Annotated in this window: 46 protein-coding genes and 1 pseudogene (2 of these 47 running past the window's edge); 18 read left to right on the top strand and 29 right to left on the bottom strand. The window is 70.9% G+C overall.

What is annotated here, in order from left to right:
- Positions 1–582, top strand: the 3' portion of a protein-coding gene (locus M2163_RS31500) for a prolyl oligopeptidase family serine peptidase (protein WP_280895666.1). 1,539 nt of this gene lie to the left of the window's left edge; 582 of the gene's 2,121 nt are visible here — the last part of the coding sequence; the start codon falls outside the window, past its left edge; its stop codon occupies positions 580–582.
- A 122-nt stretch (positions 583–704) separates the two neighbouring features.
- Here M2163_RS31500 and M2163_RS31495 read toward each other — a convergent pair whose 3' ends face one another.
- The 12 genes from M2163_RS31495 to M2163_RS31440 all read right to left on the bottom strand — a co-directional run bounded on the left by M2163_RS31495 (position 705) and on the right by M2163_RS31440 (position 18,516).
- Positions 705–1,742: a dipeptide ABC transporter ATP-binding protein gene (locus tag M2163_RS31495; protein ID WP_280849508.1), complete on the bottom strand. Its 1,038-nt coding sequence runs from the start codon at positions 1,740–1,742 to the stop codon at positions 705–707.
- The gene (locus tag M2163_RS31490) at positions 1,735–2,709 is read right to left on the bottom strand and encodes an ABC transporter ATP-binding protein (protein WP_280849509.1); all 975 of its coding nucleotides are present in this window, start codon (positions 2,707–2,709) and stop codon (positions 1,735–1,737) included. The genes M2163_RS31495 and M2163_RS31490 overlap by 8 nt, the downstream gene beginning before the upstream one ends.
- 181 nt (positions 2,710–2,890) lie before the next feature.
- A complete protein-coding gene (locus M2163_RS31485) occupies positions 2,891–3,859 on the bottom strand; it encodes an ABC transporter permease (RefSeq protein ID WP_280849510.1) in 969 nt (322 codons plus the stop codon).
- The gene (locus M2163_RS31480) at positions 3,852–4,775 is read right to left on the bottom strand and encodes an ABC transporter permease (RefSeq protein ID WP_280895665.1); all 924 of its coding nucleotides are present in this window, start codon (positions 4,773–4,775) and stop codon (positions 3,852–3,854) included. Before M2163_RS31480 ends, M2163_RS31485 begins: the two co-directional genes overlap by 8 nt.
- A 7-nt stretch (positions 4,776–4,782) precedes the next feature.
- Positions 4,783–6,420 (bottom strand): ABC transporter substrate-binding protein, encoded by a 1,638-nt coding sequence (locus M2163_RS31475; RefSeq protein ID WP_280849512.1) that lies wholly within the window; start codon positions 6,418–6,420, stop codon positions 4,783–4,785.
- 1,224 nt (positions 6,421–7,644) lie between these two features.
- Complete coding sequence (locus tag M2163_RS31470) at positions 7,645–8,775, bottom strand: oligopeptide/dipeptide ABC transporter ATP-binding protein (RefSeq protein ID WP_280849514.1); 1,131 nt, start codon at positions 8,773–8,775, stop codon at positions 7,645–7,647.
- Positions 8,776–8,788: 13 nt separating this feature from the next.
- Positions 8,789–9,850, bottom strand: coding sequence for an ABC transporter ATP-binding protein (locus M2163_RS31465; protein WP_280849516.1), 1,062 nt, complete (start codon positions 9,848–9,850; stop codon positions 8,789–8,791).
- 15 nt (positions 9,851–9,865) lie between these two features.
- Entirely contained in the window at positions 9,866–10,843 is a 978-nt protein-coding gene (locus M2163_RS31460) for an ABC transporter permease (RefSeq protein WP_280849517.1), read from the bottom strand.
- Positions 10,844–10,941: 98 nt separating this feature from the next.
- Positions 10,942–12,735, bottom strand: coding sequence for an ABC transporter substrate-binding protein (locus tag M2163_RS31455; protein ID WP_280849518.1), 1,794 nt, complete (start codon positions 12,733–12,735; stop codon positions 10,942–10,944).
- Positions 12,736–12,834: 99 nt separating this feature from the next.
- A complete protein-coding gene (locus M2163_RS31450; protein WP_280849519.1) occupies positions 12,835–13,854 on the bottom strand; it encodes an ABC transporter permease in 1,020 nt (339 codons plus the stop codon).
- 372 nt (positions 13,855–14,226) lie between these two features.
- On the bottom strand, positions 14,227–16,134 hold the full coding sequence (gene typA, locus M2163_RS31445; protein WP_280849520.1) for a translational GTPase TypA: 1,908 nt from the start codon (positions 16,132–16,134) through the stop codon (positions 14,227–14,229).
- A 126-nt stretch (positions 16,135–16,260) separates the two neighbouring features.
- On the bottom strand, positions 16,261–18,516 hold the full coding sequence (locus tag M2163_RS31440; protein ID WP_280849521.1) for an ABC transporter substrate-binding protein: 2,256 nt from the start codon (positions 18,514–18,516) through the stop codon (positions 16,261–16,263).
- A 299-nt stretch (positions 18,517–18,815) separates the two neighbouring features.
- Here M2163_RS31440 and M2163_RS31435 point away from each other — a divergent pair, with 299 nt between their 5' ends.
- The 4 genes and pseudogenes from M2163_RS31435 to M2163_RS31420 all read left to right on the top strand — a co-directional run bounded on the left by M2163_RS31435 (position 18,816) and on the right by M2163_RS31420 (position 22,688).
- Positions 18,816–19,106 carry a hypothetical protein gene (locus M2163_RS31435; protein WP_280849522.1) on the top strand — a complete coding sequence of 97 codons (291 nt, stop codon included), beginning with the start codon at positions 18,816–18,818 and terminating at the stop codon, positions 19,104–19,106.
- A 19-nt stretch (positions 19,107–19,125) separates the two neighbouring features.
- Positions 19,126–19,963: pseudogene (locus M2163_RS31430) on the top strand (hypothetical protein).
- 23 nt (positions 19,964–19,986) lie between these two features.
- Complete coding sequence (locus M2163_RS31425; protein ID WP_280895664.1) at positions 19,987–21,921, top strand: fumarate reductase/succinate dehydrogenase flavoprotein subunit; 1,935 nt, start codon at positions 19,987–19,989, stop codon at positions 21,919–21,921.
- Positions 21,918–22,688 carry a succinate dehydrogenase/fumarate reductase iron-sulfur subunit gene (locus tag M2163_RS31420; RefSeq protein ID WP_280849524.1) on the top strand — a complete coding sequence of 257 codons (771 nt, stop codon included), beginning with the start codon at positions 21,918–21,920 and terminating at the stop codon, positions 22,686–22,688. The genes M2163_RS31425 and M2163_RS31420 overlap by 4 nt, the downstream gene beginning before the upstream one ends.
- Here the strand turns inward: M2163_RS31420 and M2163_RS31415 are convergent.
- Genes M2163_RS31415 through M2163_RS31405 form a run of 3 tightly spaced genes read right to left on the bottom strand, consistent with a single transcriptional unit; the run spans position 22,669 to position 25,185 of the window.
- The gene (locus M2163_RS31415) at positions 22,669–22,992 is read right to left on the bottom strand and encodes a hypothetical protein (RefSeq protein WP_280895663.1); all 324 of its coding nucleotides are present in this window, start codon (positions 22,990–22,992) and stop codon (positions 22,669–22,671) included. The two genes, M2163_RS31420 and M2163_RS31415, sit on opposite strands and share 20 nt — an antisense overlap.
- Positions 22,993–22,997: 5 nt before the next feature.
- Complete coding sequence (locus M2163_RS31410) at positions 22,998–23,966, bottom strand: phosphotransferase (RefSeq protein WP_280895662.1); 969 nt, start codon at positions 23,964–23,966, stop codon at positions 22,998–23,000.
- A gap of 46 nt (positions 23,967–24,012) precedes the next feature.
- Positions 24,013–25,185: a hypothetical protein gene (locus M2163_RS31405; RefSeq protein ID WP_280895661.1), complete on the bottom strand. Its 1,173-nt coding sequence runs from the start codon at positions 25,183–25,185 to the stop codon at positions 24,013–24,015.
- 80 nt (positions 25,186–25,265) lie between these two features.
- Here M2163_RS31405 and M2163_RS31400 point away from each other — a divergent pair, with 80 nt between their 5' ends.
- On the top strand, positions 25,266–26,648 hold the full coding sequence (locus M2163_RS31400; RefSeq protein ID WP_280895660.1) for a hypothetical protein: 1,383 nt from the start codon (positions 25,266–25,268) through the stop codon (positions 26,646–26,648).
- Here M2163_RS31400 and M2163_RS31395 read toward each other — a convergent pair.
- The 6 genes from M2163_RS31395 to M2163_RS31370 all read right to left on the bottom strand — a co-directional run bounded on the left by M2163_RS31395 (position 26,645) and on the right by M2163_RS31370 (position 33,196).
- The gene (locus M2163_RS31395; protein ID WP_280849529.1) at positions 26,645–29,269 is read right to left on the bottom strand and encodes a SpoIIE family protein phosphatase; all 2,625 of its coding nucleotides are present in this window, start codon (positions 29,267–29,269) and stop codon (positions 26,645–26,647) included. The two genes, M2163_RS31400 and M2163_RS31395, sit on opposite strands and share 4 nt — an antisense overlap.
- Positions 29,270–29,550: 281 nt before the next feature.
- On the bottom strand, positions 29,551–29,958 hold the full coding sequence (locus M2163_RS31390) for an ATP-binding protein (protein ID WP_280849530.1): 408 nt from the start codon (positions 29,956–29,958) through the stop codon (positions 29,551–29,553).
- Positions 29,959–30,053: 95 nt separating this feature from the next.
- Positions 30,054–30,518 carry a (deoxy)nucleoside triphosphate pyrophosphohydrolase gene (locus M2163_RS31385; RefSeq protein WP_280849531.1) on the bottom strand — a complete coding sequence of 155 codons (465 nt, stop codon included), beginning with the start codon at positions 30,516–30,518 and terminating at the stop codon, positions 30,054–30,056.
- 25 nt (positions 30,519–30,543) lie between these two features.
- Positions 30,544–30,735 (bottom strand): SPOR domain-containing protein, encoded by a 192-nt coding sequence (locus tag M2163_RS31380; RefSeq protein ID WP_007384464.1) that lies wholly within the window; start codon positions 30,733–30,735, stop codon positions 30,544–30,546.
- Between the two features lie 313 nt (positions 30,736–31,048).
- Positions 31,049–31,801 carry a GntR family transcriptional regulator gene (locus tag M2163_RS31375; protein ID WP_280849532.1) on the bottom strand — a complete coding sequence of 251 codons (753 nt, stop codon included), beginning with the start codon at positions 31,799–31,801 and terminating at the stop codon, positions 31,049–31,051.
- 147 nt (positions 31,802–31,948) lie between these two features.
- Entirely contained in the window at positions 31,949–33,196 is a 1,248-nt protein-coding gene (locus M2163_RS31370; protein WP_280895659.1) for a DUF4190 domain-containing protein, read from the bottom strand.
- Positions 33,197–33,280: 84 nt separating this feature from the next.
- Here M2163_RS31370 and M2163_RS31365 point away from each other — a divergent pair, with 84 nt between their 5' ends.
- Positions 33,281–34,453: a serpin family protein gene (locus M2163_RS31365; RefSeq protein WP_280895658.1), complete on the top strand. Its 1,173-nt coding sequence runs from the start codon at positions 33,281–33,283 to the stop codon at positions 34,451–34,453.
- A gap of 10 nt (positions 34,454–34,463) precedes the next feature.
- Here the strand turns inward: M2163_RS31365 and M2163_RS31360 are convergent, their stop codons facing one another.
- Positions 34,464–35,294 (bottom strand): oxidoreductase, encoded by an 831-nt coding sequence (locus M2163_RS31360; RefSeq protein WP_280895657.1) that lies wholly within the window; start codon positions 35,292–35,294, stop codon positions 34,464–34,466.
- 86 nt (positions 35,295–35,380) lie between these two features.
- Here M2163_RS31360 and M2163_RS31355 point away from each other — a divergent pair, with 86 nt between their 5' ends.
- Positions 35,381–36,331, top strand: coding sequence for a LysR family transcriptional regulator (locus M2163_RS31355; RefSeq protein WP_280895656.1), 951 nt, complete (start codon positions 35,381–35,383; stop codon positions 36,329–36,331).
- Between the two features lie 346 nt (positions 36,332–36,677).
- On the opposite strand, the gene M2163_RS31350 is transcribed toward M2163_RS31355, so the two are convergent.
- Positions 36,678–38,855 carry a DEAD/DEAH box helicase gene (locus tag M2163_RS31350; protein ID WP_280895655.1) on the bottom strand — a complete coding sequence of 726 codons (2,178 nt, stop codon included), beginning with the start codon at positions 38,853–38,855 and terminating at the stop codon, positions 36,678–36,680.
- 74 nt (positions 38,856–38,929) lie between these two features.
- Complete coding sequence (gene ychF, locus M2163_RS31345; RefSeq protein WP_280849538.1) at positions 38,930–40,018, bottom strand: redox-regulated ATPase YchF; 1,089 nt, start codon at positions 40,016–40,018, stop codon at positions 38,930–38,932.
- Between the two features lie 177 nt (positions 40,019–40,195).
- Here ychF and M2163_RS31340 point away from each other — a divergent pair, with 177 nt between their 5' ends.
- Positions 40,196–40,723 (top strand): DUF6542 domain-containing protein, encoded by a 528-nt coding sequence (locus M2163_RS31340; protein ID WP_280849539.1) that lies wholly within the window; start codon positions 40,196–40,198, stop codon positions 40,721–40,723.
- Between the two features lie 913 nt (positions 40,724–41,636).
- On the opposite strand, the gene ppgK is transcribed toward M2163_RS31340, so the two are convergent.
- Positions 41,637–42,380 carry a polyphosphate--glucose phosphotransferase gene (gene ppgK, locus M2163_RS31335; RefSeq protein ID WP_280895654.1) on the bottom strand — a complete coding sequence of 248 codons (744 nt, stop codon included), beginning with the start codon at positions 42,378–42,380 and terminating at the stop codon, positions 41,637–41,639.
- 29 nt (positions 42,381–42,409) lie between these two features.
- Positions 42,410–43,411, bottom strand: a complete 1,002-nt coding sequence (locus M2163_RS31330) for a 4-hydroxy-3-methylbut-2-enyl diphosphate reductase (RefSeq protein WP_280849540.1) — start codon at positions 43,409–43,411, stop codon at positions 42,410–42,412.
- A 115-nt stretch (positions 43,412–43,526) separates the two neighbouring features.
- On the opposite strand from M2163_RS31330, the gene M2163_RS31325 reads away from it, so the two are divergent.
- The 4 genes from M2163_RS31325 to M2163_RS31310 all read left to right on the top strand — a co-directional run bounded on the left by M2163_RS31325 (position 43,527) and on the right by M2163_RS31310 (position 47,693).
- Entirely contained in the window at positions 43,527–44,885 is a 1,359-nt protein-coding gene (locus M2163_RS31325) for an APC family permease (protein ID WP_280895653.1), read from the top strand.
- Positions 44,886–45,511: 626 nt separating this feature from the next.
- Entirely contained in the window at positions 45,512–46,720 is a 1,209-nt protein-coding gene (xseA, locus tag M2163_RS31320; RefSeq protein WP_280895652.1) for an exodeoxyribonuclease VII large subunit, read from the top strand.
- Positions 46,721–46,729: 9 nt separating this feature from the next.
- Positions 46,730–46,963, top strand: coding sequence for an exodeoxyribonuclease VII small subunit (locus M2163_RS31315; RefSeq protein WP_280895651.1), 234 nt, complete (start codon positions 46,730–46,732; stop codon positions 46,961–46,963).
- A gap of 139 nt (positions 46,964–47,102) precedes the next feature.
- The gene (locus M2163_RS31310; RefSeq protein ID WP_280849544.1) at positions 47,103–47,693 is read left to right on the top strand and encodes a malonic semialdehyde reductase; all 591 of its coding nucleotides are present in this window, start codon (positions 47,103–47,105) and stop codon (positions 47,691–47,693) included.
- A 58-nt stretch (positions 47,694–47,751) separates the two neighbouring features.
- Here the strand turns inward: M2163_RS31310 and M2163_RS31305 are convergent, their stop codons facing one another.
- On the bottom strand, positions 47,752–48,273 hold the full coding sequence (locus M2163_RS31305; protein WP_280849546.1) for a DUF4245 domain-containing protein: 522 nt from the start codon (positions 48,271–48,273) through the stop codon (positions 47,752–47,754).
- 127 nt (positions 48,274–48,400) lie between these two features.
- Between M2163_RS31305 and glpX the strand changes: the two genes are divergently transcribed.
- A complete protein-coding gene (gene glpX, locus M2163_RS31300; RefSeq protein ID WP_031042027.1) occupies positions 48,401–49,435 on the top strand; it encodes a class II fructose-bisphosphatase in 1,035 nt (344 codons plus the stop codon).
- 148 nt (positions 49,436–49,583) lie between these two features.
- Here glpX and M2163_RS31295 read toward each other — a convergent pair whose 3' ends face one another.
- Both M2163_RS31295 and M2163_RS31290 read right to left on the bottom strand, forming a co-directional pair.
- Positions 49,584–49,958 (bottom strand): WhiB family transcriptional regulator, encoded by a 375-nt coding sequence (locus M2163_RS31295; protein ID WP_078902679.1) that lies wholly within the window; start codon positions 49,956–49,958, stop codon positions 49,584–49,586.
- 137 nt (positions 49,959–50,095) lie between these two features.
- Complete coding sequence (locus tag M2163_RS31290) at positions 50,096–50,812, bottom strand: DUF1707 domain-containing protein (RefSeq protein WP_280849547.1); 717 nt, start codon at positions 50,810–50,812, stop codon at positions 50,096–50,098.
- Between the two features lie 167 nt (positions 50,813–50,979).
- On the opposite strand from M2163_RS31290, the gene M2163_RS31285 reads away from it, so the two are divergent.
- The 4 genes from M2163_RS31285 to M2163_RS31270 all read left to right on the top strand — a co-directional run.
- The gene (locus M2163_RS31285; RefSeq protein WP_280849548.1) at positions 50,980–52,647 is read left to right on the top strand and encodes a fumarate hydratase; all 1,668 of its coding nucleotides are present in this window, start codon (positions 50,980–50,982) and stop codon (positions 52,645–52,647) included.
- Positions 52,648–53,278: 631 nt separating this feature from the next.
- Positions 53,279–54,688, top strand: coding sequence for a class II fumarate hydratase (locus M2163_RS31280; protein WP_280895650.1), 1,410 nt, complete (start codon positions 53,279–53,281; stop codon positions 54,686–54,688).
- A 72-nt stretch (positions 54,689–54,760) separates the two neighbouring features.
- Entirely contained in the window at positions 54,761–55,453 is a 693-nt protein-coding gene (locus M2163_RS31275) for a DUF402 domain-containing protein (RefSeq protein ID WP_280849550.1), read from the top strand.
- A 295-nt stretch (positions 55,454–55,748) separates the two neighbouring features.
- A protein-coding gene (locus M2163_RS31270) for a SpoIIE family protein phosphatase (protein WP_280849551.1) crosses the window boundary here: on the top strand, positions 55,749–57,671 show its 5' portion. Its footprint extends 204 nt past the window's final position; only the first 1,923 of its 2,127 coding nucleotides appear in the window; its start codon is at positions 55,749–55,751; the stop codon falls past the right edge of the window.

Here is a 57,671-nt window from a genome sequence, read left to right as displayed (position 1 = left end):
GTCGTGGCCGACGGCCGGGGCACCCCGGGACGCTCCCCCGCCTGGGAGAAGGCGGTCCGGGACGAGCTCGCGGCAGTGGTCCTCCAGGACCAGGTCGACGCGCTCCAGGCGCTCGCCGGGGACTTCCCCCTGGACCTCTCCCGGGTCGCGATCCGCGGCTGGTCCTTCGGCGGCTACCTGGCCGCCCTCGCGGTGCTGCGCCGCCCGGACGTCTTCCACGCGGCCGTGGTCGGCGCCCCGGTCACCGACCTGCGCCTGTACGACACCCACTACCAGGAGCGCTACCTCGGCCACCCGGACGAGCAGCCGGAGGTGTACCGGCGCAACTCGCTGATCGACGACGGGGGTCTGGTCGACGCGGCCGGGCCGCACCGCCCGATGATGATCATTCACGGCCTGGCGGACGACAACGTGGTGGTCGCCCACTCCCTGCGGCTGTCCTCGGCCCTGCTGGCCGCGGGCCGCCCGCACGAGGTGCTGCCGCTGTCCGGGGTGACCCACATGACCCCGCAGGAGGAGGTCGCCGAGAACCTGCTGCGGCTTCAGCTCGACTTCCTGAAGCGGTCGTTGGGCCTGGCGTAGGCACGGCAACGGGCCGGAGCGACATGGCGCGCTCCGGCCCGTTTACGGCACCCGCACGGCCGTACGTTCCTCAGACTGACGCGTCCGTATATCGGAACCGGGTCGGCCGAGTTGCCTCCGTGTTACTCCGTCCCCTCGGGCGGCACGACCTGCTTCTCCTCGGCGAAGTGGCACGCCGAGTCGTGCGCGGCCGGTCCGCCCGTGCCCCGGAACTCCGCCGGCACCGCCAGCGCCGGGACCTCCAGCGCGCAGCGCTCCCGCGCCTTCCAGCAGCGGGTGCGGAAGCGGCAACCGGACGGGATGTTCGTCGGGGACGGGACGTCGCCGGCGAGGATGATCCGCTCGCGGTGCTCGCGGGCCTCGGGGTCGGGCACCGGCACGGCGGACAGCAGCGCCTGGGTGTAGGGGTGGGTCGGATGGTCGTAGATCTCGGCGTCCCGGCCGATCTCCACGATCCGTCCGAGGTACATCACCCCGACCCGGTCCGAGATGTGCCGCACGATCGACAGGTCGTGCGCGATGAAGAGGTACGACAACTCGAACTCGCTCTGGAGCCGGTCGAGGAGGTTGATCACCTGGGCCTGGACGGAGACGTCGAGGGCGGAGACCGGTTCGTCGGCGACGATGACCTCCGGGCGCAGCGCGAGCCCCCTCGCGATGCCGATGCGCTGGCGCTGGCCGCCGGAGAACTGGTGCGGATACCGGTTGATGTACTCGGGGTTGAGGCCGACGACGTCCAGCAGGTCCTGGACCTTCCGGCGCCGGTCGCCCTTGGGGGCCACCTCGGGATGGATGTCGTAGGGCTCCCCGATGATGTCGCCCACCGTCATACGGGGGTTGAGCGAGGTGTACGGGTCCTGGAAGACCATCTGGATGTTGCGGCGGACCGACTTGAGCGCCTTGCCGGAGAGCTTGGTGATGTCCTCGCCCTTGTACTTGATCAACCCCTGCGTCGGGCGCTCCAGGTTGACGAGCATCTTGGCGACAGTCGACTTGCCGCAGCCCGACTCCCCGACGATGCCGAGGGTCTCGCCTCTGTCGAGGGTGAAGTCGACACCGTCGACAGCCTTGACGGCACCGACCTGTTTCTTGAACAGGATGCCCTGGGTCAACGGATAGTGCTTGACCAGTCCACCCACTTCCAGGATCGGCTCAACCATGGAGGCACTCCGTCCAGAAGTGACAGGCGCTCGTCCGTCTGTCGTCCACCTCGTACAGAGGCGGTACGTCCGTCCGGCACACGTCCCGGGCCATCGGGCACCGGGGGTTGAACGCGCACCCCGGAGGGATGTGCATCAGGTTGGGCGGCAGTCCCTTGATCGCGTACAGCTCCTGGCCCTTCTGATCGAGACGTGGGATGGAGTCGAGCAGTCCGCGCGTGTAGGGGTGGGCCGGTGCCTTGTAGATGTCGTGGACGGGGGCCTGCTCGACGATCCGTCCCGCGTACATGACAGCGATCCGGTCGGCCACGTCCGCGACGACCCCGAGGTCGTGGGTGATGAGGATGAGCCCCATGTTGTACTCGCGCTGGAGCTCGGCGAGCAGGTCCATGACCTGGGCCTGGACGGTGACGTCGAGCGCGGTGGTCGGTTCGTCCGCGATGATCAGCGCCGGCTCCAGGGCGAGCGCCATCGCGATCATGATCCGCTGGCGCATACCGCCGGAGAACTGGTGGGGGTAGTCCTTCACGCGCTGTCCTGCGGCCGGGATGCGCACCCGGTCCATCAGCTCGACGGCCCTGGCCCGCGCGTCCTTCCTCGACATGCCCCGGTGCACGACGAACATCTCGCCGAGCTGGTCGCCGACGGAGAGCACGGGGTTGAGGGAGGACAGCGCGTCCTGGAAGATCATCGCCATCTCGGCGCCGCGGACCTTGCGCCGCTCGTCCTCCTTCAGCTTCAGCAGGTCCTGCCCCTGGAAGACGATCTCGCCCCCGGTGACGCGCCCGGGCGGCATGTCGAGGATCCCCATGATCGCCTGCGCGGTGACCGACTTGCCGGACCCGGACTCCCCGAGCACCGCGAGGGTCTCCCCCGCGTCCACCGCGTAGTCGACCCCGTTGACCGCTCGGGCGACCCCGTCCCGGGTCCTGAACTCCACGTGCAGATCACGCACTTCGAGCAGCACGGCGACTCACCTCAGCTTCGGGTGGGGGCATGGCGCGGCCCCGCGGGGTGATGGGAACAGGGCGGCTGTCACGGGAGACGTGCGGCGCGGTGCACGAGCCCGCGGGCCCGGACGCGGTGAGGCTAGGTCCGCCGGAGATGGAAACGGAGACGGAGAACCACGTGCTCGTCGCCACGTCCGCTCACCTCAGCTTCGGGTCGAGGGCGTCGCGGACCGCGTCGCCGAGCATGATGAACGCGAGGACCGTGATCGCGAGGGCGCCGGCGGGCCACAGGAGCATGTGGGGGGCGTTGCGGATGTAGGCGGAGGCCGCGGAGATGTCGATGCCCCAGCTGACCGTGGGGGGTTTGAGACCCACGCCGAGGTACGACAGGGTCGCCTCAAGCGAGATGTACGTGCCGAGGGCGATGGTCGCCACGACGATCACCGGGGCGACCGCGTTCGGGGTGATGTGGCGGAGCAGCAGGCGGGAGTGGGAGGCGCCCAGCGCCCTGGCCGCCTGCACGTAGTCGTTCTGCTTGGCGGTGATCACCGAGCCGCGCGCGATGCGGGAGATCTGCGGCCAGCCCAGCAGCACCATGAACCCGATGACCGGCCACACCGTGTTGCTCGTGACGACCGACAGGAGCACGAGACCGCCGAGGACCACCGGGATCGCGAAGAACACGTCGGTGATGCGGGACAGGATCGAGTCCCAGAAGCCTCCGAAGAACCCCGCGAGGCCGCCGAGGACCGACCCGAGGATCGCGACGCCCAGCGTGGCGCAGACGCCGACCGTGACGGACGTACGGGCCCCGTACACCGTGCGCGTGTAGACGTCGCAGCCCTGGCCGTCGAAGCCGAAGGGATGCCCCGGCTGTGAGCCCTCCTGGGCCTTCGACAGGTCGCACTTCAACGGGTTGCCGGAGGCGATGAGCGACGGCCACAGGGAGATGACGACCAGGAAGAGGATCACCAGGGCGGAGACGATGAAGACGGGGTTGCGGCGCAGGTCGCGCCACGCGTCGGACCACAGGGAGCGGGGTCTGTCCTGGGGGCCCGTGGCACCGGGGCCCTTCTCCAGGGTGTTCGCCTCGCTCACGGCGAGATCCATCGCGCCCCCCATCCCGGTCCCGGCGATCGCACCCTCTGGTTCCTGGGGCTCAGGCATAGCGGATCCTCGGGTCGAGGACGGCGTACAGGAGGTCGACGACCAGGTTGGCCACCAGGAAGACCAGGACGAGGACGGTGACGAAGCCGACCACGGTCTGGGTGTTCTGGCGCAGGATGCCCTGGTAGAGCTGGTAGCCGACGCCGTGGATGTTGAAGATGCGCTCGGTGACGATCGCACCGCCCATCAGGGCGCCAATGTCGGTGCCGATGAAGGTGACCACGGGGATGAGCGAGTTGCGCAGCAGGTGGCGTGTGATCACCCGGCGCCGGGGCAGCCCCTTCGCGACGGCCGTGCGGACGTAGTCGGAGCGCCTGTTCTCGGCGATCGAGGTGCGGGTCAGCCGGGTCACGTACGCCAGGGACACGGACGCGAGGACCAGGCCCGGCACGATCAGTTCGCCGAACGTGGCGTCCGTGGACACCGAGGGTTTGATCCAGCCCCACTCGACGCCGAGGAGCAGCTGGAGCAGCAGGCCGGTGACGAAGGTGGGGATGGAGATCACGACCAGGGTGAGCAGCAGGACCGAGGTGTCCACCGGCCGCCCGCGCCGCAGGCCGGTGATCACGCCCAGGGTGATGCCGATGACGATCTCGAAGAGGATCGCGACGATGGTGAGCCGGATGGTCACGGGGAACGCCGTCCTCATCAGCTCGGTGACCTCCTGACCGTTGAACGCGGTGCCGAAGTCGCCGGTGAAGACGTTCCCCATGTAGGTCAGGTATTGCTGCCAGACCGGCTTGTCGAGGCCGAACTCCTTCTTGAGCTGGGCGGCCGTCGCCGCGTCGCACTGCTTGTCCCCGCACAGGCCCGCGATGGGGTCGCCCATCACGTTCACCATGAGGAAGATCAGCAGGGTCGACCCGATGAACACCGGGATCATCTGGAGCAGACGCCGGACGACGTACCGTCCCATGACGCGCTCAGCCGACCTTGATCTCGTTGTAGACGGGGACGCTGAACGGGTTGAGCTTCACGTTGGAGAGCCGCTCGGAGTAGCCCGCGCTGCCGTTCTGGTACCAGAGCGGGATGGCGGCCATGTTGTCCCGCACGACCTCCTCGGCCTGCTGGAACTTCTCGACGGCCTTGCCGGTGTCGGTCTCGGCGTTGGCCTCGTTGACGAGCTTGTCGAAGTCCTTGTTGGACCACTTGCCGTCGTTGGAGGAGGCGTTGGTGTAGTAGAGCGGCTGGAGGAAGTTCTGGATGAGCGGGTAGTCCATCTGCCAGCCCGCCCGGAAGGGGCCGCTCATCTTCTTCGCGGTGATCTGGCTGCGGAAGTCGGCGAAGGTGCCGACCGGGTTGCCGACGCAGGCCTTGTCGTTGTCGAGCGCGTTGTTGATGGAGTTGCAGACGGCGTCGACCCACTGCTTGTGGGAACCGGTGTCCGCGTTGTACGTGATCTTGATTCCGCCGCCGGGGAGTCCGCCGCCCTCCTGGATGAGCTTCTTGGCCGCGGCGGGGTCGTAGTCGCAGGCGTCCCCGCACAGTCCGTCCTGGAAGCCGCCCTCCTTGCCGAGGACCGGGGAGGTCCAGTCGGTGGCCGGGGTGCGGGTCTTCTGGAAGATCGTCTCGGTGATCTGGTCGCGGTTGATCGCACGGGACAGGCCGGTGCGGACCTTCTCCATCCCGGCCTTGTTCCAGTTCTTGTCGTAGAACGGGAAGGCGAGGGTCTGGATGATGCCGGCGGGGGTGTTGATGTACCGGCCGCCCAGGTCGTTCTTGGCGTTCTTGAGCTGGGCGGCGGGGACGTCGTCGACGAGGTCGAGGTTGCCGGCCATGAGGTCGGTGTAGGCGGTGTTGTTGTCGGTGTAGACCTTGAGGGTCACCCCGCCGTTCTGCGCCTTGTCGGGGCCGTTGTAGCCGTCCCACTTCTTCAGGGCCATCTGCGAGCCCTTGGTGTACGACTCGATGGTGTACGGCCCGTTCCCGACCGGTTTCTTCACCCAGGCCGCGTGGTCGCTGAAGAAGGCCTGCGGGAGCGGGGCGTAGGCGGGGTAGCCGAGGGTGTCGGGGAAGGTCGAGAACTTCTGGTTGAGCTTGACGGTGAAGGTGTTGGTGCCGGTGACCTTCAGGCCGGAGAGGGTGTCGGCGGTCTGCTTGCTGCCGTCCTCGGGGTGCGTCTTGTCGTAGCCGTCGATGTAGCCGAAGAAGTAGGCGTTCTTCTGGTTGTTCTTGAGGGAGGCCCCGTAGTTCCAGGCGTCCACGAAGGACTTGGCGGTGACCTTCTCGCCGTTGCTGAAGGTCCAGCCGTCCTTGACCGTGATCGTGAAGTTCTGCGAGTCGCTCGTCTCGATCTTCTCGGCGAGCATGTCCTCGGCCTTGCCGGTCTCCGGGTTGTACTTCTTCAGGCTGCGGAAGATCATGTCGAGGACCTTGCCGCCCTGCACCTCGTTGGTGTTGGCCGGCTCCAGCGGGTTCTGCGGGTCACCCCAGGACGAGCTCAGCACCGCGCCGCCGTCGCTGCTGCCGCTGCCGCCGCTGTCCCCACCCCCGCAGGCCGTCGCCGCGAGCGCTACCGCCGCCGCGCAAGCGGCCCATTTGGCGTGCGTGGCTCCACGCATGGAGTGCCTCCTCAAGACTGATCCGTTACCGGCCAATATCAACTCAGGAGGGACATTCCGCACGCCTGGATAGGCCTTTGGAGCAATCAGCCCAAGGGAGCCCACCGCGTTTCGCCCCGGCGGAACGCACCGGGCCACCGCGAGCGGCAGAGCAAAGCTCTCAGGGAGCACGGCCCTGTGAGTGACCCGATCCGCCGTAGAGGCTGAGAGCGACGCGCGCGCCTCCACCCCCGGAGCTCGAGGACGTGCCGGGACGCCGGCCCCGGCGGGCCCACGACGACCGGAGCTCCCGGACCTCGCGTCTCCGCACTCGGCCAGACAGCCGCCCGAGGCTGCGGCCCGCCGGAGACACAGCGGCCCGAGTGTGCCTGCAACCCCGGTCCGGGAGACGCGCTGGGCGCCGTCAAGCCGAGGCCGCCGGAAGGCAAGGCGACCGCGCGGGACGCGCGGTGCCACGTCGGCCTTCAGGGGACGGGCCCGATATGCCGCAACGCGCCTGCACCCCGGCAGCTTGAGCCGTCGACCCGCGGTCGGCACACGGCAACCGGAGACTGCGAGCTTCCCACCGGTCCGAGGGCCGCACCGGGGCGCCGGCCCTCGGCGGCACGACTTCGCCACGTCAGCTCTCAGGGAGCACGCCCCTGGGAGTGACCCGATTCGCCGTAGAGGCTGAGAGCGACGCGCGCCTCCACCCCGACCTCGGGGTCTTGCCGGGGCGCCGGCCCTCGGCGGGCCCACGACGACCTGAGCTCCCGGACCTCGGGTCTCCGCGCTCGGCCGGGCAGCCGCCGGAGGCTGCGGTCCGCCGGAGGCACACGGCGACCCGAGGGTGCCTGCAACATCGGTCCGGGGGACGCGCGGTGCCACGTCGGCCTTCAGGGGGACGGGCCCGATGTGCCGCAACGCGCCTGCACCCCGGCAGCTTGAGCCGTCGACCCGCGGTCGGCACACGGCAACCGGAGACTGCGAGCCTCCCACCGGTCCGAGGGCCGCACCGGGGCGCCGGCCCTCGGCGGACAACTCCGCCACATCAGCCCTCAGGGGGCCACGGCCCTGGGAGAGACCCGCTCCGCCGCACAAACAGAGAGCAACGCACCTCCACCCGGCCCTGCAACCGCGCCGAGGACGCCGGCCCCCGGCGGGCACCACTCGCTCCGCCACATCAAACGGCCGGGGGCGGAGGGTGGTTGCCTCCGCCCCCGGCCGGGGGTCATGCGAGCGCGGTCAGTCCTTGGTGGTGTCGGACTCCGCCGACTCCTCCAGGGCCTTCAGGGCGGGATCCATGATCACGTCCTCGTCGCGGGCCTCCGTGGTCGGGTCCTCCGGGAAGTGGCAGGCCGTCAGGTGGCCGACCTTGTTGCCGGAGATCTGGACCAGCGGGGGCTCGTCCGTGGCGCACTTGTCCTGTGCCTTCCAGCACCGGGTGCGGAAGCGGCAGCCGGACGGCGGGTGGATCGGCGAGGGGACGTCGCCGAAGAGGCGGATCCGCTCCCGGCCCTCGCCGCCCTCGTCCAGCTCCACCTCGGGAACGGCGGAGAGCAGGGCGTGGGTGTACGGGTGCCGCGGCCGGTTGTAGATCGAGTCCCGGTCGCCGACCTCGACCACCTTGCCGAGGTACATCACCGCGACGCGCTGCGAGAAGTGCCGTACGACGGCCAGGTCGTGGGCGATGAACAGGAACGCGATGCCGAGCTCGTCCTGGACCTTCTTCAGCAGGTTGACGACCTGCGCCTGGATGGACACGTCGAGCGCGGAGACCGGCTCGTCGGCCACGATCAGCTTGGGGTTCAGGGCGAGCGCGCGGGCCACGCCGATGCGCTGGCGCTGACCGCCGGAGAACTCGTGCGGGAAGCGGTTGTAGTGCTCCGGGTTGAGACCGACGAGCTCCAGCAGCTCACGGACCTTGTTCTCCCGGCCGCCCGCCGGCTCGATCCCGTTGACCTCCATCGGCGACTTGATGATCGAGCCGACGGTCTGGCGCGGGTTGAGCGAGGAGTACGGGTCCTGGAAGATCATCTGGATCTCGGACCGCACCGGCGCGAGCTGCCTGCGCGAGGCGTGCGTGATGTCCTGGCCCGCGTAGGTGATCTTGCCGCTGGTCGGCTCCAGCAGGCGGGTGATGAGCCGGCCGGTGGTCGACTTGCCGCAGCCGGACTCGCCGACCAGGCCGACGCTCTCGGCGACACCGACCGAGAGGTCGATGCCGTCCACGGCCTGCACCGCGCCGACCTTCCGTTTGATCGGGAAGCCGCCGTAGATCGGGAAGTGCTTGGCCAGGCCCTCGACCTTGAGGAGTTCCTCGGTCGAGGTACCGGTTGAACCCTGCTGGGCGGGGAGGGTGAGGTTGTCGCTCATGTCTCGGTTCTCCCTAGCGCAGCCGGGGCTGGATCTTGTCGATGAAGATGGTCTGCTTCTGCTCCGCCGTCAGGTGGCACGCGGAGGCCCGGCCCTCGCCCAGCGGAGGCCGCGAGTCCGTGCAGAGCGTGCCGGGCACCTCGTCCTTGAAGGCGCACCGGGGGTGGAACGGGCAGCCCGACGGCGGGTTGAGCAGCGAGGGCGGCGAGCCGGGGATCGGCACCAGTTCCTCGTTGACGTCGCTGTCCAGTCGCGGCATCGAGCTGAGCAGACCCCAGGTGTAGGGGTGGCGGGGCGCGCTCATGACCTCACGCACGCTGCCGCGCTCCACGGCCCGGCCGGCGTACATCACCAGGAGGTCGTCGGCCATGTTGGAGATGACGCCCAGGTCGTGCGTGATGAAGATGATCGCGGAGCCGAACTCCTGCTGGAGGTCCTTGAGCAGGTCCAGGATCTGGGCCTGCACGGTGACGTCCAGCGCGGTGGTCGGCTCGTCGGCGATCAGCAGCTCGGGGTCGCACATCAGCGCCATGGCGATCATCGCGCGCTGGCGCATACCGCCGGAGAACTGGTGCGGGTAGTCGTCGAAGCGCGTCTTGGGCTGCGGGATGCCGACCTTCTCCAGCATCTGGATCGCCCGGTCCTTCGCCTCCTTCTTGGAGGCGCCGCGGTGCTTCATGAACGGCTCGGACAGCTGGCGGCCCACCGTGTAGAACGGCGACAGCGCGGTCAGCGGGTCCTGGAAGATCATCGCCATCTTGTTGCCGCGGAGCTGCTCCAGCTCGCGCTCGGTGGCGGTGACGAGTTCCTTGCCGTCGAGGACGATCTCCCCGTCGATGGTGGTGGTGCGCGGATTGTGCAGGCCCAGGACCGTCAGGTTGGTGACGGACTTGCCGGAGCCGGACTCACCTACGATGCCGAGCGTCTTGCCGCGCTCGACGTCGAAGGACAGACCGTCGACGGCCTTGACGATGCCGTCCTCGGTGGAGAACTGCACCTTCAGATCGCGCACTGAGAGGAAGCTGTCCGAGCCGGAAGGGGCCGGAGCGTCCTCGGTCTTGGTCAGTGTGGTCACGGTGGTTCGTTCTTCCTAGGAGAGACGGACGCGCGGGTCGATGACGGCGTACGCGATGTCCGTGAGGATGTTGACGATCAGGATGAAGAAGGCACCGAACAGCATGACGCCCATCGTGAGCGGCAGGTCCTTGTGGACCGCGCCGTCCACGGCGAGGCGGCCGATCCCCTGGAGGGAGAAGGTAAGTTCGGTGACCACGGCACCGCCGAGCATCGAGCTGATGTCGATGCCGAGGACCGTGACGATCGGGATCATCGAACCGCGCCAGGCGTAGCGGAAGAAGACGTACTTGTTCGACATGCCCTTGGCGCGGGCGGTACGGACGTGCTCCTCCGCGAGCTGCTCGATCATCGAGGAGCGGGCCATACGGGTGTACTGCGCGGTGAAGATCGTGGCCATCACCAGCGTGGGGAGCAGCATGCCGGTGAACCACCGCCAGGGGTCCTCGGTGATCGGGTGGTAGGCGGGGTTGTCCATCCAGCCCGTGCTGTAGACGAAGATCAGCAGGACGATCGGGCCGAGCACGTAGATCTGGAACGAGCTGACCACCATGGACACACCGGTGGCGACCTTGTCGACCAGCGTGCCGCGCCGGTAGGCGGCGATCATGCCGGCTCCGACACCGACGATGACGAAGACGACCGCACCTCCCGCGGTGAGCGTGAGGGTGGTCGGGAAGCGGTCCATGATGGTCGACCAGACCATGTCGCCCGAGTAGAACGACTGGCCGAGGCAGGGCGCGCTGCAGTGTCCGGTCGGGAAGTCACGGCCCATCACGATGCCGGACATGAAGTCCCAGAACTGCTGGTGGATCGGCAGGTTGAGGCCGAGCGCCTGGCGGATGTCCTCCAGTCTCGCGGGCGAGCAGTCCTTGCCACAGGCCAGGGAGGCGTAGTCGGAGGGCGCGGCGACGAACAGGAAGAACGTGGCGGCGCCGATGAGGAACAGGGTGACCAGGGCACCGACCGTGCGCCGGATGATGAACTGAAACATGGCGGGAGGGCTGCTCTCTGCGGAGACGGTGGGAGGTTTCACGGAGGTGCGGGGGCGCGCTCCGCCTGGTGCGCGCCCCCGCGATCAGCCGTAGAGAGTTACGACTTCACGTACAGACGGGTGATGTCGATCAGGCTGGACACCGAGCCGTAGCGGGCGCCGCCGATGTTCGACCCGGAGAGCTGGAACTGCTTGGTGTACCAGAGCGGGGCGGCCGGGACGACCTTCTCCAGCAGGTAGTGCTGGGCTTCCTTCCACGTCGCGGCGGCCGCGGTCGGGTCCTGGGAGAGCGCCTTCTTGATGAGGGCGTCGACCTTCGGGTCCTTGACGTGCGAGTAGTTCGAGGCACCGTCGGCGACCTGCGAGCCGTCGTAGATGGGCGTGATGACCGTGCCCGCCGACGGCCAGTCCTGGCCCCAGCCCGTGATGTAGATGTCGTACGGGTTGTCGAGCTTGCCGATCTGCTCGTAGTAGCTCGCGCCGTCGATCTCCTTGGCCACGACGTCGAAGCCGACCTTGGTCAGGGCGTCCTCGATGGCGACCTTGCGCTTCTGGCCCGCCTCGGTGTTGGCGTAGGCGAAGACGACCTTCTTCTCGGCCGCCGGAACGCCCTTGAGGATCTCCTCGGCCTTGGCGATGTTGCCCTGCGGCGTCTTCAGACGGCCGTACGGGTCGTACTTCGGCTCGTAGCCCGGCAGGGTCGGGGCGAAGTAGTTCGGGGCCACGTCGCCGCCGTACGCGCCACCCTCACCGGCGATGAGGGACTTGGAGTTGACCGCGTAGGTGATGGCCTGGCGGACCTTGAGGTTCTTGACCCGGTCGAGGTTGAACGTCAGCTGCATGACGTAGGGCTGGTAGCCCTTGACCGTGCGCTTGCTGACGGCCGGGTTGCCGATGACGTCCTGGATCTGCGTGGACTCGACGCCGCCGGTGAACTGGATGGCGTTCTTGTCCGCGCCCTGGTCGGCGATCAGACGCTTGGTCTGGGTCGACTCGGTGATGCCGAACTGGAAGTCGAACTTGTCCGCGTACTGGTGGCGGACGGAGTCGGTCTTCGGGTCCCAGTTGGTGTTCTTGGCGAGGACGAGCTCCTTGCCCACCTTGTTCGAGACGATCTTGTACGGGCCGGTGGCGACCGGGGCCTTGTCGTACGCCGCCTTCGTGTCCGTCTTCTCCGGGACGATCGCGTAGCCGGCCATGGCCAGCGTCTGCGGCAGGTCCGGACGCGCGGTGTCGAAGTGGAAGACGACCGTCTTGTCGTCCGGGGTGTCCAGGACCGAGGCCGGCAGGTGCTTCTTGCCGAAGCCGCCGTCCGGGAGCGCCTTGCGGTAGTCCGCGCCGCTCAGCCAGGTCTGCAGGTAGGTCGGGCCGTCGAAGATGAAGCTCGCGTACTGGCGCTCGACGGTGTGACGGACGTCGGCGGACGTGATGACGTTGCCGTTCTGGTCCTTGACGCCGTCCTTCAGCGTGAAGGTCCAGGTCTTGCCGCCGTCCGAGGACTTGCCGGAGTCGGTCGCGAGGTCACCGACGACCGAGACACCGCCCTTGCCGTCCTCCTTGAACTGGGTCAGGCGGCGGAACAGCAGGTTGGCCACCTGGCCGGCGTCGGAGACGTAGATCTGACCCGGGTCCAGGTGCGAGACGCCCGCCTCCTGGTACACGTTGATCGTGCCGCCGGGCTTGGCGCCGGGGACCTCCTCGGCCGGACCCGTCGAGCCCGCGGCGTCGGCATAGGCGACCGCCTTGGACTGGACCGACGCTTCGCTCTGGTCCTTCTTCGAGTCGGTACCGGAGTCGCCGCCCTCGTTCTTGGAGCAGGCCGTGAGAGCCAGGGAACCGGCCGCGAGGGCGACGACGACGGCGCGCGCTCTGCGCGAACTGATGGGCTTCATGAGGCGAATACCTACCTGTCGGTTGTTATCCATGAGTACTGCCTGACGCGGCTGGTAGGCCGACGCGGGGGCGGCAGCCACCCCCCACCAATGGACGAGTTACCGCCCTGACTTGGGGTCGAAAGCGTCCCGGACCGAGTCTCCGAGGAGGTTGAAGGCCAGAACGAAGATCACCAGCGCCAGACCGGGGAAGAAGAGGAACGCCGGGTCCTGCTCGGTGTAGTTGGCAGCGGCGGCGAACAGTCGTCCCCAGTCCGGAGTCGGCTCGACGAAGCCGACTCCGGCGAACGAGAGGAAGGCGATGGTGAGGATGGTGCTGGGCAGCGAGTACGTGAACTGCACCAGGATCGGCGTCACCACGTTCGGCAGGATCTCCTTGCGGACGATCCGCGCCGGGGAGGCGCCGGAGACCTTGGCGGCCTCGACGAACTCCCTCTCACGCAGGGACAGCACGGTGGAGCGCACGAGGCGCGCCATGCTCATCCAGCCCAGCAGCCACAGCACGATCAGCATCGCCAGTGCGCGGAAGTACGTGGGGGTCTCCTCCCGCGGGTCGACGAAGAACGCGGTGACCACGGGCATGAAGGCGATGAAGAACAGCTGCTGCGGGAAGGACAGGAAGAAGTCGGTGACCCGGCCGATCCAGTAGTCGGTGCGGCCACCGAAGTAGCCGCCGATCAGACCGATGATCACGCCGGTGACCATCAGCAGGACGGTCACGCCGAGCGCCATGAACAGCGAGGTCCGCATGCCGTACACGAGCATGGCGAACAGGTCACGGCCGTACTGCGGCTCCACACCGAACCAGTGGTCGCCCGAGACGCCGCCGAAGTAGCCGAGGGGAAGCCCGAACTCGTCCAGGACCGGCTTGTCCGCGTAGGTGGGGTCCTGTCCGTACAGCGTGTACGGGTCGGTCCCGCTCAGCTTCACCAGCAGCGGCGCGGCCAGCGCGACCACGAAGTACAAAATCACTACCACGGCGCAGATGACACCGGTACGGTCGCGCTTGAAGCGCTGCCACATCAACTGGCCGGGAGAACGACCCTCGAGCTTCTGCTCGGCCTTGACAGGCTCGGCGTTCGACTCGAGCTCGGGGTCCAAGGCGACTGGACTGGTCATGTGTGTACTTCCCCCGGGGGGTTGGAGAGTTGAGCGCAGCACAGATACCGGCAGGTTCTGTGGTTTGGGGGAACTTTCGCCAAAGTGTTCAACGCGCGTCAAGGGCGGAAGACATAGGGATCTCCCTACCGACCATATTTTGAGGAAAAATTGCAAAGATTGACACCTGGTCGCGCTTGACACGCGAGACGACAGACCGTCAAATCGGACATACCGCAATGGATTTCGGTTCACATGTCCGAAACACGATCGGGCCCTTACCGATATCCGGACGGTGTCTCATAGATCGCGGACAGGCTTCCGCGGGCACACCGAAGGCCCGGTCCCCCGAGTGTCGGAGAACCGGGCTGCCGACGGTCGCCGGCGGTGGGGTCAGCCGTGCTTGGCGCGGCTCGCGGCGCGGGCGCGCTCGCGGGCGTCCAGGTTGACCTTGCGGATGCGCACCGCTTCCGGGGTCACCTCGACGCACTCGTCGTCGCGGCAGAACTCCAGGGACTGCTCCAGGGAGAGCTTGCGCGGCGGGACGATCGACTCGGACACGTCGGCCGTGGACGACCGCATGTTGGTGAGCTTCTTCTCCTTGGTGATGTTCACGTCCATGTCGTCGGCGCGGGAGTTCTCGCCGACGATCATGCCCTCGTACACCTCGGTGCCGGGCTCCACGAAGAGCACACCGCGCTCCTGGAGGTTGGTCATGGCGAAGGCCGTGACGGCACCGGAGCGGTCCGCGACCAGCGAGCCGTTGTTGCGGGTCTGCAGGGTGCCGAACCAGGGCTCGAAGCCCTCGTGGATGGAGTGCCCGATGCCGGTGCCGCGGGTCTGCGTCAGGAACTCGGTCCGGAAGCCGATGAGGCCGCGGGAGGGCACCACGAACTCCATGCGCACCCAGCCGGAGCCGTGGTTCGACATGTTGTCCATACGGCCCTTGCGGACGCCCATGAGCTGCGTGACCGCGCCCATGTGCTCCTCGGGCACGTCGATGGTCATGCGCTCGACGGGCTCGTACACCTTGCCGTCGACTTCCTTGGTGACCACCTGCGGCTTGCCGATGGTCAGTTCGAAGCCTTCCCGGCGCATGGTCTCGACCAGGATGGCGAGCGCGAGCTCACCACGGCCCTGGACCTCCCAGGCGTCGGGGCGCTCGGTGTCCAGGACGCGCAGCGAGACGTTGCCGATCAGCTCGCGGTCCAGTCGGTCCTTGACCTGACGGGCCGTGACCTTGCGGTCCTTGACCGCGGACTTGGCGTCGGCGCCCTTGCCGGTGCCGCCCCGGCCGACCAGCGGCGAGGTGTTGGTGCCGATGGTCATGGAGATCGCGGGCTCGTCGACCGTGATCAGCGGCAGCGGGATCGGGTTCTCCGGGTCCGCGAGGGTCTCGCCGATCATGATGTCGGAGATACCGGCGACGGCACAGATGTCACCGGGGCCGGCCACCTCGGCGGGCTTGCGGGTGAGCGCCTCGGTCATCAGCAGCTCGGAGATGCGGACGTTGCTGATGGAGCCGTCACGCTTGATCCACGCGACCGTCTGCCCCTTGCGCAGCTCGCCCTGCTCGACGCGGAGCAGCGCGATACGGCCGAGGAAGTTGTCGGCGTCCAGGTTGGTGACGTGCGCCTGGAGCGGGGCCTCCTCGTCGTACGTCGGGGCCGGGATGTGCTGGAGGATCGTGGAGAAGAACGGCTCCAGGCTGTTGGAGTCGGCCGGGACCGTGCCGTTCTCCGGCTTGGTGAGCGAGGCGATGCCGTCACGGCCGCAGGCGTAGACGATCGGGAACTCGATCTGCTCCTCGTCCGCGTCCAGGTCGAGGAAGAGGTCGTAGGTCTCGTTGACGACCTCGTCGATGCGGGAGTCCGGGCGGTCCGTCTTGTTGATGCACAGGATGACGGGCAGCCGCTGCTGGAGCGCCTTGCGCAGCACGAAGCGGGTCTGCGGGAGCGGGCCCTCGGAGGCGTCGACGAGGAGGACGACACCGTCCACCATCGACAGACCGCGCTCGACCTCGCCGCCGAAGTCGGCGTGACCGGGGGTGTCGATGATGTTGATGGTGATGACGTCCCCCCCGTCCTTGGGGTGGTACTTCACCGCCGTGTTCTTGGCGAGGATCGTGATGCCCTTCTCACGCTCCAGGTCGTTCGAGTCCATCATGCGGTCGTCGACCGAGTCGAGCTGATGGGCGGCGAAGGCACCGGCCTGCTTCAGCATTCCGTCGACGATGGTCGTCTTGCCGTGGTCGACGTGGGCGACGATGGCGACGTTGCGGATGTCGTGGCGCGTGGCCATGAAGGCGTACTCCTGGAGTGTGAGGAAGGCCGACGCGTACGTCTGTGTTACGCGGACCCTGCCGGGCTCAACATGCCACGGCCTCACCCCATCGTACGGTGCCTCCCGGGTGGGGGCTCGCCCGGCTCAGTCTCCGGTGGGCTCCGCCGAGGCCTTCGCGCCCTTCTTCAGGAAGCCCATGTCCTCGTAGACCGGTGTCTGGAATCCGAAGGAACCGGCGTTCACCACGTCCTTCTTCGCCGCCGTCAGCTGGGGTCGCTGATACAGCGGGATGGATCCGGCGGCGGCCCAGATCCGGGAGTCGGCCTTGCGGATCAGGCTGCGGCTCCTGCCCTCGTCGAGCGTGGCGACGGCCTGGTCGAAGAGCTGGTCCACCTGGTCGGTGCCGACCCGGGTGTAGTTCTGTTCGACGTTCAGCGACCCGTCCGCGGCCGGTACCGGCTTGGCGAAGATCGGGCGGGCGTCGGTGGCGGGGAAGGCCGACGCGGGCCAGGAGTACAGCGCGAGGTCGTACTCCCCGGAGGCGATGTGGTCCTTGAAGTAGCTCTCGTCGGAGACCTTGGAGATCTCGGTCCGGATGCCGACCTTCCCCAGCATCAGCGAGATCCGTCCGGCGACCGTCCGCAGGGTCTCCGACCCCGGCCCCGACGGGAGCACGAACCGCAGGGCGAGCGCCTTGCCGTTCTTGGCCAGGACCTTCGTCGCCGCGTCGGCCGGGGCCGCCGTGCCCTTCGGGGCGTACGCCCCCGGCGCGCCGCCCTGGTTCAGCTTGTTGGCGTACTGCTTGCCGTCCTGGGCGAGATGCCGCGGGCCGTCCCCGCCCTCGTGGTGGTCCTTGGGGTCCTTGTCGTCGCTCTTGTCGTCCTCTCCGACGATGTAGTTCCCGTCGTCCCCGCTCCCGTCGCCCTCCCCGTCCTCGCCCTTGTCCCGGGAGCCCCGGCCGGCCTTCCCGCTCTCGGCCCCCGCCGCTTTCTCGCCCTTCTTCCTCTCCTTGTCGACCGGGCCGCCCGGCACCCACCCGGCGTCCGCCAGCAGCGCCCTGGCCTCCTTGGCGTCCTGGCCGCCGAGCGCGCCGCTGTTGTCGGCGTAGGCGTCCTGGCCGGAGAGCGCGAGGTGGCTGCCGACGGGCTCCGCGGGCAGTCCGAGCGGGGAGAGGACGAGGCCGGCCAGCGCCTTGCGGTCGATCGCGCGGGCCACGGCCCGGCGCACCCGCTCGTCGGCGAGCGGCCCCGAGGCGCCGTTGAGGGCGAGCTGGGTGTAGGCGGGCTCCAGGGACCTGCGGACCTCGAAGCCCTTCAGCGCCGCCTGTTCCCGCTCGTACGCGGCGAGTGCCCTGCGCTTCTTCTGCCGGGCACTGAGCTCCTCGTCCGCGGCCTCCTCGTCGTCGCCGTGGGCCAGGGCCCAGGAGCGCAGCGCGTCGGCGGCCTCCAGGTTGCCGCCGGAGCGGTGGGCGGGGACTCCGCCCGGGCCCGCGACCGGGCTGCCGCCCGGGGTGGCTCCCGCGTGGGCGGAGAGGCTGATGCGGCCGAGGGCCTCGGGGTCGATCTCGGCGAGCTCGATCGCGCCGGCGGCCAGCGCGGTGGCCCGCTTGTCGCGCGGGACGGCGCGCAGCACGATCTCGTTCAGCTTGGCGGGGTGGCCCCACCAGCGCGGATTGCGGGTGAGGGTGATCTCGTCGTCCTTGCGGTCGACCTTCTTGACCTGGAAGGGACCGGCGGTGACCTTCAGCTTCTTGCGGGCGGAGTCGTTGAAGGAGTCCGGGGTGCCCATGACGTCCTTCGGGTACAGCGGCGAGAACAGCGAGCGCCAGTCGGCGTACGGCCGCGCGAAGGTGACCTTGACCTCCAGGTCGTCGGCACCGCGTTCGATCTTCTGGATGCGCTCGTAACCGGCGTTGCGGGCGGTCCAGTACGCGGAGTCCTTGCCGGACAGGGCGCGCCACTGGGCGGCGAAGTCGGCGGCGCCGATCTCCCGGCCGTCGCTCCACACCGCCTGCTGGTTCAGCTTGTACAGCACGACCTGCCGGGGCTCGGTCTCGACGACCTTGGCGGATTCCAGGTAGTCGGGGTTGACCTGCGGCCGGCCGTTCGCGTCGAGCCGGTACATCGAGGGCAGGACCGCCTGGGCGACGGTGGTGGTCGTCGCGTCGGCGTCCGCCTGGAAGGTGTTCAGGGTCTCGGGGACGGCGTCCACCGCCCAGTGCAGGGTGCCGCCGTCGGCGACCCGGTCGCGGGCGGCGGGCGCGATGTCCTGTTCCGCGAGCGGCTTGCTCCCGTGGTCCTCGGAACTGCACCCGGAGAGCGCGGTCACCGCGAGCGCGCCCGCGGTGAGGAAGCCGACCGAGCGCGTTACCGCGCGCAGTGCGACGCCGTTGTGGGACATCTCTGGTTACCTCCGGGAGCCGCGGGCGTTATGATCACTTTTGGCGGTATATGGAGCTGATCACATCTATTGCGGCCACTGAAGAGGAAAGGGTTCGGCAACGGACGGCGACACGGCGACAACGACCGGGAAGCCCACCCGTGCGGCGCAATCGACGGCGCACGAGGGGCGCGCACGGAGGCACACGATCCGCCAATCCATGCACGTCCCTTCACACCGGCAGGTGTGACGCGCAACACTCGCAGGCGCATGACCGTTCCCGTCCAGGGCATCCCCGCCCACGGAAGTGAGGTCACGTCATGTCCGTGAACGACGAACTGGCAGCGGCCCAGCGCGCGCTCGACGAGATGCTCAGGTACGTCAAGCGTCTGGAGCAGCAGCTGGGCAGCAGCGGTCTGGAGATGCGCCGTGTGCGGATCGACGCCGACCGGCTGCGCGAGAGCCTCGCGCTGCTGAGGGAGACCGACCCGGCGCTCGCCAAGGCCCGGCGCCAGGATTTCGTCCCCATCTCCGACGCCCCGTACGACAACACCCTGTGGACGGACTCGGACGACGAGGGACTCGGCGCCCACCACCGCCACACCCCCTGAACCCGACCGGAGTCATGAGTTGGCCACTGGTACGGAACCCCCCGACACCGAATCCCATACCGCGAGCGGCGGCGTACGCACCGGTACGCGCGCCGCGATCGACGCCCCGCACCTGCGCACCGACCGCTGGTGGCTGGCGCCCGCGGCCACGGCCGCCGGGCTGCTCGCCTTCATCGTGTACTCGACCTGGCGGGCGTTCGCCGACACGGACTACTACGCGGCCCCGTACGTCTCGCCGTTCTACTCCCCCTGCGCTGGCCGAGCGCTGCGCGCCCATGCGCCACGGCCCCAACTGGGAGATCTTCGGCAGCTGGTGGGGCATCTCCCCCGCGATCATCATCCTGATCTTCCCGCTCGGCTTCCGCCTGACCTGCTACTACTACCGCAAGGCCTACTACCGGGGCTTCTGGGCGTCCCCGCCGGCCTGCGCGGTGGCCGAGCCGCACAAGAAGTACACCGGTGAGACCCGCTTCCCGCTGATCCTGCAGAACATCCACCGGTACTTCTTCTACGCCGCGATCGTGGTCGCCGGCATCCTGACCTACGACACCGTGCTCTCGTTCCGCGACGAGAAGTACGAGTGGGGCCACATGGGCCTCGGCACCCTGGTGTTCCTGGTCAACATCGTGCTGATCTGGGCGTACACCGTCTCCTGCCACTCCTGCCGGCACATCGTGGGCGGCAAGCTCAGGCACTTCTCCCAGCACCCCGTGCGCTACAAGGCGTGGCAGTTCGTCGGGAAGCTGAACGCCCGGCACATGCTGCTCGCCTGGGCGTCGCTGGTGAGCGTGGCGCTCGCCGACTTCTACGTCTATCTGCTCGCGTCCGGTGCCTTCGACGATCCGCGCTTCTTCTGACTGAGATGAGTGGGGCCTAACTGATGTCCGTGGTCGACCGCCAGGAGTGGGACGTCGTCGTGGTCGGCGCCGGGGGCGCGGGCCTCCGGGCCGCCGTCGAGGCGCGCGAGCGAGGCGCCCGTACGGCCGTGATCTGCAAGTCGCTGTTCGGCAAGGCGCACACGGTGATGGCGGAGGGCGGCATCGCGGCCGCGATGGCCAACGCCAATCCGCACGACAACTGGCAGGTCCACTTCCGCGACACCATGCGCGGCGGCAAGTTCCTCAACCAGTGGCGGATGGCCGAGCTGCACGCCCAGGAGGCCCCGCAGCGGGTCTGGGAGCTGGAGACCTGGGGCGCGCTCTTCGACCGGACGAAGGAAGGAAAGATCTCCCAGCGCAACTTCGGCGGCCACGAGTACCCGCGCCTGGCGCACGTCGGCGACCGGACGGGCCTGGAGCTGATCCGCACCCTCCAGCAGAAGATCGTCTCCCTCCAGCAGGAGGACCACCGCGAGACCGGTGACTACGAGTCCCGGCTGAAGGTCTTCCAGGAGTGCACGGTCACCCGGATCCTCAAGGACGGCTCGCGGGTCTCCGGTGTCTTCGCCTACGACCGTGAGACCGGCCGTTTCTTCGTCCTGGAAGCCCCGGCCGTGGTGATCGCGACCGGCGGCATCGGCAAGTCCTTCAAGGTGACGTCGAACTCGTGGGAGTACACCGGCGACGGCCACGCCCTGGCCCTGCTCGCGGGCGCACCCCTGCTGAACATGGAGTTCGTGCAGTTCCACCCGACCGGCATGGTCTGGCCACCGTCGGTGAAGGGCATCCTCGTCACCGAGTCGGTCCGCGGTGACGGCGGGGTGCTGCGCAACTCCGAGGGCAAGCGGTTCATGTTCGACTACGTCCCGGACGTCTTCAAGGAGAAGTACGCCGAGTCGGAGGAGGAGGGCGACCGCTGGTACGAGGACCCGGACAACAACCGGCGTCCTCCCGAGCTGCTGCCCCGTGACGAGGTCGCCCGCGCGATCAACTCCGAGGTGAAGGCGGGCCGCGGCTCCCCGCACGGCGGGGTCTTCCTGGACGTCTCGACGCGGATGCCCGCCGAGGTGATCCGGCGCCGGCTGCCCTCCATGTACCACCAGTTCAAGGAGCTGGCCGACGTCGACATCACGGCCGAGCCGATGGAGGTCGGGCCGACCTGCCACTACGTGATGGGCGGCATCGCGGTCGAGTCCGACACGGCGGCCGCGCGCGGGGTGACGGGGCTGTTCGCGGCCGGTGAGGTGGCCGGCGGCATGCACGGCTCGAACCGGCTCGGCGGCAACTCGCTGTCCGACCTGCTGGTGTTCGGACGCCGGGCGGGCTGGCACGCGGCGGAGTACGCCACCGGGCTCGCGGCGGCACGTCCGCCGGTGGACGAGGCCCAGGTGGACGCGGCGGCGGCTGAGGCGCTCAGGCCGTTCTCGGCGGAGGGCACCGAACCCTCCGTAGGGCCTCCGGAGAACCCCTACACCCTGCACCAGGAGCTCCAGCAGGCGATGAACGACCTGGTCGGCATCATCCGCCGGGAGGGCGAGATGGAGCAGGCCCTGGAGAAGCTCGCGGACCTTCGGGTAAGGGCCCGGCGGGCCGGGGTCGAGGGGCACCGGCAGTTCAACCCGGGCTGGCACCTCGCGCTGGACCTCAGGAACATGCTGCTGGTCAGCGAGTGTGTGGCACGGGCCGCGCTGGAGCGGACCGAGTCGCGCGGCGGCCACACCCGCGAGGACCACCCGACGATGGACCGCGCGTGGCGCAACGTGAATCTGCTGTGCCGACTGACCGACCCCACCGGCGGGTTGGCGGCGACCGATCCCGTGCGGGGCCAGATCGACCTCACCCGTGAGACCACCGAACCCATCCGCGCCGACCTGCTCGCCCTCTTCGACAAGGAGGAGCTGGTCAAGTACCTCGCCGAGGAGGAGCTGTACGAATGAGCGGCTACACGGCCCACTTCAAGGTGTGGCGCGGTGATGTGAAGGGCGGCGGCCTGGAGGACTTCAAGGTCGAGGTCAACGACGGCGAGGTGGTGCTGGACATCATCCACCGCCTCCAGGCCACCCAGGCGCCCGATCTCGCCGTCCGCTGGAACTGCAAGGCCGGCAAGTGCGGTTCGTGCTCGGCGGAGATCAACGGCCGTCCCCGGCTGATGTGCATGACCCGCATGTCGGTGTTCACGCCCGAGGAGACGATCACCGTCACTCCGCTGCGGGCCTTCCCGGTGGTCCGGGACCTGGTCACGGACGTCGGCTTCAACTACCGGAAGGCGCGCGAGGTCCCGGCGTTCGTGCCGCCGGCCGGAGTCGGGCCCGGCGAGTACCGGATGATGCAGGAGGACGTGGACCGCTCGCAGGAGTTCCGCAAGTGCATCGAGTGCTTCCTGTGCCAGGACACCTGCCATGTCGTGCGCGACCACGAGGAGAACAAGACGGCGTTCGCGGGTCCGCGCTTCCTCATGCGGGTGGCGGAGCTGGACATGCACCCGCTGGACGCGGCCGAGTCCGAGGGTCTGGACCGCAAGAAGACGGCCCAGGACGAACACGGCCTCGGCTACTGCAACATCACCAAGTGCTGCACGGAAGTCTGCCCCGAGGGCATCAAGATCACCGACAACGCGCTGATCCCCCTGAAGGAAAGAGCCGTCGACCGCAAGTACGACCCGCTGGTGTGGCTGGGCTCGAAGATCAGGAGGAGGTCGTCGTAGCGTCCCTGGGAGCGCGGCCGGGACGCCGGGCCCGGAGCTGGATCAGCAGGCCCGCCACCCACAGGCTCCAGCCGGTCAGGTGCACGTACTCGGCCGGGGCGTGCGGCGGCCCGGCCACGGGGCCCAGAAAGACCCACACCGCTGCTCCTGCCGCGACGGCCAGCGATCCGTAACCCCACAGCCTCGGCCGCAGGACTCCGGGCCGGGCCCACGGCAGGACCCAGCCGGTCGCGGCCCCCGCGACGCCGCAGGCCGCGACAACCGTCACGCCGAGCAGGCAGGTCCCCGTGAGTACCCAGTGCACGCCGGTCATCGTCCCACCAGCTCCAGCGCCCTGGCCAGGTTGTGCTCCGCGATCTCCCGCATCCAGCCGGGGTTCGGGAAGTCGCCCTCGGTCAGGCGCAGGGGGCCGGCGACGAGGGAGAGGTGCATGGCGAGGCGGTAGAGGTGGAGCCGGGCCTCGTCCAGGTCGGGGGCGCGGAGGGCGTCGTAGCGCTCGTCGAAGCGGATCCGCAGGAAGACGTGCTCCCACTCGACGTCGAAGTACATCAGGCCCTCGATGTCGATGAGGGCGGGCCGCCCCCGGTCGTCCAACAGGACGTGGTCGGGGCCGAGTTCGCCGTGGATGAGGACGTGCCGGGTGCGGGGCCGGACGGCCGCTGCGAGCCGTCGCAGCGTCTCCTCGAGATCCTCCCGGACGACGGCGATCCGTTCGTCGCGTACGGCGGCCTCCTCGATGTCGCGCAGGGCCCCCTCGGTCACACGCCGGGCCGCCGAACTCGTCGACGATGTACCGCCGTTGTCCACCAGCCCGACCTTGCCGAGGGCGGGGCCCTCCTGTGCGTGCAGGGTCTCCAGCACGTCGGCGAACCGCTCCAGCGCGGCGCGGCCGGCGACCGGGTCCCGTTCCAGGGCCTCCTCCAGGCTGCCGCCGCGCATGTCCTCGACGACCACGGCGTTCATGGTGGTGTCCGAGTGCAGCAGGCGCGGGGTGCGGACGCCGGCCGCGACGAGCCGGTCGTGGGCCGCCGTGAAGACGTCGAGGCTCGTCCCCGGGGAGAACGGGTCGCGGGGATCGGCGGGGCCGGCGTCCCAGTAGTCCTCGTCCGGCGACCAGACGTAGGCGACGACGGTGGTGCCGTCGTCGAGCGTGAGCCGGTAGACACCCTTCTTGGTGCCGCCGCGCAGCCGGCCGACACCGAGCAGCCCACGGCAGGTCGCGGCGCGGGCCAGGGGAGCGAGGTCGTCGCGGGTGAGGTGTCTGCGGGTACCGGTCATCCGGCAGATCGTCGCAGCGCGGCGGCCCCAGTCGCAGGTGGTTTTTTCAGCGGACCCAGTCCCTCTCGTACGCCCTCCAGTCCGCCTCCGTGGCCGCGAAGTCGACGTACAGCGCCACACCGAATCCGGCCCTGTCCGCGTCCGTGCGGGAGAGCCCGAGGCGCACGCCCCGGACGGCCGCGGGCACGGTCTCGGCGTGGGCCCAGTGGCCGAGGTCGTTCGCCCGGTAGAAGGGCAGGCCCATCAGCAGGTCGGTGGACTCGGGGGTGACCTCCAGGGCGAGGGACGTCTGCTGGGCCACGTAACCGCCGTACAGGCTCTCCAGCGGCGTGCCCGTGTCGTACGACATCACCGCGATCTGGTCGACCCGGCGCGCGACCTGGCCGAAGAACGCCTGCGACCACCACTTGGGGTGCCCGGCGACCGTCCCCGCGACCGAGTGCAGCGCGGGCAGCGGGTCGATCTGGTGGGCCGCGACCGAGAGCGGGACGCCACGGGCGCGGGTGACCCGGTGGAGGGCGTCGAGCAGGTCCAGGTAGTGCCGGTCGCCGGAGTGCAGGGGCTCCAGGTCGAAGTGGGCGCCGTCGAACCCGGCGGCGAGGATCTGCCGGGTGGACCGCACGACGGCGGCGCGGGTGTCCTTCTCGGCCAGGCGCATGCCGTCCGGGCTCTCGCTGGCGAGCCGGTCGCCGAGCCAGGCCTGGACGCGGACCCCGGGAGCCGCCCTGTGCACGGCGCCGATCAGCCAGGCCGCCCTCGGGTACGCCGACGCGGGCAGCGTGCCGTCGTGTTCCAGGGGCCCCGCGTGGACGTAGAGGTCCCGGATGCCGGTGTCCCGCAGGCGCCGGGCGAGGGCGCCGACGTCGGCGTCGGTCTTCCGCCCGTCCACCCAGGCGTGCCCGAGCCAGATCGCGTCCTTGCCGCGGGTGCGGGTGCCGTCGGCGGGGTCACCGGCGTAGTTGAGGCGCAGGGCGACGGCGACGGACAGGAGGGGGACGAGGACGACGAGCGCGAGACCGAGAGCGGCCCGGCGGATCCAGCGGCGGCGCCCGGGCCTCGGCGCGCCCTTCCCCGGCTCTTCCTGGTCGGCGCCCTCCCCGCGTGTCAGCCGCGACGGAGTGGGGGCTGGTCGCGCAGTCCCCCGCGCCCCCGGGGCCGGACGTGGACGTCGTCGCCACCACCGGTCCCCGTCGGTCCCTGTGCCCTGCGCCTGTGCCATCCGCTCCCCCGTCCGCCGGTGTACCCTCGCCCGTCCCGCCCCGCTCGCGCGCCCGCATTACGGCCCATACGCTCCGAAATGTGACGCCATCCTTGATACGGGGCCGACCGCGGCGGAGCCGCTCGCACCTGTCCGTGCGGGTGGCGCACGCCCTGCTGGGCGTGGTGATCGCGGTCGTGTGGCTGGTGTTGCCGTGGATGACGATCAACGACGACGCTCCGGTTGCGGGCGCCCGGGCCGGTGCCGCCGCCCCGGCCGAGGACGAGTCCTCCGGCACCGACCTCGTCCTGCCGGTCGCCGCTCTCGTCGTCGTGGTGGTCCTGGCGGCCTGGGGCTCGGTCCGCCGGATGCGCCGCACCCGCGGCCGTACGACACCGGCGGCCGCCGGCACGACCCACGTCGGCGTGTACCCCTCCCCCGCGGCCACGCCCCCGCTCGCGGACCTGGACGACCGTTCCCGGGCCGCGCTGGTCGACGCCGACAACCGTCTTCGCGCGCTCCGCGAGGAACTCGCCTTCGCCGAGGCCCTTTCCGGTCCTGAGGCGGTGGCCCCCCTCGCCGGGGCGGCCGAGGCGGCGGAGGCCGAACTGGCGGCGGCGTGCGCGATACGGCGGCGCTACGACGAGGGCGTCCCGGAGGGGGCGGCCGCCCTCGCCGGGGTCGTGGGCCGCTGCGAGGAGGCCGAGCGGCGGGTGACGGGGGCGGCGGAGAGCCTGCGGGCCGTGCGGGGGCTGGAGCACGACCCGGCCGCGGCCCTGGCGTGCGCCGAGACGCGCTTCCGTGAGCTGACCGCCCGCACGGCCGAGGTGGGGACCGCGCCCGCGGACGACTCCGTCACCGGGTACGTCGAACTGGCCAAGGACAGCCTGGTCGCCGCCACCGTCCACCTCAACCAGACCCACCTGGCCACCGCCTCCGAGCGTCCGGACCAGGCGGCCGGCCGGCTGCGCGCGGCGGAGACCGCGATCGCCCGGGCGGACGTGCTGGTCACGGCCGTGACCCGGCTGCGCGCCGCGCGCACCGAGGCCGCCCGGCTGATCCCGCCCGCCCTCACGGGCGCCGAGGCGGAACTGGCCCCCTCACGCGACGGCACCACCTACGAGGGCGAGACCTACGCCCGGCTCCTGCACGCCGACGCCGTCCTGGCCGCCGTACGACGGGAGACGACGTCCGGGCAGCCGTACGACCCGCTCGGGGTGCTGCGGCGGATCGTGCACGCGACCGCGCCCCTGGCGGCCGGCCGGTCGGGCGTGCTCCCGGTGGCCGCGCTGCTGGTCGCCCGGGAGTCGCTGGCCGCGGCGGACGACTACGTCACCGTCCACCGCGAGGCGGTCGGTGCCGCGCCCCGCGTCCTGCTCTCGGAGGCACGGCTGACCGACGAACCGGCGCGGGCGGACGTCCTGGCCCGCGAGGCGCGTGACCTCGCCGAGCGGGACGTACGCCTGCGCGGGCACCCCGCCTAGAAGAGGCTCAGCAGGGCCTCCGCCGGGTCCACCATGCCGTTCTCCCCGTCCGGCAGCGGCAGTTCGAACCACACCGTCTTGCCGCGCGGGGTCCGGCGGGAGCCCCAGGCCGCGCTGAGCAGGCCGACCAGTTGCAGTCCCCGGCCGCCCTCGTCGGTGTCGCGGGCGCGCCGGCGGCGCGGCTGGACCAGGCCGGAGTCCCAGACCTCGCAGACCAGGGTGCGGTCGAGCAGCAGGCGCAGCCTGATGTCACCCTCGCCGTACCGCAGGGCGTTCGTGACCAGCTCGCTGACCAGCAGTTCCGTGGTGTCGACCAGCGGTTCCAGGTCCCAGCTCAGCAGCTGCCCGCGGGCGTACTCGCGGGCCCGGCCCACACTGCGCGGCTCGCGCGGCAGCGTCCAGTCGCCGACGGACTCGGTGGGCAGGCCCTGGACACGTGCCATCAGCAGCGCGATGTCGTCCTCACCGTGGTGGGTGTCGAGGGTGTTGAGGACGTGGTCGCAGACGTCCTCCAGCGGGGCGGAGGGGTCGGTGAGCGCTCCGACGAACGCCTGGAGACCCTCGTCGAGGGGGTGATCGCGGCTTTCGACCAGTCCATCCGTGTAGAGCGCGAGCAGGGCGCCTTCGGGTAGTTCGACCTCCACCTCCTCGAAGGGCTCGCCGCCGACGCCGAGCGGCATGCCGGGCGGCACGTCGAGCATCAGCGCGTCCTCGCCGGGTTCGACCAGCACGGGCGGCAGATGGCCGGCGTTGGCGAAGGTGCAGCGGCGGGTCACCGAGTCGTAGACGGCGTACACGCAGGTCGCGAGGTACACCTCGGACAGGTCCGCCTCCCGGGGGCGGCGGGCCGCGCGCGTGGCCTGCTGGACCCCGCCGGGGGCACCGAGTCCGCGCGCGATCTCGTCCAACGCGGCGAGCACCTCGGCCGGTTCGAGGTCCAGGAGGGCGAGGGTCCGCACCGCCGAACGGAGTTCGCCCATCGCGACCGCGGCCCGCAGCCCGCGGCCCATCACGTCACCGACCACCAAGGCCGTGCGGTGGCCCGGCAGTTCGATGACGTCGAACCAGTCGCCGCCGACCTCGCTGGGGCGGTCGGCCGAGGAGTTGCCGGGCAGATAGCGGCAGGCGATGTCCAGTCCGGAGGCGACCGGGTCGCCGGGCGGCAGCAGGGACCGCTGGAGTATCAGCGCCCGTTCGTGCTCCCTCCGGTACAGGCGGGCGTTGTCGATACAGACCGCCGCCCGCGCCGCCAGCTCCACCGCGAGATCCCGGTCCCGGTCCCCGAACGGCTCACTGCCCTTGGTCCGGGAGAACTGCGCGAGTCCTACGACGGTGTCGTGGGCGACCATCGGCACCGCGAGCGTGGACTGCACGAGGCCGCCCTCCTCGGCCGGGATGTACTGCGGCCGGGCGGTGCGCAGGGCGTCCGCGCAGGGCGAGTTGAAGGGGTAGTGGTGGACCGCCCCGACCGAGACGGGGGCGCCGGAGCCGGCGAAAGGGGCGTCGGAGACCGCGCTGGCGAAGGCCACCCGGCGCAGTTCGGCGCTGCCGTCGGCGAGCCCGGGCGGGGTCTCGTCACCGGCCAGCAGCCCCTGGTAGAGGTCGACGGTGGCCAGGTCGCAGAAGCCGGGCACGACGACGTCGAGGAGTTCGCGGGCCGTGGTCTCCAGGTCGAGCGAGTTCCCTATGCGGGCACCCGCCTCGTTCAGAAGGGCGAGATTGCGCCGGGCGGCCGCTGCCTCGCGGGCGGCGGCGCGGCGGGCGGTGATGTCGGTTCCCAGCCAGGCGATGCCGATGGGCCGGCCGGATCCGCTGCGCACCCGGTACAGGTTGATGGACCAGTGGCGGCGCTCGTCGGAGCCCGGCAGAAAGCCCGTGACGTGCATGTCCGTGATGGAGTCGCCGGTCTCCAGGACCCGGCGCAGGGTCGCGGTGACCCGCTCGGCCTCGGGGCGCGGCAGATAGTCGTGGACGCCCTTGCCCCGGTGGTCGTCCGGGCTGCCGCCGAAGAGGGAGGCGAAACGGTAGTTGACGCGGCGGACCCGCAGTTCGGGGTCGATCAGCACGAACCCGAAAGGGGATTGACCGAAAATCGCCTGCGAGGCGGCGAGGTCGGTCTCGATGCTGCGCAGCGTGCGGACATCGACGACGATGCAGACCGCCGCCTTCTCGCCCTCCTCGGTCCGGGTCGGCATCACATAGACCTCGGCCAGCCCCTCCCGGCCGCACTCGCCGTCGGCCGCCGACGCGGGCACCCGGAAGGGGACCACGCCCGTCCACTCGCGGCCGTCCAGGATCTCCGCCATCTTCCGCTGGCCCTGCGCGCGCAGGTCCGGGTCGATGAAGGCCTCGATGGGGTCCATGCCGACGGCGTGCTCGGCGGGGATGCCGAAGAGCTGCTCGGCGCGCAGGCTCCACTGGTCGACCAGACCGTCCGGGCCTATGGAGAAGGACGCGACCTTGATGTAGTCGTAGATCGAGCCGGGCGGGCTGCTCTGCCACATGGCGTCCGCGGACGGCATGTCGCCGTGGCGGAGCTCTGCCACGGCATCCGCGGCCTCCGCCCTCGCGCCGTCCGACGGGTCCTTCGACTCCGTGGCCTTCGCTGGTATCTCGCTCACGCGAACCGTCCCCTCCAGCTCACCGCGTCCGGTACCGGTCACCGGGGGCGGCTGCCCGCAGTATCCAGCACTACGGCGCCGCACAACACGGTGTTCACGATCACAGCACGATCCCGACGGTTTTCGGTCCGGGCTGCGACAACACTCCCAGTCTTCTAACCAGCGGACACGGCGTCGAATCACGTCTGCCGACAACCGCCACTGGCCTGAACCAGCCGATGGACAGCGGAAGGGGGGCCGTACAGGTGTTCATGGTGTTCCGCACCGCGATCAGATCCCGTTCATGCCGGCACCGTGAGTTCGAACCAGACCGTCTTGCCGGTCGCACCGGGACGGGTACCCCAGCGGTCGGCGGCATGGGCGACCAGTTGCAGACCGCGCCCGCTCTCGTCGTCCAGGTCGGCGACGCGCTCCCGGGGCGGGTCGGGGAGGGGGTCGGAGACCTCGACCAGGAGGACGCCGCCGACGCCCGCGGGGCGGACCAGCCGGACACCGATGGGTCCGGTGGCGTGCCGCAGGGAATTGGTCACCAGCTCGCTGACGAGCAGGGCGGCGATGTCGGCGAGGCCGTCGAGGTGCCAGGCGGCCAGCCGGTCCCGGACAGCCGTCCTGGCGGCGCGCACGGCACCCGGATCCGCCGGGAAAGTCCACTTGGCGCAGTCGCCTTCGGTGTCGATCACGCCGATCACATCCCGGGCCAGCCCATGTCCGCTTTCGTGGGGTTAAGGGGCACATACCCGATATCAGGGGCGCGGTACCGTGCCGAATGGCTTAAGGAGGGCGCCTACGAGCCCGGGGGCACCTTCCGTCCCGGGCGTGCGGGTCCGTGGGGGCTTGTCGCGCCGTTTCCCGCGCCCCTGAATGCCTCCAGCGCACCGATGGCTTCCACGTCCTGGTCGAGCCAGTCGACGTCCCCGACCTGGTCCGGGGTCAGCCAGCGCAGGTCGTCGTGGTCCTGAAGGGGCTTGGGGTGCGGGGAGCCGGGCAGCGCGCGGGCCGTCCAGACCTGGAGGGCGTACGGGGGTTTCAGGGGCCACTCACCCGGGACGCGCTCCAGCACCTCCGCCTCGACGCCCAGCTCCTCCCGGAGTTCGCGCACGAGGGCCGCCTCGGGTGACTCCCCCGGTTCCACCTTGCCCCCGGGCAGCTCCCAGCGGCCGGCCAGTTCAGGGGGTGCGCTGCGGCGGGCGGCGAGGAGGCGGTCGCCGTCGTACAGGGCGGCCGCCACCACCACGATCCGTTCCGTCATGCGCCGGAGCCTACGGGAGGCTCCGTCAGTCGGCCGAACTCGCGCCGTTCGGGCCGATGCGCTCGACCCAGTAGAGCTGCTTGTGGCCGCGGGCATCGAGACTGTCGGCGATCTTCTGGGCCTCGGCCCGGGTCGCGTACCTGCCCACGCGGTAGCGATTGCCGTTGTCGTCCTGTCGTATGACGAGCCAGGGAAGAGTGATCGTGCCGTCGTTCATTGCGCCCCACCGCTCCTTCCCGACCTGCGTCGAGCCCCACCCGATAAGGAAACCGCAATCCGCATATGCCCGAGCCTACGCCCTACCTTTACGCAGCGAACACGCGTTTTCACAAAGAGGTACGCAACCAGCCAGGACGGACTCCTGCGACAGGGGCGCGCACCGGTGAACACGCCCCCGGTGGCGGGCCATGCCTCCGGTCAGGGAGGCGTCCGGGACAGCGGTGTCGACCTGCGAGAACGGCCGAATTCGAACGGCGTTCGCCTGCGGTCCGGTTGGGTGTTCGCCCCGGGCAACTTCCCCGGGGAGCGCACTACTTCACCGGAAGGTGGTACGCGACCTGGTAACGGTCGGCCGGAATCACCACGTCGGCCGTCTCCACCGGACGGCCCGAGGCGTAGTAGGTGCGGTGGACCACGAGGACGACATGCCCGGGGACACCCCCCAGGGCGAGCAGTTCCTCGGCGAGACCGGGGCGGGCGCCGACCTCCTCGGTGACGTTGTCCACCACGACGTCGATGGCGGCCATGCGCTCGACCACCCCCATGCCGCCCAGGGGGCCCTCCTCGGGGAGCATCACGGGAGTGCGCCCGGTGACCGCGAGCGGCTCCCAGGAGGTGGAGAGCATGATCGGCTCACCGGCCTCCCGGAAGACGTACTTCGTGCACATCACCCGGTCACCGGCCCGGATGGCGAGCCGCTCGGCGATGACCGCCGAGGCCTCGGTCTGCCGGCTGCTGGACTCCCAGGTGCCGCGCCCCTCCCCGTCGGCCTGCTCCTGCCGGAAGGGGGTGGCACCGGACGCCGGGCGGTAACCGGAGCGGGCGATACGGCGGGGCACCGGCCGCTCGCGGACATAGGTCCCGGATCCGGAGCGGCCCTCGACCAGGCCCTCGGCCATCAGCACCTTGCGGGCCTCCAGCGCGACGGTGTCCGAGACGCCGTACTCCTCGCGGATCCGGGCCTGGGACGGCAGGCGGGTGTGCGGTGGCAGCGAACCGTCGACGATCTTCTTGCGGAGATCACCCGCGACACGCAGGTACGCCGGCTGCTCACCGAATGTCACTGGCCGCTCCCATCAGGTTGTACAGACAGCAACAGCGTGGCAACCGTGGGTTCGGCCATGCAAGCAAAGGCCAGAGAATCACTCGATGTGATGACATGTGCCGGTGGTGGGCTTTACGCAGGCACTTTCTCCCCGCTATGGCGGCGATCACACATTGAGTTCGCCACCGCTCGACTCCCCGCTCCCGTCGCCGCTCTCCTCGTCGTACGCCGGCCGCTTCGTGGCCAGGCCCAGAGCCTTGCGTGCGGTGACCGTGCTGGGGCCGTCGACGAACTCGTACCCCTTGTCGTAGTGGATGTAGAAAGCGTCCACGTCGTCGTCCTCGGCCGCGGCGACCGCCTTCGCCCACTCGTCGCGCGCCTCCCCCAGGTCCTTCACCAGGGCCGCGACCTGCTTGTCGGCCGTGGCCGGCCAGGACGGCGCGCGAAGGGCGTCCATCTGCTCGCCGAGGCTGTCGTGGACGTCCCGCGACCAGTCCAGGTAGCCGGGCAGGTCGTCCTCCGGGTAGTCCTCGGGCTCCTCCCACAGCACGCTGTCGAGGGCGTTGAGGGACTTGAGGAGGGTGATCTGGTACGTGTCGAGCGTCGTCTCGTCGGCGCGCAGCGATCCGGTCAGCGTGCCCTGCTCGTCGGTGTTGCCGAAGATGCACGTGACCTCGCGGTCGCCGAGGCGCCAGCTCTGCCGGGTCGGGCCGAAGTAGTACACGTCGACGTCCTCGGGCAGCGCCCAGCTGTCCATGGCGTAGGCGTCCTGGAGCGGGTAGCACTTCTCGTCGGCGGCGTCGGAGACCGCGCTGTCGCCCGGGAAGGCGGAGCCGGTCATCCTGAACTCGCCGAACACCTCGCCGTCGTGCTCACCCGCGCAGGGCACCTGGTCGACGTCGTACGTCAGACCTTCGAGGGACTCCCCCGGCGCGTCGAAGCACTGTCCCTTCACCACCGAGAAGGCCGTGCCCTCGGTCGCGCCCTTCTTGAACCCGTCCCAGGCCTCGGAGAGCCCTCCGGTGGCGAGCGCGGTCACCCACAGGGCGAGCCCGAGCGAGGACAGGATCGACCCGGCGATCGCCAGCCCCTTGCCGGACTGGCCCTTCTTCCGGATCTGCGCCAGCGCGATCACCCCGAGGACCAGGCCCACGGCCGGGAAGCAGCACAGCACACCGAGCACCAGGGAGGCGACGGCGAGGCCGTTGACGGAGGAGGGGCGGGCGTAGGGACTGTAGCCCTGTCCCCAGGTCTGGTACGGCGGACCATAGGGTTGCCCGTACGACTGCTGCCCATACGACTGCTGCCCATACGGCTGTTGTCCCGGTGGCGGCGGCCCGTACGGGTCCGGGGCCGGGGACGGCCCCTGGGCGGGGTCGGGCTGGTGGGGCCCAGGGGGCGGGGGTATGGACACGGGTACCGTGCTCCTGGTTCAGGCAGTGGTGGGGAACTGACGTACGACAGGGCGCATGGTATGCGCGGGGCGGGCGGGGGTGGAATGCCGATCACTGGTGCGACGACCCAGGCGGTGAACGGACTCACGGCACGGTGGGCGGGGGTGTGCTCACGGGGGACCGTGTTCTCGGCGGCCGGGGTGTGGCCGCTGCTGGCCTTCCTGGCCGACGGCGCGCGGGGCCCGGCACGGGACGAGCTGGCGGGGGCCCTCGGGGTGCCCGCCGGACAAGCGGCCGCGGCGGCACGGGAGTTGCTCGCGGGACTTGCCGACGCGAAGGCGCTGGACTGCGCGCTCGGGCTGTGGACCAGGCGGACGCTGGAGCCCCGCGAGGAGTGGGCGGCCGGGCTGCCCACCGACGCGCACGGCGTCCTCACCGGCGATCCCGCCCTGGATCAGCGGGAGCTGGACGCCTGGGCCGCGAAACGCACGGGCGGGCTGATCGAGCGGATGCCGGTGGAGGTGCGGGACGACACCGACCTCGTGCTGGCGAGCGCGCTGGCGCTGCGGACCGCCTGGCTGCGGCCCTTCGAGTCGCGTCCGCTGCGGCCGTCCGCGGGCCCCTGGCGGAACCGGACCCTGCGCGGGCTGCACCGCCGGAGCGTGCGGCTGGACCGGGTCGGGGTGGCGACCGCGCCCGAGGGCCGGGTCACCGGGGCGAAGGTGCTCGGCGACAACGGCGTCGACGTCCATCTCCTGCTCGGCGACGAGCAGATGACGCCGGGGCAGGTGCTGGCGGCGGGAGCGGCCGTGCTCGACGGCACGCGTCCGGTCGTACGGGGATCCTCGCTCCCGCACGGACTCGCGGGCCCGGGACTGCGGGTGGAGGAGCGGCCGTGTGCCGACCCGCGGCAGCCGACGCTGGAGGTGACCACGGCCGCTTTCGAGGTGCGGGCCCACCACGATCTCCTGGACCTGCACGGGCTGTTCGGCCTCGGCTCGGCCCGGGACACGCGGCAGGGCCACTTCCCCGGCATCAGCGCCTCGCCCCTGGCCGTCGGTTCCGCCCGGCAGTCCGTCCTGGCCCGCTTCGACGCGCTCGGCTTCGAGGCGGCCGCGGTGACGGCGGTCGCGGCGGCGCCGGGCGGGCCGCCGCCCGCACCCCGGTACCTGTCGACCGTGGTGACGGCCGTCTTCGACCGCCCCTTCGGCTTCCTCGCCGTGCACCGGGAGACGCGGCTGGTGCTGATGGCGGGATGGGTGGACGAGCCCTGGTGACGAGCCGGGCTCAGTCGTCGAAACCCGTGGCCCGGGTGCTCTTCTCCCAGGCGACGACGTCGGACCGTACGCCGTCGAGGTGGTCGAGGACGGCTGTCACCGCGTCGTCGCCGAGAGGCAGCCGCAGCGGCGTCCGTTCGGCCTCGAGCGCGGCCCGGATCAGGGCGGCCGCCTTCGCGGGGTCGCCCGCCTGGGTGCCGTCGCCGCCGGCGACGAACCCGCGGGTCTCGCTCACCTTGGCGTAGATCCCGCTGTCGGCGCTGACCCCGGCACGGCTCGCCTCGAACAGCGAGGTGCGGAAGGCGCCCGGCTCCACGATCAGCACCTTGATGCCGAACTCCCGGACCTCGTCGGCGAGCCCCTCGGACAGGCCCTCCAGCGCGAACTTCGTCCCGCTGTACGCCGAGAAGCCCGCGAAGGACATCTGGCCGCCCATGCTGCTCATCTGCACGATCGCCCCCGACCGTCGCTCGCGCATGGAGGGCAGCACCGCCCTCGTCAGCGCCGCCGGCCCGAAGACGTGCAGGCCGAACAGTTCGCGCAGTTCGTCCTCGGTGGTCTCCTCGAAGGCCCCGACGTGGGTGCGGCCCGCGTTGTTGACCAGCACGTCGATCCGGCCGTGCCGGGCCAGCACGTCCCGTACGGCGGCCTGCGCGGCGGCCGTGTCGGTCACGTCCAGGCACAGCGCCTCCACCTGGTCGGGGTGGGCGGCCACCAGGTCGTCCAGCGCCTCGGGCCTGCGGGCCGCGCCCACCACGACATCGCCGTCGGCCAGGGCCGCCTCGGCGATCGCCCGCCCGAAGCCGCTGCTCGCGCCCGTGATCAGCCACACCTTGTTCATGACGACTCCTCGTGATTGCACTGCTTGTTCACCAACCACCCTGCTGGGCAATGCGGTTGCCGGTCCAAGACCCACGGTGATAACCGATGGCTATGACGACCGACGTACATGTACGGGACCTGCGCTACTTCCTCGCGGTGGCCGAGGAGCTGCACTTCACCCGCGCGGCCGAGCGGCTGTACGTGTCGCAGCCCGCGCTGAGCAAGCAGATCCGGGCGCTGGAGCGGCAGTTGGGCGTGGAGCTGTTCCGCCGGGACCCGCGGGGCGTGCTGCTCACCGAGGCGGGTGAGGCACTGCTGCCGCACGCCCGGCGGGTGCTGGAGGCCTGGTCGGGAGCGGACGCCGCGATGGCGGCGGCCCGGGCGGCGGGGCGCGGCACCCTGGTGGTGGGCATGAGCACCAGCCCCGGCCGCGGTGGTCTGCTGCCGGCGATCCGCTCCCGCTTCACGGCCGCGCATCCGGAGGCGGTCGTACGGCTGCGGCAGATGGGCTGGCAGGACCCGACCGCGGGTCTGGCGGACGGCGGGACGGAGGTCGCGTTCGTCTGGCTGCCGCTGCCCGACGAGGAGCGCTACGGGTGGACCGTGGTCGCCGAGGAGCCCCGTCTGGTCGCCCTCCCCGACAGCCATCCGCTCGCCGCGCGCGAGGAGATCGACTTCGCCGACCTCGCCGACGAGCCGTTCCTCGCCCTGCCGCCGAGCGCGGGCCCCCTGCGCGACTTCTGGCTCGCCGTCGACGAACGGTCCGGCCGGCCGCCCCGCGTCGGCGCGGAGATCGCGGGCACCGAGGAGACGTACGAGGCCCTCGTCGCCGGCCTGGGCATCTGCCTCGTGGCCGCCGGCAACGCCCCCCTGATCACCCTGGGCGGGGTGGTCACCCGGCCGGTGCGCGGGATCGGCCCGAGCAGATATGTGCTGGCCTGGCGCAGGGAGGACGGGGGGCGGCCGCTGGTGCGGGGGTATGCGGGGCTTGTCGGTGGGTGGCGGAAGCGGGGGCTGGAGGGCATGAGTGAGGCCGGGGCCGGGCCCAGGGGCTGAGGCCGGGCCGGGACTCAGGCCGGGGCGGGGGGTGGGAGCGGAGGCGGAGGCCGGGACTCAGGCCGGGGGCGGGGCGGGGCCGGGGCAGGGGCGGACGCGGAGGTGGCCGAGCCGATCACGCTCACGCACGCCCCCGCGGCGGAGCCGCTGATGGATGCTTACGCGCCGGACCAGGAGCTGTACAGCAGCGTCGCCGAGGCGGAGGCCGCGGCCACGCGCGGGCGTGGCCGCCGCAGGGCGAGCCGCCGGGCGTCCACTCCGGCCGGTGCCCCGCGGGGCGGCGGGTCGCGGAGGTCGGGCGGTGCCGAGGCTGAGGGGCGCGTGTTCCGGGTCGCGCCGGCCCTTCTCACTCGGCGGCCGTGAGACTCTCGTCCGTCATGCCGAGCCGGGCCTGTTCCTCCTCGACGATCCGCCGGGCCAGGTCGGTGTCCGACACGTCGATCGCGTCCGGGGACGCCTCGGCCACGGCGCTGCGGCGGGCGTAGGCGTCGAAGAGGCGGGTCTTGGTCTCCAGCAACCTCACCAGGCGTTCGTCGACGCCCCCGGTGGCGAGGAGACGGTACACACGGACCGGTCTGACCTGCCCCATACGGTGCGCCCGGGCCACCGCCTGGTGCTCGGTGGTCGGCTTGATCTGGGGTTCGCACAGGACCACGACGGAGGCGGCCTGAAGGTTGAGGCCGACGCCGGCCGCCTGGATCTGCGCCAGGAGCACCGCGGGACCCTGGACGGCGGCGAAGTCGTCGACGATCTGCTGCCGCCGCCCGGCCGGCACACCGCCGGTGAACGGGCCGAACAGGAGGGTGCCGTCGGCCGCGAGGGCGTCCTCGACCACCCCCAGGACGTCCTTGAAATGGGAGAAGACCACCGTCTTCTGCCCGTTCTCCCCGGCCTCCTGGACGATCTCCCGGAGCCGGTCCAGCTTGGCCGACTTCTCGGGGCGCAGGTACGCGGCCCGGCGCATCGCCATGAAGTTGCCGGAGCGCACGGCCTCCCGGTAGGCCTCCTCGTCCGACGCGCTCAGTTCCTCCCACTGGTCGGTGTGCTGGAGACTCGGCAGTTCCGTCAGCACGTCCTCCTGGTTGCGCCGCAGGTACACCGGCGCCACGGCCTTGCGGAACGCGACCGATCCGGCCGGCGCGTCCCGTCCGCCGAGGGAGTCCGCGAGGCCGCCGTCGAGCATCCGGACCAGATGGTGGAACTCCGAGACCCGGTTCTCCATCGGCGTCCCGGTCATCAGGAGGGTGCGCTCACAGCGCTCCGCCCATCCGGCGACCGCCTGGGACCGCTTGGCCTTCGGGTTCTTCACGGAGTGCGCCTCGTCGACCACGAGCAGGGCGACCTCCCCGCCGCCGGGCGCGGGCGCGGGAAAGCCGCGCAGCGCGTCGAAGGTGGTCACCGCGACCCCGCCCCGCTCCCTCCAGTCGGCGAACGCGTGGTGGCGGCCGGGGCCGTGGAGCACCGTGACCCGCAGAGTGCTGCGGGCCTCGATCTCCCGGGTCCAGTTCACGAGGAGGCTCGCCGGGCAGACGACCATGAAGTGGCTCTGTCCCCCGGCGGCCAGATGGGCCAGCACGGCGATCGCCTGGATGGTCTTGCCGAGTCCCATCTCGTCGCCGAGGATCACCTTGCGCTGCGCGAGCGCGAACCGGGCGCCGAACGCCTGGTAGCCGCGCAGGGAGACCCTCCGGTGCGTGTCGTCGAGGTGCTGGGTCCGTACCCGCTCGGCGATCTCGTCCGGCAGGAAGCCCTCGGCGGCGGCCACGTCCGGCTGCCGCCCGGAGATCTCCGCGAGCAGGCTGTAGTACTCGGCGGAGCGGAGTTCGAAGTCCACCCAGGCCGCGATGTCGGTCGCGGGCCCCCGGAGCAGGTCCACCGAGGCCTGGGCGAACAGTCCGGGCAGGCCCGCGCGCTCCGCCTCGTCCACCAGCGAGCGGATCTCGGCGACGGCGCCCCACGCGCGAGCCTTCTTCTCCTGGCCCGCCAGGAGCATCCGGATCCGCCCGGCGGCGAGCCGGGCGTCGGTGAGCAGCGGACCGAGCCGTTTCGACAGGACGGCGGCCCTGTCGACCGCGCGCCGGGCGTCCGGACCGGCCTCCACCAGGACGTGCAGGGCCATGACCAGCGCGGTGGTGCTCGGTTCCGGCCGCTCCACGTCGAGGTGGACGGCCACGGTCTCGTGCGCGGCCTCGGAGAGCCGGCGGGCGGCCGCGAGCACCTGGTCGACGGTGCGCTGCCCGACACCGGGGATCTGCCGCAACCGGTAGGGGCCCGCTTCGAGGACTTCGCCGACCGTGCGCAGGCCGCTCCTCTCGACACTCCCGAGCCGCAGCCGCCCTTCGGTGACGTCCTGCAACCGGGCCACGGGGATCGCGTCGAGCTCCCGCCGCACCGCGGCGTCGTGGATCGGCCTCAGCGCGGCCCGTACGGCGTCCGCCGCCCTGCCGTGGTCGACGACGACCGCCTGGGCCGCCCGGTACAGCCGCGCACCCCTCGCGACCGCGTCCCGCTCACCACGTCCCACGCCCCCGCCCCTCCATGGACAGAAACCTGTGCCCGCCCGCCGGGGAGCGGGCGCGCACAGGTTCCCGGCTGCCGTCAGACGTTGAAGCGGAACTCCACGACGTCCCCGTCCTGCATGACGTAGTCCTTGCCCTCCATCCGCGCCTTCCCCTTCGCGCGGGCCTCGGCCACCGAGCCGGTCTCCACCAGGTCGTCGAAGGAGATGACCTCCGCCTTGATGAAGCCCTTCTGGAAGTCGGTGTGGATCACGCCGGCCGCCTCGGGAGCCGTGGCGCCCTTCTTGATGGTCCAGGCGCGGGACTCCTTGGGGCCGGCCGTGAGGTAGGTCTGCAGGCCGAGGGTGTTGAAGCCGACGCGGGCGAGGGTGGCCAGGCCGGGCTCCTCCGCGCCCACCGACTCCAGCAGCTCCATCGCGTCCGCCTCGTCGAGCTCGGCGAGGTCCGCCTCCAGCTTGGCGTTGAGGAAGATCGCCTCGGCGGGGGCGACCAGGGCGCGCTGCTCGTCCTTGAAGGAGTCGTCGACCAGTTCGTCCTCGTCGACGTTGAAGACGTACAGGAAGGGCTTCGTGGTCAGCAGGTGCAGGTCGTGCAGCAGTTCCTCGTTGCCGGAGCCCTGGACGATGCCCGCGGAGAAGAGGGTGTCGCCCTTCTCCAGGATCTCCTTGGCCTCCTCGACGGCCTTGACCTTCGGGGCGATGTCCTTCTTGATCCGCGACTCCTTCTGGAGGCGGGGCAGGACCTTCTCGATGGTCTGGAGGTCGGCGAGGATCAGCTCGGTGTTGATCGTCTCGATGTCGTCCTTGGGCGAGACCTTGCCGTCGACGTGGACGACGTTCTCGTCCTTGAAGGCGCGGATGACCTGGCAGATCGCGTCCGACTCACGGATGTTCGCGAGGAACTTGTTGCCCAGGCCCTCGCCCTCGCTCGCGCCGCGCACGATGCCCGCGATGTCCACGAAGTCGACGGTCGCCGGGAGGATCTTCTGGGAGGAGAAGATCTCGGCCAGTTTGGTCAGGCGCGGGTCCGGGACGCCGACGACGCCGACGTTCGGCTCGATCGTGGCGAACGGGTAGTTGGCCGCCAGCACGTCGTTCTTGGTCAGGGCGTTGAACAGGGTCGACTTGCCGACATTCGGCAGACCGACGATTCCGATCGTGAGCGACACGTTGCGACTTCCCGTACGTGAGAGGAGACGTGAGGAGACTGGCGGCCAGGGGGCCGATCCACCAGTCTACGGCGTGTCGCGGCACGCCCCGGCGGTCCTCTCGAACGCATGGCCAAGGTCTTTCCCACGGCGTGTCCGAGGAGCCATTCGGCACATAAACAGACCTAGGTTGGTCCAGTGGAGCAACACAGGACCCGCCCCCCGCACAACGGAACACGCCGCCCGGACCGAGGAGCGCCACTGCCCGCGCAGGCCCGCGGCGAGCGCCGGCCGCCGGTGGCCCGCCGTCCGCCGCCCCCCGTGGTCCGGACGCTGCGGCGGCTGCGGCGGCTGCCCAATCCCCGGCTCACCGGGCTCGGCGGCGGGCTGTTCTGCGCCGGGCTGATGATCCTGCTCGGCTTTCTCGTCTCCCTGCTGTTCGGCTCCTCGCTGACGCTGTACGGCGTGCTGTTCGTGCCGGTCAGTGTGCTGACGTCGGTCTGGCTGCGCCGGGGTGACCTGCTGACCGCCCCGATCGTCGTGCCGATCGCCTTCGCCGCCGGGCTGGTCCCGGTCGCCGACAGCGGCGGCGGCACCTCGGGCCGCCTGATGGGCCTGTTCACCGCCCTGGCCACCCAGGCCGGCTGGCTCTACGCCGGCACCCTCGCCGCCGGCCTCGTCGCCCTGATCCGCAGGATCCGCTTGGTACGGGCGCGCTCGCGCTGACGTTGACGCGGGGCAGCGGCGGGAGGAGGGGTGTGAGGAGGGGGTGTGAGGGCGGTCGGGCGTGATGCCTTGGCTGCGCGGCTGGCCGGCGGGGCGCCTTGGCTGCGGGGTGGCCGAGGGGAGGGTGGCCATGACAGGGGTGATCGGCGACTCCTCGGCCGACGGGGCGACAGCGGCTCCCCGGTCGGCCGACGGGAGGTCGGCTGCTCCCGGGCCGGGCGGGAGGCCACCGGCACCACGGCTGGGGACGCGGGGGCTCCACGGCTGGGCGGGAGAACGGCGGACGGCGGCTGAAGGGGCGGTCGGCAGGAGGTCTCCGGCTACCCGGTCGGCGGGGCGACGGCGCGCCCTGTCCGGCCGACGGAAAACCCTGAGGCTCCCGGCCCGGCGGGAGGAAGACCGCGGTCCCCCGGCCGAACGGCCGACGAGGGACGGCGACTGAAGCGGTGCCCGACGCAAGGCCGACCACTCCCCGCCCGACAGGACAACAGCAACCCCCCACCGGCCGACGGAAAACCCGCAGGCACCCCGGCCCGGCGGGAGGAAGACCGCGGTCCCCCGGCCGAACGGCCGACGAGGGACGGCGAGGGACGGCGAGGGACGGCGAGGGACGGCGAGGGACGGCGACTGAAGCGGTGCCCGACGCAAGGCCGACCACTCCCCGCCCGACAGAACAACAGCGACCCCCCGCCGGTCGGCGGAAAGCCCGGAGGCGCCCCGGCCCGGCGGAGGAGGGTGGCCGACGCGAGGCCGGCCGCTCGACGGTCGGCGGGGCGACTGCGGCTCCCCGCGACGGGAGGTCGACGCACCGGCCGGACGGGAGGTCAGCGGATTCTCGGCCGGACGGAGCCGGCCGGGGGCTGCGCGACCAGGCGGGGGGCGAAGAGGTCAGCGGCTTCTCGGCCAGGTGGCCTTACTGCTGGGCCGCTCGCATCGCTGCTCCCACGATGCCCGCGTTGTTCTGGAGCTGCGCCGGGACGATCTCGGCCTTGATGCCCTCGATGTGGGGCAGGAACTTCTGGGACTTGCGGCTGACGCCTCCGCCGATGATGAACAGCTCGGGCGAGAAGAGCATCTCGACATGGGCGAGGTACTTCTGGACGCGGTGGGCCCAGTGCTCCCAGGTGAGCTCCTCGTCCTCCCTGGCCTTGCTGGACGCCTTCTTCTCGGCGTCGTGGCCGTGCAGCTCCAGGTGGCCCAGCTCGGTGTTGGGGACGAGGACACCGTCGACGAAGACCGCGCTGCCGATACCGGTGCCCAGGGTGAGCAGGATGACGGTGCCCTTGCGGTCCTTGCCCGCGCCGAAGCTCATCTCGGCGACGCCCGCCGCGTCCGCGTCGTTGACCACGGTCACCGGCAGTCCGCCGAGCCGGTCGCTGAACAACGCGCGCGCGTCGGTGTCGATCCAGCTCTTGTCGACATTGGCGGCCGTACGGATGTGGGATCCGCCGGTGACCACTCCCGGGAAGGTCAGCCCGACCGGGCCGGTCCACCCGAAGTGGTCCACGACCTGCTTCACCCCGTCGGCCACGCCGTCGGGCGTGGCCGGCTGCGGGGTGAGCACTTTGTGACGCTCCTGCGCCAGGTCGCCCTTGTCCAGGTCCACAGGGGCGCCCTTGATCCCGGATCCGCCGATGTCCAAGCCGAAGATCTGCATGGCCCTACGTTACGACGGACGACGGACAGTCACGCCCCGGAGGTCCCCTTGCGCTCCGCGACCAGCGCCGCGGCCTCCTCGCGCAGGTCGCGCCTAAGTTCCTTCGGCAGGGAGAAGGTGATGGACTCCTCGGCCGCCTTCACGAGTTCCACGTCGCCGTAGCCGCGCTGCGCCAGCCACTCCAGGACCTCCTCGACCAGCACCTCCGGCACCGAGGCGCCCGAGGTCACGCCGACCGTGGTCACGCCCTCCAGCCAGGCCTCGTCGATCTCGCCGGCGAAGTCCACGAGGTAGGCCTCGCGGGAGCCGGCCAGCTTGGCGACCTCGACGAGCCGCTTGGAGTTGGAGGAGTTGCGGGAGCCGACCACGATGACCAGCTCGGCCTCGGCACCCATCTGCTTCACCGCGAGCTGACGGTTCTGCGTGGCGTAGCAGATGTCGTCGCTGGGCGGGGAGATGAGCTGCGGGAACTTCTCCTTGAGGGCGTCGACGGTCTCCATGGTCTCGTCGACGGAGAGCGTGGTCTGGGAGAGCCAGACGACCTTCGACTCGTCGCGGACCTCGACCTTGGCGACGTCCGAGGGGCCGTCGACGAGGGTGATGTGGTCGGGGGCCTCCCCGGAGGTGCCGATGACCTCCTCGTGGCCCTCGTGCCCGATCAGGAGGATGTCGTAGTCCTCGTTGGCGAACCGGACGGCTTCCTTGTGGACCTTGGTGACCAGCGGGCAGGTCGCGTCGATGGTGGCGAGCCTGCCGCGCGCGGCCTCCTCGTGGACGACGGGGGCGACGCCGTGCGCCGAGAACATGACGATGTTGCCCGGCGGGACCTCCTCCGTCCGTTCGACGAAGATCGCGCCCTTCTTCTCCAGGGTCTGTACGACGTACTTGTTGTGGACGATCTCGTGCCGGACGTACACCGGAGCGCCGTACTGCTCCAGGGCTTTCTCGACGGCGATCACGGCGCGGTCCACACCCGCGCAGTAGCCACGGGGGGCGGCGAGCAGGACACGGCGGCCAGGCGAAGCGGTCATGCCCCCATCGTAAGGCCGCGTTCGGCCGGTCAAAGATCGCGTGGCCGTGACCTTCCCGGGGAGACTGACCGGGAGATGTGAGGGGCGGGGCGGACGAGGAGCAGGCGGAGGCACGATGTCCGGTACCGGTACGGCGGACCGTACGGCCGAGGAGGAACACGGCGACCTGCGGCGCAGCCTCGGTTTCCGGGACCTCGTGGTCTACGGGCTGCTGTTCATCGCGCCCATGGCGCCCGTCGGCGTCTACGGCACCCTGGACGCGAAGTCGCACGGCGCGGTGGCCCTCGTCTATGTCGTCGCCACCGTGGCGATGGCGTTCACCGCATTCAGTTACGCGCAGATGGTGCGGGTCGTCCCCCAGGCGGGGTCGGTGTTCGCCTACGCGCGCGCGGGGCTCGGGAAGGAGGCCGGGTTCGTCGCGGGCTGGATGGCGATGCTGGACTACCTCCTCATCCCCGCGGTGGCGTACCTGTTCTCCGGCATCGCGATGAACTCCCTGGTCCCCGAGGTCTCGCGCTGGGTGTGGACGGCGCTCGCGGTGGCCGTGACGACACTGCTGAACCTGTGGGGGGTGCGGGCGGCGGCACGGGTCGGTTTCCTGGTGCTGGCGATGGAGATCGTGGTCCTGCTGGTCTTCGTGGTGTCGGCGGTCGTCGTCCTCGCGCGGGACGGCGCCGAGCGCGGCTGGCTGTCGCCGCTGTCCGGGGACGGCACGCAGGGCGCGTTCGCGCTGTCGGCGGTGATCGGGGCGGTGTCGGTCGCCGTGCTGTCGTATCTGGGCTTCGACGCGATCGCCTCCTTCGCGGAGGAGGTCACCGGCGGTTCGCGGCAGGTCGCGCGCGCGGTGCTGTTCTGTCTGGCGCTGGCGGGTGTGCTGTTCGTGGCGCAGACCTATCTGGTGGCCCTGCTGGACCCGACGGCCTCGGCGCAGTACGCGGCGGACCCGGGCAGACAGGGTTCCGCGTTCTACGACGCGGTGGACTCCGCGGCAGGCGGCTGGCTGCACGACCTGGTGGCCGTCAGCAAGGCGATCGGCGCGGCCTTCGCGGCGCTGGCGGGACAGGCGGCGGCCGCACGGCTGCTGTTCGCCATGGGCCGCGACCGGCGCCTGCCGCGCGCGCTGGCGAGGACGGACTCCGGCGTCCCGCGCGTGGCCCTGCTCTGCGCGGCCGGCATCACGCTGGTCGCGGCGGTGTGGGCGGCACGCCGTGACGACGGCATGGACCACCTGGTGTCCGTGGTCGACATCGGAGCCCTGACGGCCTTCACGCTGCTGCACGCGAGCGTGGTGGGCTGGTTCGCGGTCCGCCGCCGCGGCGGGCCGGTGATCTGGTGGCGCCATGTACTGGCACCGGCCGCCGGAGCGGCCGTCACCGTGGCGGTGATCGTGGAGGCGTCGGGCGCCGCGCAGGTGGTGGGCGCGGTGTGGTTCCTGATCGGACTCGCGGTACTGCTCACCCAGCGCGCCCGGTAGCCGCCCGGCGCGGCGGACCGGTGGGGCCGGTAGCAGCCGTGCTGACCCCGGCCACCGGGGCGCCGATCGGTCAATCCACCGGGGGGCCGTGGCTCCCGCTGTTGCTCGCCCAGCGCAGCCGACAGCCGCCCGGGCACGGTGGACCGGCGGGCCGGTGGGCCGGTGGGCGGCCGTGCCGACCCCGGCCACCGGGACGCCGATCCGCCACCCGCCCGGGGGCCGCACAGGCGGACCGCACTCGAGCTACTGCCCAGCGCAGCCGACAGCCGCCCCACCCACCGTCGACCGGTGGGGCCGGTGGCGGGCATGCTGACGCCGGTCAGCGGGGCGCCCATCCGCCACCCGTCCGGGGCGCCACAGGCGGATCGCACTCGCGCTACTGCTCGCCCAAGCGCAGCCGACACCCTCCCCGGGGCACGGTGGGCCCTTGGGGCCGGTGGGCGGCCATGGCGACGCCGGTCGGCTTCGCCTCAGCCGGCGTACGGGCGGACCGGGCTCGGAGTGGTGATCGTCCAGCCAACTGTCGGCCGCTTCGCGGGTGCAGGCTCGCTCGACGGCGCCCAGCGCTGCGGACCGGTCCCCAGCGGTGACGGTGCGTTGTCGTACCCGGCCGTTACGCTCGCGGCATGGCTGTGAACTCGACCCCCGAAACGCCCCTGCCCGTCGGCGAGGTGTCGCGCCTCATCGGCGGCTGGATCGACCGGCTCGGCGCCGTGTGGGTCGAGGGGCAGATCACCCAGCTCTCCCGGCGTCCGGGCGCGGGTGTCGTGTTCCTCACGCTGCGCGACCCGTCGTACGACATCTCGGTGAGCGTGACCTGCTTCCGGCAGGTCTTCGACGACGTCGCCGATGTCGTCGGCGAGGGCGCACGGGTCGTCGTCCTGGCGAAGCCGGAGTGGTACGCGCCGCGGGGCCAGCTCTCGCTGCGGGCCGCCGAGATAAGGCCGGTCGGGGTCGGTGAGCTGCTGGCCCGGCTGGAGCAGCTGAAGAAGTCCCTGACCGCGGAGGGGCTGTTCGCGCCGGAGCGCAAGAAGCCGCTGCCGTTCCTGCCGCAGCTGGTCGGACTGGTCTGCGGCCGGGCCTCGGCCGCCGAGCGGGACGTCCTGGAGAACGCCAGGCACCGCTGGCCGGCCGTCCGCTTCGAGGTGCGCAACGTCCCGGTGCAGGGGGTGCACGCCGTCCCGCAGGTCGTGCAGGCGGTCAAGGAGCTCGACGCGCTGGACGACGTGGACGTGATCATCGTGGCGCGCGGCGGGGGCAGCGTGGAGGACCTGCTGCCGTTCTCCGACGAGCAGTTGGTGCGGGCGGTCGCGTCCTGCCGTACGCCGGTGGTCTCGGCCATCGGGCACGAACCGGACACCCCGCTGCTCGACTACGTCGCCGACCTCAGGGCCTCCACACCGACGGACGCCGCCAAGAAGGTCGTACCGGACGTCGGGGAGGAGTACGAACGGGTGCGGGCGCTCAGGGACCGCGCGCGGCGGTGTGTGGAGTCTTTCCTCCAGCGGGAGGAGCGGGGGCTGGCACACGCCCTCGCGCGGCCGTCGATAGAGGATCCGCACCGGATGATCGACGAGCGCGCCGACCATGTGGCCTCCCTGACGGACCGCGCCCGCCGCACCCTGGGCCATCTGCTGGACCGGGCCGACTCCGAGCTGACGCACACCCACGCGCGCGTGGTGGCCCTCTCCCCCGCCGCGACCCTTCAGCGCGGGTACGCCGTCCTGCAGAAGGCCGACGGGCACGTGGTGCGGGCGCCGGACGAGGTGGCGGCGGAGGACACCCTGCGGGCGCGGGTCGCCGAGGGTGAGTTCACTGTCCGAGTCGATGCATAGGGTGGGCGGATGACCAGCAAGGTGGTGGAAGAGGCGCTCGGGTACGAGCAGGCGCGGGACGAACTGATCGAGGTCGTGCGGCGGCTGGAGGCGGGCGGTACGACACTCGAGGAGTCCCTCGCGCTCTGGGAGCGGGGCGAGGAGCTGGCCAAGGTGTGCCGGCGGTGGCTGGACGGCGCGCGGGCCCGGCTGGACGCGGCGCTGGCCGAGGAGTCGGAGGACGGCGAGGCCGACTCGGAGTAGCGGGTCCGGGTGATCTGTGAAGCGGATCACCAGGCCCCGCTTTTGGTTGAAGGTTGAACTTCATTGGCGTACGGTCGGAGACGTCAACCGGTCCACGGTCCGTTTACGGGACCGACGTACACCCCGAGAAGGTTCCACCATGTCCCTCGTTCTTGACCCCGCCGCCCAGGACCTGCTGTTCCGCGAGGCCCGCACCGCGAACACCTTCACCGACGAGCCGGTGACCGACGAGCAGGTCCAGGCGATCTACGACCTGGTCAAGTACGGTCCGACCGCCTTCAACCAGAGCCCGCTGCGCATCACCCTGGTCCGCTCCGCCGAGGCCCGCGAGCGCCTGGTCCAGCACATGGCCGAGGGCAACCAGCCGAAGACCGCCACCGCCCCGCTGGTCGCGATCCTCTCCGCGGACAACGAGTTCCACGAGGAGCTGCCCCAGCTCTTCCCGCACTTCCCGCAGGCCAAGGACCTCTTCTTCGCCGAGCGTCCGGTCCGTGAGGGTGCCGCCGGGCTGAACGCCGCCCTGCAGGCCGCCTACTTCATCATCGGCGTCCGCGCCGCGGGCCTCGCCGCCGGCCCGATGACCGGTCTGGACTTCGAGGGCGTCCGCAAGGAGTTCCTGGACGACGACCACACCCCGCTGATGGTCGTCAACATCGGCAAGCCGGGCGAGGACGCCTGGTTCCCGCGCTCCCCGCGCCTCTCCTACGACGAGGTCGTCACCACCGTGTGAGACGGCTGACACACGACGAGAGGGCCCGGCCGCCTGGCGGCCGGGCCCTCTCGTGCGCTCACGCCATCTTCAGCGACTTCGCCATCTCGGTCAGCTGGGCGAACGAGCCCGTGCCCGCGACCACCGTCGTCGCCCCGTCGCCCTGGTGCACGAGAGCGTCGTAACGGCCGCCCGTGTACCGCGTCCAGGTGCGGCCCGCGATCTGCTGGGTCTGCCGCGTCGCCTCGCCGCCCTGGCTCGCCTCGTCGATGAACTCCGACGGCTTCTGAGTCGACTGCTCGATCTGCACGTACTCACCGCCGGGGGCGTTGAAGCCCAGGTGCCAGGCGTCGGACCGGTCGCCCCGGAAGCGCACCGAAGTGGCCTTCCAGTCGGCCGGCAGCCCCTCGGGCGCGGCCACCGGGTAGGAGGCCGCGCGGCGGGCCGTGAGCAGCTCGACGCGGTAATCGACCTTCTTGATGTCCGGAGCGGAGTCGTCGTGCGGGATGAACACGTAGATGACCGCCGCCGCGATCCCGATCAGGCCCAGGGAGAGAATCATGTCCCGGACCGTCTTCTGCTTGCCGTTCGAACCTGCCACACCCCCTATCGTCGCAGGTGCCCGGTCCGCTCATCCGTGGGGTCCCCTGCTCATTTTGTCGGACTGGCGATAGAGTCGACGGTCGAACCCTCATCCGGCCGTCGTCGTATCAGAAAGGTGCGCTCCGATGACCGAGCATCATCATCTGCCGTCCGAACTCGAAGTCCCCTCCGAGGCCCCCGACCGCAACCTCGCCCTGGAGCTCGTCCGGGTGACCGAAGCCGCCGCGATGGCCGCGGGCCGCTGGGTCGGGCGGGGCGAGAAGAACGGCGCCGACGGCGCCGCGGTGCGTGCCATGCGGTCCCTGGTCTCCACCGTGTCGATGAACGGCGTGGTCGTCATCGGCGAGGGCGAGAAGGACGAGGCCCCGATGCTCTTCAACGGAGAGCGCGTGGGCGACGGGACCGGCCCCGAGTGCGACATCGCCGTCGACCCGATCGACGGGACCACGCTGACGGCCAAGGGCATGCCGAACGCGATCGCGGTGCTGGCCGCCGCAGACCGGGGCTCGATGTTCGACCCGTCCGCCGTGTTCTACATGGACAAGCTGGTCACGGGACCGGAGGCGGCGGACTTCGTCGACATCAACGCGCCGGTGTCCGTGAACATCCGGCGGGTCGCCAAGGCCAAGCGCTCCACCCCGGAGGACGTGACCGTCGTCATCCTCGACCGGCCCCGGCACGAGGGGATCATCAAGGAGATCCGGGAAGCGGGGGCGCGGATCAAGCTGATCTCCGACGGTGACGTGGCCGGCTCGATCTACGCCCTGCGCGAGGGCACCGGCGTCGACATGCTGCTGGGCATCGGCGGTACGCCCGAGGGCATCATCTCGGCCTGTGCCGTGAAGTGCCTCGGGGGGACGATCCAGGGCAAGCTGTGGCCGAAGGACGACGAGGAGCGGGCGCGGGCGATCGACGCCGGGCACGACCTCGACCGGGTGCTGACGACCGACGACCTGGTGTCCGGGGAGAACGTGTTCTTCGTCGCCACGGGTATCACCGACGGCGAGCTGCTGCGGGGTGTGCGGTACCGGTCGGAGACGGCGACGACCGACTCGATCGTGATGCGGTCGAAGTCGGGGACGGTGCGTCGGATCGATTCGGAGCACCGGCTGAGCAAGCTGCGGGCCTACAGCGCGATCGACTTCGATCGCGCCAAATAGCGCCTGACAGCTCGACAGGCAGGGAACAGTGGCGGGTGCGGGTGCGCTGTGGCTTGTCGCGCAGTTCCCCGCGCCCCTGAGCAGGTCCCACTGAGCCCCGGCTCAAAGGCGCCCCCGGTGCGGAGGGGGCGCCTTTTGCTGTGCGGGGTCAGCCCGCCTGGGCTATGCGGGCCGCCCTCGCGGCTTTGGTGAGTTCCAGGTCGCGGCGCCTGCGCCGGGCCAGGACCACCCGGCGCTCCGCCGCGGTGAGGCCGCCCCAGACGCCGTAGGGCTCGGGCTGGAGCAGAGCGTGTTCGCGGCACTCGACCATGACCGGACAGCGGGCGCAGACGCGCTTCGCCGCCTCCTCGCGGGAGAGCCTGGCGGCCGTGGGTTCCTTGGACGGAGCGAAGAACAGGCCGGCCTCATCGCGCCGGCACACCGCCTCGGTGTGCCATGGAGCGTCTTGGTCCCTGTCCCGCACTGGCACCCGCTGGGCCGGAACGGCAGCGACCTGCAGGGACGAATGCGGCGGTTGCAGCACGGTCTACTCCTGACGACGGCTTCGCGAGCGAGAGACGATGGAGCAAGCCCTACCCGCTGTGCGCGCGCCTATGCACTGAGTTCCGAACCGCCGGGGGGCGGATTCCTCCGATGCGGACCCGCCCGGATTCACAGACGTCAACGATCCAGGTGTTTGCGCAAACTCCTGTCGACCTTGCGGTCGACCGCGCGCTGGACCCGGTCGAGGATGTCCGCGACGAGCTTGCCGCGCCTGGGCTTCGCGTCGACGCTGCCGAGGACGGCCCAGCCGTCGACGTACACCACGGGCGCGTCCGGCTCCTGCGAGTCGAGGGTGTCCACCTGGAAGTCGCCGAGGACACCGACTCCCGTGCCGCGCAGCGAGATGTTCTCGGGGACGCGCACCTCGACGCTGCCGAACACCGAGAACGCCTTGATGACCACCTGGCGGTACTCGAAGATCGCCTCGCTGAGGTCTATCTCGACGCTGCCGAAGACCGCGTAGGCGTGGATGCGGCGGCCCGCGCGCCAGCGGCCCTTGCGGACGGCGGCGCTGAAGACCGCCACCACGTTGTCGTCCGGGTCCGGGGGGATCGCGTCGGTCGGGCGGTTGGGGGCCGGGGTCCAGGCCGGGGTGGAACGGCGCTCATGGGCGGCCGGCAGGTCCCGTATGAAGACCTCCAGCTCGCCCACCGTCTTGGCGCTCAGCACCCCCTCGACCCGCTCGGCGTGCTCGTCCCCGGTGAGGCGGCCCTCGGCGAGGGCCTCGCGCAGGATGTCGGCGACGCGGTCGCGGTCGGCGTCCGAGGCGCGCAGGTCGGCCACCGCGGGCGCGGGTCCCGTGGGCTGGTGAAGGTCGGGCTTCTGAAGGTCCACCGCAGCAGCGTACCGAAACGCGATAGATCGCGACTAGGCCTGTGGACAACTCTTGGGGAACCGACTGAGCCTTACCTCACAAGCTGCCGTCCTTGGACAGGTTCTAGGCTGGTGAGGCCCGCCGACGGAGGTGGGTGGCCGACCCGCAGAGTGAGGAATGGGCTGAGATGCCTGAGTTCGCGTACACCGATCTGCTCCCCATGGGAGAGGACACCACCCCCTACCGGCTGGTGACCTCCGAGGGTGTCTCCACCTTCGAGGCCGACGGGCGGACCTTCCTCAAGGTGGAGCCGGAGGCGCTGCGCAAGCTCGCCGAAGAGGCCATCCACGACATCCAGCACTACCTGCGGCCCGCGCACCTCGCCCAGCTGCGGCGGATCATCGACGACCCGGAGGCCTCCGCCAACGACAAGTTCGTGGCGCTGGACCTGCTGAAGAACGCGAACATCGCGGCGGCGGGCGTCCTGCCGATGTGCCAGGACACCGGCACGGCGATCGTCATGGGCAAGCGCGGGCAGAACGTGCTGACGTCGGGCGGCGACGAGGAAGCCCTCTCGCGCGGTATCTACGACGCGTACCTGAACCTCAACCTGCGCTACTCGCAGATGGCCCCGCTGACCATGTGGGACGAGAAGAACACCGGCTCCAACCTCCCGGCGCAGATCGAGCTGTATGCCACCGACGGCGGCGCGTACAAGTTCCTGTTCATGGCGAAGGGCGGCGGCTCGGCCAACAAGTCGTTCCTGTACCAGGAGACGAAGGCCGTCCTGAACGAGGCCTCCATGATGAAGTTCCTGGAGGAGAAGATCCGCTCGCTCGGTACGGCCGCCTGTCCGCCGTACCACCTGGCGATCGTGGTGGGCGGCACGTCCGCCGAGTACGCGCTCAAGACCGCGAAGTACGCCTCCGCGCACTACCTGGACGAGATTCCCGCCGAGGGCTCGGAGCTCGGGCACGGCTTCCGGGACAAGGAGCTGGAGGAGAAGGTCTTCGAGCTGACGCAGAAGATCGGGATCGGGGCGCAGTTCGGCGGCAAGTACTTCTGCCACGACGTGCGCGTGGTGCGCCTGCCGCGGCACGGTGCGTCCTGCCCGGTCGCCATCGCCGTGTCCTGCTCCGCCGACCGCCAGGCCGTCGCGAAGATCACCGCGGAGGGTGTCTTCCTGGAGCAGCTGGAGACGGACCCGGCGCGGTTCCTGCCGGAGACGACGGACGAGCACCTGGACGAGTCGTCCGACGTGGTGAGGATCGACCTCAACCAGCCGATGGAGGCGATCCTCGCGGAGCTCACCAAGTACCCGGTGAAGACACGGCTCTCGCTGACCGGGCCGCTCGTGGTCGCACGTGACATCGCGCACGCCAAGATCAAGGAACGCCTTGACGCGGGTGAGGAGATGCCGCAGTACCTGAAGGACCACCCGGTGTACTACGCGGGCCCGGCCAAGACCCCCGAGGGCTACGCCTCCGGTTCCTTCGGTCCCACGACGGCCGGCCGCATGGACTCCTACGTCGAGCAGTTCCAGGCGGCGGGCGGCTCCAAGGTGATGCTGGCCAAGGGCAACCGCAGCAAGCAGGTCACCGACGCGTGCGGTACGCACGGCGGCTTCTACCTCGGCTCCATCGGCGGCCCGGCCGCCCGGCTCGCCCAGGACTGCATCAAGAAGGTCGAGGTCGTCGAGTACGAGGAGCTCGGCATGGAGGCGGTCTGGAAGATCGAGGTCGAGGACTTCCCGGCGTTCATCGTGGTCGACGACAAGGGCAACGACTTCTTCCAGGACCCGGCCCCGGCCCCGACGTTCACGTCGATTCCGGTCCGGGGGCCCGGGCTGGCGTAGCACCGGTCCGGTCCGGCGGGGGGTGTTTCTCGCCCCCGCCGCCCCTGCCCGTCCCCTCCCCAGGGGCAGCCGCCCCTTCGGCCCCGCACGGGACTGCGTCGCCTGCACCCCGCAGCCCGACCCGCCTCGTCCTGCCACGGCAGGCGGCAGGCGGCAGGCGGCAGGCGGCAGGCGGCAGGCGGCAGGCGGCAGGCGGCAGGCGGCAGGCGGCAGAACCCGACCGCACCTGCGGCGCCCCCCGCCACCCCATCCCCGGGGGCGGCGAGGGAGGAGGGGCAAGACGGTCGCGAAGGGCCCTGCGACCCGACGGGGGGCGACGACGGGGCCACCCTCACGATGTGGACCCGTGCGGCGCCCTTCCGCAGAGCGAGGCCCTGCTCGAGGCCTGCAACGACCGCCCCCTCGCCCCGCCGGGGGCTGCGCCCTTGCACTCCGCACCCGCCACGCCCCGTCCGGTCGCGGCAGGCGGGTGCGGAGACCTTGGCCTCGCGTGACCCGTCCTCGCCCCGTCCCCGGCACACCTACCGTTGGTGTCCGGGTGGCCCGGTGCTTCGGGGGGGCCGGAACTGCTCGGTGTGGCAGGAATAGGGGTCACGGGGGCAGGTGCTGACCAAAACGGAGGTGATCGGCAGTGGCCGACGAGCAGCAGGAACAGGCGTTCCGTATCGAGCACGACTCGATGGGCGAGGTCCGGGTCCCGGCGGACGCCAAGTGGCGGGCGCAGACCCAGCGGGCCGTGGAGAACTTCCCCGTCTCCGGGCAGCGGATCGAGCGGGCGCACATCGAGGCGCTGGCCCGGATCAAGGGCGCGGCCGCGAAGGTGAACGCCCGGCTGAACGTGCTGGACAAGGACATCGCCGAGGCCATCCAGGAGGCGGCCGACGAGGTGGCCCGCGGCGACTGGGACGCGCACTTCCCCGTCGACGTGTTCCAGACCGGGTCCGGCACCTCGTCCAACATGAACACCAACGAGGTGATCGCGACCCTGGCGAGCGAGCGGCTCGGCGGCGGCCGTGACGTGCACCCCAACGACCACGTCAACGCCTCCCAGTCGTCCAACGACGTCTTCCCCTCGTCCATCCACATCGCCGCCACCGCCGCCGTGACCCGGGATCTCATCCCCGCACTCCAGCACCTGGCCGACGCCCTCACCCGCAAGTCCGAGGAGTTCGCCGACGTCGTGAAGTCGGGCCGGACGCATCTGATGGACGCCACGCCGGTCACGCTCGGGCAGGAGTTCGGCGGGTACGCCGCGCAGATCACGTACGGCGTCGAGCGGCTCAACGCCTCCCTGCCCCGCCTCGCCGAACTGCCCCTGGGCGGTACCGCCGTCGGCACCGGCATCAACACCCCGCCCGGCTTCTCCGCCGCCGTCATCGAGGAGGTCGCCCGCACCACCGGGCTGCCGCTGACCGAGGCGCGGGACCACTTCGAGGCGCAGGGCGCCCGGGACGGGATCGTCGAGACCAGCGGGCAGCTCAGGACCATCGCGGTCGGGCTCACGAAGATCGCGAACGACCTGCGGTGGATGTCCTCCGGGCCCAGGACGGGCCTGGCCGAGATCTCGCTGCCCGATCTCCAGCCCGGCTCGTCCATCATGCCCGGCAAGGTCAACCCGGTGATCCCGGAAGCCGTGCTGATGGTCGCGGCCCAGGTCATCGGGAACGACGCCACCGTCGCGACCGCCGGAGCGGCCGGCAACTTCGAGCTGAACGTGATGCTGCCGGTCATCGCGAAGAACGTCCTGGAGTCGATCCGGCTGCTCGCCAACGTCTCCCGGCTGCTCGCCGACCGGACCGTCGACGGCATCGTCGCCCACCGCGAACGGGCCCGTGAGTACGCCGAGTCCTCGCCCTCCGTGGTCACCCCGCTCAACAAGTACATCGGGTACGAGGAGGCCGCCAAGGTCGCCAAGAAGGCCCTCGCCGAGCGGAAGACCATCCGCGAGGTCGTCCTGGAGGGCGGGTACGTCGAGCGCGGTGATCTCACGGCCGGACAACTCGACCAGGCACTGGATGTCCTGCGGATGACACGGCCGTAACCTTTCCCGCCCCCGGCGTGAACCGTGACGCGTACCGCAGCGTCGTATGCCTATGGCACCTAATATCTGTGCATGGCAGACGGTGGAGCGGTGAGAGCGGTGGAAGCGGGTACGACGGCGCACTTCTGGGAGCCCGGGAGTCAGATCCTGTGGCGCTACCGGGAGAACGCCGGCGAGCAGTTCCACATCGCCCGCCCCGTCACCGTCGTACGCGACGACGAGGATCTGCTCGCCGTCTGGCTGGCACCGGGCACCGAGTGTGTGCGGCCGGTGCTGGCCGACGGCACGCCGGTGCACGCCGAGCCGCTTCAGTCCCGTTACACCAAGCCGCGTTCGGTCCATCGGGACCGCTGGTTCGGCACCGGGGTGCTGAAGCTGGCCCGGCCGGGGCTGCCGTGGTCGGTGTGGCTGTTCTGGGAGCCGGGCTGGCGTTTCAAGAACTGGTACGTGAACCTGGAGGAGCCGCTGGCCCGTTGGGCCGGGGGTGTGGATTCCGAGGACCACTTCCTGGACATCACCGTGGATCCGGACCGCGGTTGGCAGTGGCGCGACGAGGACGAGTTCGCGCAGGCCCAGCGGGACGGGCTGATGGGCCCCGACCTGGCCGAACAGGTCAGATCGGCGGGGCGGTCGGCGGTGGAGGTGATCCGCGCCTGGGGCCCGCCGTTCTCGGACGGCTGGCCCGACTGGCGGCCCGATCCGTCCTGGACCGTACCGCTCCTTCCGGAAGACTGGGACCGTATGCCTGCGCACTTGTCGTCATGAGACCCTTGATGCGCCCCCGGGCTGCAAACGTAGGATCGTCCTCCGCAAGAGCGCGCAGCGGCAACTACCGGAGCGGGCACTGGGCTTGACCGATCGTCACCGAGGGGCGGCAGGACGTGAGCGTGGGGTACGAGGGCAACACCGGTACGGGCCGCGGAAGGTTGACCGAAAACGCAGGAACAGCCCCTGACCACGCGGGAATTCCGTTCCTGGGACACGCATTCCGGGTATCGGGATTTCGGCGGGACACACTGCGCGTCAGGCGCGCAGCCCCGGACGGACGGATTCGACACGCGTGACGGAGCACCCGACCTCCTTCGAACGCCCCCAGCCGGGCGTCGACCCCACGGACCCCCGCGGGGCGCTCCTGCGTTCCCCGGCGCCACCGCCCGCCCAGGGCGCCGAGTCGGCTTTACCTCTCCAGGCACGCTCCGGTGACCCCGCGCAGGAGGCGGCACCCGTCCTCCAGGCAGGCAACAGCACGACCGGCAAGCCCGGAAAGACCGGCAACAACAAGGACATGGGCATGAACCCGGCCGGTACCGGCCCCGAGCACTCCCAGCCGGCCGCCGCGGAGCCGGACACGCACCGTCCCCGGCCGGTCCCCGAGGGGGTCCCGGTGCAGCCGGGCGGCGAGGACGAGCGCCTGCCCCAGAGCGGTGACGAACGCCGTACCGGGCAGGGGCTGCCCCCGGGCCGGCCCACACCCATGCGCCGGGACGGCGACCGGCTGCGCTTCGTGGGCGCGGCGACCCGTCGGATCGCCCGGGGCATCGACCTGGACGAGATCGTGATGGGTCTGTGCCGGGCGACCGTGCCGACCTTCTCGGACGCGATCCTCGTCTATCTGCGCGACCCGCTGCCCGTCGGCGACGAGCGGCCCACCGGACCGCTCGTGCTGCGGCTGCGGCGCAGTGACCGCATTCCGCAGCAGGAGCGGGACCTGGAGGACGGCATCCTGCCGGTGCCGGTGCCGGAGAACCCGACCGAGCTGGACGCGCTCGGCACCGAACTGTGCGAGGTGCAGCCCGGCAGCGCGCTCGCCGAGGTGCTGCGCGGGGTGCGGCCGGTCTTCACGGACACTCCCGCGGCCCATGCCGCGCTGCCGGAACTGCTCGGAGAGGGCTGCGAGTTCGCCGTACCGTCGGGCCGGCGGGCGATCCTCGCCCCGCTGCGCGGCCGGCGCCGGGTGATCGGCGCGGCCCTGTTCCTGCGCCGCCCCGACCGCATCCCCTTCGACCCGGACGACCTGCTCGTCGCCGCCCAGCTCGCCACGCACAGCGCGCTGGGCATCGACAAGGCGGTCCTTTACGGCCGTGAGGCGTACATCGCCGACGAGTTGCAGCGCACCATGCTGCCGGAGACGCTCCCCAGGCCGACCGGCGTGCGGCTGGCCTCCCGCTATCTGCCGGCCGCCGAGACGGCCCGGGTGGGCGGTGACTGGTACGACGCGATCCCGCTGCCCGGCAGCCGGGTCGCCCTGGTCGTGGGCGACGTCATGGGCCACTCCATGACCTCCGCGGCGATCATGGGCCAGCTGCGGACGACCGCGCAGACCCTCGCCGGGCTCGACCTGCCCCCGCAGGAGGTGCTGCACCACCTCGACGAGCAGGCCCAGCGGCTCGGCACGGACCGCATGGCGACCTGCCTCTACGCCGTCTACGACCCGGTCTCGCACCGGATCACCATCGCCAACGCCGGTCATCCGCCGCCGGTGCTGCTGCATCTGGGCGGGCGGGCCGAGGTGCTCCGGGTGCCGCCGGGCGCGCCGATCGGTGTCGGGGGCGTGGACTTCGAGGCCGTGGAACTGGACGCGCCGGCCGGGGCGACCCTGCTGCTCTACACCGACGGACTCGTGGAGTCGCGGCTTCGGGACGTGTGGACCGGGATAGAGCAGCTGCGGGAGAAGCTCGCCGCGACGGCGCAGCTGACCGGGCCGGATCATCCGCCGCCGCTGGAGGCGCTGTGCGACGAGGTGCTCGACATGCTCGGTCCCGGCGACCGGGACGACGACATCGCGCTGCTCGCGGCCCGCTTCGACGGGATCGCGCCCAGTGACGTGGCGTACTGGTTCCTGGAGCCGGAGGACGCGGCCCCGGGCCGTGCCCGGCGGCTCGCGCGGCGGGCACTGTCCCGGTGGGGCATGGAGGATCTGACCGACTCCGTCGAGCTGCTGGTCAGTGAGGTCGTGACGAACGCCGTGCGGTACGCGACGCGT

Source organism: Streptomyces sp. SAI-135 (genome assembly GCF_029893805.1).
Taxonomy (GTDB): Bacteria; Actinomycetota; Actinomycetes; order Streptomycetales; family Streptomycetaceae; genus Streptomyces.
Note: the sequence above shows the minus strand (reverse complement) of the source record. Positions and strands in the feature narration are given on the sequence as shown.

Coding starts and splice junctions, on each gene's coding strand:
- M2163_RS31495 (WP_280849508.1), bottom strand. CDS start 1,742: ATGGTTGAGCCGATCCTGGAAGTGGGTGGACTGGTCAAGCACTATCCG.
- M2163_RS31485 (WP_280849510.1), bottom strand. CDS start 3,859: ATGCCTGAGCCCCAGGAACCAGAGGGTGCGATCGCCGGGACCGGGATG.
- M2163_RS31480 (WP_280895665.1), bottom strand. CDS start 4,775: ATGGGACGGTACGTCGTCCGGCGTCTGCTCCAGATGATCCCGGTGTTC.
- M2163_RS31475 (WP_280849512.1), bottom strand. CDS start 6,420: ATGCGTGGAGCCACGCACGCCAAATGGGCCGCTTGCGCGGCGGCGGTA.
- M2163_RS31470 (WP_280849514.1), bottom strand. CDS start 8,775: ATGAGCGACAACCTCACCCTCCCCGCCCAGCAGGGTTCAACCGGTACC.
- M2163_RS31460 (WP_280849517.1), bottom strand. CDS start 10,843: ATGTTTCAGTTCATCATCCGGCGCACGGTCGGTGCCCTGGTCACCCTG.
- M2163_RS31455 (WP_280849518.1), bottom strand. CDS start 12,735: ATGAAGCCCATCAGTTCGCGCAGAGCGCGCGCCGTCGTCGTCGCCCTC.
- M2163_RS31450 (WP_280849519.1), bottom strand. CDS start 13,854: ATGACCAGTCCAGTCGCCTTGGACCCCGAGCTCGAGTCGAACGCCGAG.
- typA (WP_280849520.1), bottom strand. CDS start 16,134: ATGGCCACGCGCCACGACATCCGCAACGTCGCCATCGTCGCCCACGTC.
- M2163_RS31440 (WP_280849521.1), bottom strand. CDS start 18,516: ATGTCCCACAACGGCGTCGCACTGCGCGCGGTAACGCGCTCGGTCGGC.
- M2163_RS31435 (WP_280849522.1), top strand. CDS start 18,816: ATGTCCGTGAACGACGAACTGGCAGCGGCCCAGCGCGCGCTCGACGAG.
- M2163_RS31425 (WP_280895664.1), top strand. CDS start 19,987: ATGTCCGTGGTCGACCGCCAGGAGTGGGACGTCGTCGTGGTCGGCGCC.
- M2163_RS31420 (WP_280849524.1), top strand. CDS start 21,918: ATGAGCGGCTACACGGCCCACTTCAAGGTGTGGCGCGGTGATGTGAAG.
- M2163_RS31410 (WP_280895662.1), bottom strand. CDS start 23,966: ATGACCGGTACCCGCAGACACCTCACCCGCGACGACCTCGCTCCCCTG.
- M2163_RS31405 (WP_280895661.1), bottom strand. CDS start 25,185: ATGGCACAGGCGCAGGGCACAGGGACCGACGGGGACCGGTGGTGGCGA.
- M2163_RS31385 (WP_280849531.1), bottom strand. CDS start 30,518: ATGACGGAACGGATCGTGGTGGTGGCGGCCGCCCTGTACGACGGCGAC.
- M2163_RS31380 (WP_007384464.1), bottom strand. CDS start 30,735: ATGAACGACGGCACGATCACTCTTCCCTGGCTCGTCATACGACAGGAC.
- M2163_RS31365 (WP_280895658.1), top strand. CDS start 33,281: ATGCCGATCACTGGTGCGACGACCCAGGCGGTGAACGGACTCACGGCA.
- M2163_RS31360 (WP_280895657.1), bottom strand. CDS start 35,294: ATGAACAAGGTGTGGCTGATCACGGGCGCGAGCAGCGGCTTCGGGCGG.
- M2163_RS31355 (WP_280895656.1), top strand. CDS start 35,381: ATGGCTATGACGACCGACGTACATGTACGGGACCTGCGCTACTTCCTC.
- ppgK (WP_280895654.1), bottom strand. CDS start 42,380: ATGCAGATCTTCGGCTTGGACATCGGCGGATCCGGGATCAAGGGCGCC.
- M2163_RS31330 (WP_280849540.1), bottom strand. CDS start 43,411: ATGACCGCTTCGCCTGGCCGCCGTGTCCTGCTCGCCGCCCCCCGTGGC.
- M2163_RS31325 (WP_280895653.1), top strand. CDS start 43,527: ATGTCCGGTACCGGTACGGCGGACCGTACGGCCGAGGAGGAACACGGC.
- xseA (WP_280895652.1), top strand. CDS start 45,512: ATGGCTGTGAACTCGACCCCCGAAACGCCCCTGCCCGTCGGCGAGGTG.
- M2163_RS31315 (WP_280895651.1), top strand. CDS start 46,730: ATGACCAGCAAGGTGGTGGAAGAGGCGCTCGGGTACGAGCAGGCGCGG.
- M2163_RS31310 (WP_280849544.1), top strand. CDS start 47,103: ATGTCCCTCGTTCTTGACCCCGCCGCCCAGGACCTGCTGTTCCGCGAG.
- glpX (WP_031042027.1), top strand. CDS start 48,401: ATGACCGAGCATCATCATCTGCCGTCCGAACTCGAAGTCCCCTCCGAG.
- M2163_RS31285 (WP_280849548.1), top strand. CDS start 50,980: ATGCCTGAGTTCGCGTACACCGATCTGCTCCCCATGGGAGAGGACACC.
- M2163_RS31275 (WP_280849550.1), top strand. CDS start 54,761: ATGGCAGACGGTGGAGCGGTGAGAGCGGTGGAAGCGGGTACGACGGCG.